45 protein-coding genes (2 of these 45 running past the window's edge) are annotated in these 57671 nt (G+C 72.5%); 23 read left to right on the forward strand and 22 right to left on the reverse strand.

What is annotated here, in order from left to right:
- On the reverse strand, nucleotides 1-2245 hold the 5' portion of the coding sequence (locus K377_RS02230) for a glycoside hydrolase family 3 N-terminal domain-containing protein (RefSeq protein ID WP_111661341.1). It extends 23 nt beyond the left edge of the window; 2245 of the gene's 2268 nt are visible here — the first part of the coding sequence; its start codon is at nucleotides 2243-2245; the stop codon falls past the left edge of the window.
- Between the two features lie 83 nt (nucleotides 2246-2328).
- Here K377_RS02230 and K377_RS02235 point away from each other — a divergent pair, with 83 nt between their 5' ends.
- Both K377_RS02235 and K377_RS02240 read left to right on the forward strand, forming a co-directional pair.
- A complete protein-coding gene (locus K377_RS02235) occupies nucleotides 2329-4221 on the forward strand; it encodes an ABC transporter ATP-binding protein (protein WP_181512468.1) in 1893 nt (630 codons plus the stop codon).
- 55 nt (nucleotides 4222-4276) lie between these two features.
- Nucleotides 4277-7039 (forward strand): helix-turn-helix transcriptional regulator, encoded by a 2763-nt coding sequence (locus K377_RS02240; protein ID WP_111661343.1) that lies wholly within the window; start codon nucleotides 4277-4279, stop codon nucleotides 7037-7039.
- Between the two features lie 655 nt (nucleotides 7040-7694).
- Here K377_RS02240 and K377_RS02245 read toward each other — a convergent pair.
- On the reverse strand, nucleotides 7695-8072 hold the full coding sequence (locus tag K377_RS02245; protein WP_111661344.1) for an STAS domain-containing protein: 378 nt from the start codon (nucleotides 8070-8072) through the stop codon (nucleotides 7695-7697).
- Nucleotides 8073-8272: 200 nt separating this feature from the next.
- Here K377_RS02245 and K377_RS02250 point away from each other — a divergent pair, with 200 nt between their 5' ends.
- Both K377_RS02250 and K377_RS02255 read left to right on the forward strand, forming a co-directional pair.
- Nucleotides 8273-8848 (forward strand): hypothetical protein, encoded by a 576-nt coding sequence (locus K377_RS02250; RefSeq protein WP_146614676.1) that lies wholly within the window; start codon nucleotides 8273-8275, stop codon nucleotides 8846-8848.
- On the forward strand, nucleotides 8841-9269 hold the full coding sequence (locus tag K377_RS02255; RefSeq protein ID WP_111661346.1) for an RDD family protein: 429 nt from the start codon (nucleotides 8841-8843) through the stop codon (nucleotides 9267-9269). The genes K377_RS02250 and K377_RS02255 overlap by 8 nt, the downstream gene beginning before the upstream one ends.
- On the opposite strand, the gene K377_RS02260 is transcribed toward K377_RS02255, so the two are convergent.
- Nucleotides 9254-10645 carry an MFS transporter gene (locus K377_RS02260; protein ID WP_111661347.1) on the reverse strand — a complete coding sequence of 464 codons (1392 nt, stop codon included), beginning with the start codon at nucleotides 10643-10645 and terminating at the stop codon, nucleotides 9254-9256. The genes K377_RS02255 and K377_RS02260 overlap by 16 nt on opposite strands.
- 161 nt (nucleotides 10646-10806) lie before the next feature.
- On the opposite strand from K377_RS02260, the gene K377_RS02265 reads away from it, so the two are divergent.
- The 4 genes from K377_RS02265 to K377_RS02280 are packed head-to-tail and all read left to right on the forward strand — an operon-like array spanning nucleotide 10807 to nucleotide 16652.
- Entirely contained in the window at nucleotides 10807-11226 is a 420-nt protein-coding gene (locus K377_RS02265; protein WP_111661348.1) for a hypothetical protein, read from the forward strand.
- Between the two features lie 47 nt (nucleotides 11227-11273).
- Nucleotides 11274-12257, forward strand: a complete 984-nt coding sequence (locus tag K377_RS02270; protein WP_111661349.1) for a polyphosphate kinase 2 family protein — start codon at nucleotides 11274-11276, stop codon at nucleotides 12255-12257.
- A complete protein-coding gene (locus K377_RS02275) occupies nucleotides 12254-14950 on the forward strand; it encodes an HAD-IC family P-type ATPase (protein WP_111661350.1) in 2697 nt (898 codons plus the stop codon). The genes K377_RS02270 and K377_RS02275 overlap by 4 nt, the downstream gene beginning before the upstream one ends.
- 7 nt (nucleotides 14951-14957) lie before the next feature.
- Nucleotides 14958-16652: a SulP family inorganic anion transporter gene (locus tag K377_RS02280; protein ID WP_111661351.1), complete on the forward strand. Its 1695-nt coding sequence runs from the start codon at nucleotides 14958-14960 to the stop codon at nucleotides 16650-16652.
- Here K377_RS02280 and K377_RS02285 read toward each other — a convergent pair whose 3' ends face one another.
- From K377_RS02285 to K377_RS02295, 3 genes are read right to left on the reverse strand one after another with little or no spacing between them, the layout of a single operon-like run.
- Nucleotides 16653-18131, reverse strand: coding sequence for an alpha-amylase (locus K377_RS02285; RefSeq protein WP_111661352.1), 1479 nt, complete (start codon nucleotides 18129-18131; stop codon nucleotides 16653-16655). It abuts the gene before it with no gap.
- Nucleotides 18128-20827: a glucosidase gene (locus tag K377_RS02290; RefSeq protein ID WP_111661353.1), complete on the reverse strand. Its 2700-nt coding sequence runs from the start codon at nucleotides 20825-20827 to the stop codon at nucleotides 18128-18130. The genes K377_RS02285 and K377_RS02290 overlap by 4 nt, the downstream gene beginning before the upstream one ends.
- A 20-nt stretch (nucleotides 20828-20847) precedes the next feature.
- Complete coding sequence (locus K377_RS02295) at nucleotides 20848-22272, reverse strand: hypothetical protein (RefSeq protein ID WP_202455722.1); 1425 nt, start codon at nucleotides 22270-22272, stop codon at nucleotides 20848-20850.
- Between the two features lie 133 nt (nucleotides 22273-22405).
- Here K377_RS02295 and K377_RS02300 point away from each other — a divergent pair, with 133 nt between their 5' ends.
- From K377_RS02300 to K377_RS02310, 3 genes are all read left to right on the forward strand, one after another.
- Entirely contained in the window at nucleotides 22406-22960 is a 555-nt protein-coding gene (locus K377_RS02300) for a DUF1269 domain-containing protein (protein ID WP_111661355.1), read from the forward strand.
- Entirely contained in the window at nucleotides 22960-23445 is a 486-nt protein-coding gene (locus tag K377_RS02305; RefSeq protein WP_111661356.1) for a DUF1269 domain-containing protein, read from the forward strand. The genes K377_RS02300 and K377_RS02305 overlap by 1 nt, the downstream gene beginning before the upstream one ends.
- Before the next feature lie 151 nt (nucleotides 23446-23596).
- Complete coding sequence (locus tag K377_RS02310; RefSeq protein WP_111661357.1) at nucleotides 23597-25909, forward strand: LuxR C-terminal-related transcriptional regulator; 2313 nt, start codon at nucleotides 23597-23599, stop codon at nucleotides 25907-25909.
- On the opposite strand, the gene K377_RS41525 is transcribed toward K377_RS02310, so the two are convergent.
- Both K377_RS41525 and K377_RS02320 read right to left on the reverse strand, forming a co-directional pair.
- Entirely contained in the window at nucleotides 25910-26356 is a 447-nt protein-coding gene (locus tag K377_RS41525) for a response regulator transcription factor (protein WP_181512458.1), read from the reverse strand.
- A gap of 57 nt (nucleotides 26357-26413) precedes the next feature.
- Nucleotides 26414-26626, reverse strand: a complete 213-nt coding sequence (locus tag K377_RS02320; RefSeq protein WP_111661358.1) for a hypothetical protein — start codon at nucleotides 26624-26626, stop codon at nucleotides 26414-26416.
- A gap of 184 nt (nucleotides 26627-26810) precedes the next feature.
- Between K377_RS02320 and K377_RS02325 the strand changes: the two genes are divergently transcribed.
- Nucleotides 26811-27278, forward strand: a complete 468-nt coding sequence (locus K377_RS02325; protein ID WP_111661359.1) for a hypothetical protein — start codon at nucleotides 26811-26813, stop codon at nucleotides 27276-27278.
- Between the two features lie 21 nt (nucleotides 27279-27299).
- On the opposite strand, the gene K377_RS02330 is transcribed toward K377_RS02325, so the two are convergent.
- The gene (locus K377_RS02330; RefSeq protein WP_111661360.1) at nucleotides 27300-28613 is read right to left on the reverse strand and encodes a diacylglycerol kinase family protein; all 1314 of its coding nucleotides are present in this window, start codon (nucleotides 28611-28613) and stop codon (nucleotides 27300-27302) included.
- 140 nt (nucleotides 28614-28753) lie between these two features.
- Here K377_RS02330 and K377_RS02335 point away from each other — a divergent pair, with 140 nt between their 5' ends.
- Complete coding sequence (locus K377_RS02335; protein ID WP_375605895.1) at nucleotides 28754-30256, forward strand: DUF2252 domain-containing protein; 1503 nt, start codon at nucleotides 28754-28756, stop codon at nucleotides 30254-30256.
- On the opposite strand, the gene K377_RS02340 is transcribed toward K377_RS02335, so the two are convergent.
- Together K377_RS02340 and K377_RS02345 are read right to left on the reverse strand one after the other, a co-directional pair.
- Complete coding sequence (locus tag K377_RS02340) at nucleotides 30253-31158, reverse strand: YhjD/YihY/BrkB family envelope integrity protein (RefSeq protein WP_258394952.1); 906 nt, start codon at nucleotides 31156-31158, stop codon at nucleotides 30253-30255. The genes K377_RS02335 and K377_RS02340 overlap by 4 nt on opposite strands.
- 23 nt (nucleotides 31159-31181) lie before the next feature.
- Nucleotides 31182-31550 (reverse strand): DoxX family protein, encoded by a 369-nt coding sequence (locus tag K377_RS02345; protein ID WP_111661363.1) that lies wholly within the window; start codon nucleotides 31548-31550, stop codon nucleotides 31182-31184.
- A 270-nt stretch (nucleotides 31551-31820) separates the two neighbouring features.
- Between K377_RS02345 and K377_RS02350 the strand changes: the two genes are divergently transcribed.
- Entirely contained in the window at nucleotides 31821-32531 is a 711-nt protein-coding gene (locus K377_RS02350; RefSeq protein ID WP_237551903.1) for a GAF and ANTAR domain-containing protein, read from the forward strand.
- 170 nt (nucleotides 32532-32701) lie between these two features.
- Entirely contained in the window at nucleotides 32702-33601 is a 900-nt protein-coding gene (locus K377_RS02355) for a helix-turn-helix transcriptional regulator (RefSeq protein WP_111661365.1), read from the forward strand.
- Nucleotides 33602-33630: 29 nt separating this feature from the next.
- Here the strand turns inward: K377_RS02355 and K377_RS02360 are convergent, their stop codons facing one another.
- Complete coding sequence (locus K377_RS02360; RefSeq protein ID WP_111661366.1) at nucleotides 33631-34911, reverse strand: ROK family transcriptional regulator; 1281 nt, start codon at nucleotides 34909-34911, stop codon at nucleotides 33631-33633.
- Nucleotides 34912-35109: 198 nt separating this feature from the next.
- On the opposite strand from K377_RS02360, the gene K377_RS02365 reads away from it, so the two are divergent.
- Together K377_RS02365 and K377_RS02370 are read left to right on the forward strand one after the other, a co-directional pair.
- On the forward strand, nucleotides 35110-36945 hold the full coding sequence (locus tag K377_RS02365) for an RICIN domain-containing protein (protein WP_111661367.1): 1836 nt from the start codon (nucleotides 35110-35112) through the stop codon (nucleotides 36943-36945).
- 113 nt (nucleotides 36946-37058) lie between these two features.
- Nucleotides 37059-40373 (forward strand): S8 family serine peptidase, encoded by a 3315-nt coding sequence (locus K377_RS02370; RefSeq protein WP_258394953.1) that lies wholly within the window; start codon nucleotides 37059-37061, stop codon nucleotides 40371-40373.
- 4 nt (nucleotides 40374-40377) lie between these two features.
- On the opposite strand, the gene K377_RS41265 is transcribed toward K377_RS02370, so the two are convergent.
- The 4 genes from K377_RS41265 to K377_RS02385 form a co-directional block, all read right to left on the reverse strand.
- Complete coding sequence (locus K377_RS41265; protein WP_146614678.1) at nucleotides 40378-40572, reverse strand: hypothetical protein; 195 nt, start codon at nucleotides 40570-40572, stop codon at nucleotides 40378-40380.
- 46 nt (nucleotides 40573-40618) lie between these two features.
- Nucleotides 40619-41671 carry a glycosyltransferase family 2 protein gene (locus tag K377_RS02375; protein WP_111661368.1) on the reverse strand — a complete coding sequence of 351 codons (1053 nt, stop codon included), beginning with the start codon at nucleotides 41669-41671 and terminating at the stop codon, nucleotides 40619-40621.
- A gap of 156 nt (nucleotides 41672-41827) precedes the next feature.
- Nucleotides 41828-42559: a response regulator transcription factor gene (locus K377_RS02380; protein ID WP_111661369.1), complete on the reverse strand. Its 732-nt coding sequence runs from the start codon at nucleotides 42557-42559 to the stop codon at nucleotides 41828-41830.
- A 113-nt stretch (nucleotides 42560-42672) separates the two neighbouring features.
- A complete protein-coding gene (locus K377_RS02385) occupies nucleotides 42673-43149 on the reverse strand; it encodes a hypothetical protein (RefSeq protein WP_111661370.1) in 477 nt (158 codons plus the stop codon).
- A gap of 175 nt (nucleotides 43150-43324) precedes the next feature.
- Here K377_RS02385 and K377_RS02390 point away from each other — a divergent pair, with 175 nt between their 5' ends.
- Nucleotides 43325-43519, forward strand: coding sequence for a DUF2304 domain-containing protein (locus tag K377_RS02390; RefSeq protein ID WP_111661371.1), 195 nt, complete (start codon nucleotides 43325-43327; stop codon nucleotides 43517-43519).
- A 9-nt stretch (nucleotides 43520-43528) separates the two neighbouring features.
- Here K377_RS02390 and K377_RS02395 read toward each other — a convergent pair whose 3' ends face one another.
- The 5 genes from K377_RS02395 to K377_RS02420 form a co-directional block, all read right to left on the reverse strand.
- The gene (locus K377_RS02395) at nucleotides 43529-44362 is read right to left on the reverse strand and encodes a PIG-L family deacetylase (protein WP_111661372.1); all 834 of its coding nucleotides are present in this window, start codon (nucleotides 44360-44362) and stop codon (nucleotides 43529-43531) included.
- A gap of 270 nt (nucleotides 44363-44632) precedes the next feature.
- Complete coding sequence (locus K377_RS02405; RefSeq protein ID WP_111661374.1) at nucleotides 44633-47539, reverse strand: alpha-glucuronidase family glycosyl hydrolase; 2907 nt, start codon at nucleotides 47537-47539, stop codon at nucleotides 44633-44635.
- Nucleotides 47540-47629: 90 nt separating this feature from the next.
- Nucleotides 47630-49960, reverse strand: coding sequence for an AbfB domain-containing protein (locus tag K377_RS02410; RefSeq protein WP_111661375.1), 2331 nt, complete (start codon nucleotides 49958-49960; stop codon nucleotides 47630-47632).
- Nucleotides 49961-50219: 259 nt separating this feature from the next.
- A complete protein-coding gene (locus K377_RS02415) occupies nucleotides 50220-51941 on the reverse strand; it encodes an MFS transporter (protein WP_111661376.1) in 1722 nt (573 codons plus the stop codon).
- Nucleotides 51942-52012: 71 nt separating this feature from the next.
- Nucleotides 52013-52465 (reverse strand): MarR family winged helix-turn-helix transcriptional regulator, encoded by a 453-nt coding sequence (locus tag K377_RS02420; protein WP_111661377.1) that lies wholly within the window; start codon nucleotides 52463-52465, stop codon nucleotides 52013-52015.
- 115 nt (nucleotides 52466-52580) lie between these two features.
- On the opposite strand from K377_RS02420, the gene K377_RS02425 reads away from it, so the two are divergent.
- The 3 genes from K377_RS02425 to K377_RS02435 are packed head-to-tail and all read left to right on the forward strand — an operon-like array spanning nucleotide 52581 to nucleotide 54131.
- Nucleotides 52581-52934, forward strand: a complete 354-nt coding sequence (locus K377_RS02425; protein WP_111661378.1) for a GNAT family N-acetyltransferase — start codon at nucleotides 52581-52583, stop codon at nucleotides 52932-52934.
- Between the two features lie 52 nt (nucleotides 52935-52986).
- Nucleotides 52987-53643 carry an aspartate/glutamate racemase family protein gene (locus K377_RS02430; RefSeq protein ID WP_111661379.1) on the forward strand — a complete coding sequence of 219 codons (657 nt, stop codon included), beginning with the start codon at nucleotides 52987-52989 and terminating at the stop codon, nucleotides 53641-53643.
- A 56-nt stretch (nucleotides 53644-53699) separates the two neighbouring features.
- On the forward strand, nucleotides 53700-54131 hold the full coding sequence (locus K377_RS02435) for a nitroreductase family deazaflavin-dependent oxidoreductase (protein WP_111661380.1): 432 nt from the start codon (nucleotides 53700-53702) through the stop codon (nucleotides 54129-54131).
- Nucleotides 54132-54581: 450 nt separating this feature from the next.
- On the opposite strand, the gene gndA is transcribed toward K377_RS02435, so the two are convergent.
- On the reverse strand, nucleotides 54582-56021 hold the full coding sequence (gene gndA, locus K377_RS02445) for an NADP-dependent phosphogluconate dehydrogenase (protein ID WP_111661381.1): 1440 nt from the start codon (nucleotides 56019-56021) through the stop codon (nucleotides 54582-54584).
- A gap of 137 nt (nucleotides 56022-56158) precedes the next feature.
- Between gndA and K377_RS02450 the strand changes: the two genes are divergently transcribed.
- Both K377_RS02450 and K377_RS02455 read left to right on the forward strand, forming a co-directional pair.
- Complete coding sequence (locus tag K377_RS02450; RefSeq protein WP_111661382.1) at nucleotides 56159-57130, forward strand: acetylxylan esterase; 972 nt, start codon at nucleotides 56159-56161, stop codon at nucleotides 57128-57130.
- A gap of 106 nt (nucleotides 57131-57236) precedes the next feature.
- A protein-coding gene (locus tag K377_RS02455) for a transglycosylase family protein (protein ID WP_111661383.1) crosses the window boundary here: on the forward strand, nucleotides 57237-57671 show its beginning. 834 nt of this gene lie beyond the right edge of the window; only the first 435 of its 1269 coding nucleotides appear in the window; its start codon is at nucleotides 57237-57239; its stop codon lies off the right edge, out of view.

The following is a 57671-nucleotide window of genomic DNA, read 5'->3' on the forward strand; positions in this document are numbered from 1 at the left end:
CGGCGTCGGCCGTCGAACTCGTACCGACGTACAGCTTGAACGTCCCCTCCTCCACGCGGAACGTCCCGGCGGGATCGTTCGTCCAGAACCCCAGGTCCTCGGCGGCGAGCCGGAACCGGACCGTCGTCGCCGCGCCCGCGTCGAGCGTGACCCGCCGGAACCCGCGCAGCCCGCGCACGGGTCGGACGATGCTCGCGGTCACGTCCCGCACATAGAGCTGCACCACCTCGTCCCCCGCGCGGTCTCCGCTGTTGCGCACGGACACCGACACCTCCACGGTGTCCCCCTGGCGCAGCGCCCGCGCGGACACCCGCGCCCGGCTCAGCTTCAGCGCGCCGAGGTCGAAGGCCGTGTAGCTCAGCCCGTGACCGAACGGGAACTGCGGTGTCGGCGGCAGGTCCAGGTACTTCGACGTGTACTTGTTGTCCGCGTCGTAGGGGCGGCCCGTCGACTCGTGGTTGTAGTGGACCGGGAGCTGGCCGACCGTCCGGGGGAACGACACCGGCAGCTTCCCGCCCGGGTTCACCGCGCCGAACAGCACGTCCGCGACGGCGTGCCCCGCCTCGATCCCGGGATGCCAGGCCTCCAGTACCGCGGGAGCCTTCTCCAGCCACGAACCCATCGTCAGCGGGCGGCCGTTGACCAGGACGACCACGAACGGCTTCCCCGTCTCCGCGATCGCCGCGACCAGCTTCTCCTGCGCGCCCGGCAGTGCGAGGTCGCTGCGCGCCGCGGCCTCCCCGCTCAGCGCCGCCGGCTCGCCCACCACCACGACCGTCAGGTCCGCGGCCCTCGTCGCCGCGACCGCCGCCCCGATCCCTGCCGTGTCCCCGCCCTCCGGAGCGACACCCCGGGCGTACGTCACCTTCGTGTCCGGCGCGGCCTTCCTCACGGCGTCCAGGATCCGCACCGCCGGGAACCGCTCGGCCGCCGCGGGCACCACCCACGTACCCAGCAGATCCGCCGAGTCGGCGAACGGGCCCACCAGCGCGAGGGACGCGAGGGTCCGGCTCAGCGGCAGGACCCCGTCGTCGTTCTTCAGCAGCACCATGGACCTGGCGGCCGCCGCACGCGCCGCCTCCCGTGTCTTCGCCGTGGGCCCGGTGAGCGCCGCGTCCTCGTCCACGTACGGATCGTCGAAGAGCCCGAGCGCGTACTTCAGACGCAGCACCCGTGCCACCGCGTCGTCGATCCGCCGCTGCGGGATCCTCCCCTCGCGCAGCAGCCGCCTGCCGTGGGTGCGCAGGTTCGTGCTCGTCATCTCCATGTCGACGCCCGCGTTCAGCGCGAGCCGCGCCGCGTCGGCGCCGTCCTCGGCGAAGCCGTGCGCGATCAGCTCCTGGACGCCGCTCCAGTCGCTGACCACCGTCCCGTCGAAGCCCCACTCCTCCTTGAGGATGTCGGTGAGGGTGTGCGCGTTGCCGTGTCCCGGGACGCCGCTGACGGTGTTGAAGGAGGCCATCACCGTGGCCGCGCCCGCCTCCAAGGCCGCCTTGAACGGGGGGAGGTACAGATTGCGCAGCCGGGACTCCGACACGTCGACCGTGTTGTAGTCGCGGCCGCCCTCGGCGCCGCCGTACGCGACGAAGTGCTTGGCGCAGGCCGCGACGGACGTCTTCGTGGAGAGCCCCGCACCCTGGTAGCCCTTCACCTTCGCCGCCGCGTACCGCGCGGTCAGGTGGGGGTCCTCACCGTTCCCCTCGGCGACGCGGCCCCAGCGCGGCTCGCGCGTGACGTCCATCATCGGCGAGAACGTCCAGTGCACCCCGTTGGACCGGGCCTCCCGCGCCGACACCTCGGCGTCCGCCCGCGCCACCTCCGGATCGAACGCGGCGGCCTGCGCGAGCGGGATCGGGAACGTCGTCCAGAAGCCGTGGATCACGTCCAGACCGAACAGCAGCGGGATGCCGAGCCGCGACTCCTCGACGGCGAGCCGTTGCAGTGCGTTCGTCGTCCGCGCGCCGAAGACGCTGAGCACCGAACCGAGCCGTCCCGTACGTGCCGCGTCCTCGACCTCCTTCGTCGAACCCGACCCCGGATTCAGGTCGTAGGCCCACGGGAGCTGCTGCAACTGCCCCAGCTTCTCCTCCGGCGTCATCCGGGCGAGCAGCGCCCGCACCTCGTCCTCGTACGGACCCGCACGCCGGCCGGCCACCGGCTGAGCGGCCCGCGCGACCGAGGGGTGGCCCGCCGCGGCGGTGACGCCGATCGCGGACAGCAACGTACGTCTTCCCAGCTCCGGCACGTCCTGGCTCCTCGCATCCCATGGGTTGACCTCATGTTGTTGACCTCAAGAAAGGTTGAGGTCCTACTGTCGTCGGCATGAGCATGGAGACCACAGCCTGGACGCAGCTGCACAGCGTCATGAACGCCCAGAACGGCGGCTCCCACAACCGCCCCTTCGCCCGCGCGACCCTGCGCCGCATCGCCGCGTTCGCGCGACCGCACCGGCGGCGCATCATCCAGTTCGTCGTGCTGAGCGTCCTCACCGCGCTGCTGGCCGTCGCGACCCCGGTGCTCGCCGGTGACGTCGTCAACACCATCGTCGGCGGTCACGACCAGGGGCTCGTGGTGCGACTCGCCGTCCTCATCGCGGTGATCGCGCTCGCCGAGGCCGGAATCGGGCTGCTCGCCCGCTGGCTCTCCGCGAACCTCGGCGAGGGCCTGATCCTCGATCTCCGTACGGCCGTCTTCGACCATGTGCAGAAGATGCCCGTCGCGTTCTTCACCCGGACCCGCACCGGGGCGCTCGTCAGCCGCCTCAACAACGATGTGATCGGCGCCCAGCGCGCGTTCAGCAACACCCTGTCGGGCGTCGTCGGCAACGTGGTGACCCTGATCCTCACCCTCGCCGTCATGCTCACCCTGTCCTGGCAGATCACCCTGCTCGCCCTCGTCCTGCTGCCCGTGTTCGTGATCCCGGCCCGCCGCACGGGCTCCCGGATGGCGCGGCTGCAACGTGAGGCCGCAGCCCACAACGCGGCCATGGGCACCCGGATGACCGAGCGGTTCTCCGCGCCCGGCGCCACGCTCGTGAAGCTCTTCGGGCGCCCCGAGGAGGAGTCCGAGGAGTTCGCGGCCCGGGCCCGGCGGGTGCGGGACATCGGGGTGCGGACGGCGATGGCGCAGTCCGCGTTCATCACCGCGCTCACCCTCGTCTCCGCCCTCGCGCTGGCCCTCGTCTACGGCCTCGGCGGCTACCTCGCCCTCGACGGCAGCCTGAAGGCGGGCACCGTCGTCTCCCTCGCCCTGCTCCTCACCCGGCTGTACGCGCCGCTGACGTCCCTGGCGGGCGCCCGCGTCGAGGTCATGAGCGCGCTGGTCAGCTTCGAGCGCGTCTTCGAAGTGCTCGACCTCAAGCCGCTGATCGAGGAGAAGCCGGAGGCCCGCGAAGTGCCCGAGGGGCCGGTCGCCGTGGAGTTCGACGAGGTCCGCTTCGGCTACCCGGCCGCCGACAAGGTCTCCCTCGCCTCGCTGGAGGAGGTCGCCTCGCTCGACAACCGCGGCGGCGCCGAGGTCCTGCACGGCGTCTCCTTCCGCGCCGAACCCGGCCAGACCGTCGCGCTCGTCGGCTCCTCCGGCGCCGGCAAGTCGACCGTCGCGCAACTCCTGCCCCGCCTCTACGACACCGACGCGGGCGCCGTACGGATCGGCGGCGTCGACGTACGCGACCTGAGCGCCCCGTCCATCCGCGCCACCCTCGGCATGGTCACCCAGGACGGCCACCTCTTCCACGACAGCGTCCGCGCCAACCTGCTGCTCGCCCGGCCGGAGGCGACCGAGGACGAACTCTGGGACGTCCTGCGCCGGGCCCGCCTGGAGACCCTGGTGCGCGAACTCCCCGACGGACTCGACACGGTGGTCGGCGAGCGCGGCTACCGGCTCTCCGGCGGCGAACGCCAGCGCATGACCATCGCCCGGCTGCTCCTCGCCCGCCAGCGCGTCGTCATCCTCGACGAGGCCACCGCCCACCTCGACAACACCTCCGAGGCCGCGGTGCAGGAGGCCCTGGCGGAGGCCCTCGACGGACGCACCGCCATCGTCATCGCCCACCGGCTCTCCACGATCCGCTCCGCCGACCAGATCCTGGTGGTCGAGAACGGCCGGATCGTGGAGCGCGGCACCCACGACGAACTCGTCGCCGTGGAGGGCCGGTACGCCGAGCTGTACCGGACCCAGTTCGCGCACGGGGAGCGCGAGGCGGTGGCCGAGCCGGCGTGAGCAGCGGCCCGAACCGACGGGACGCCGGCGCGCGCGACGCGGCTACCCTGGCCGCATGCTGCTGGGGCGGACAGCGGAGTGCGCGCGTCTCGAGGACCTGGTCGACGCGGCACGCGGCGGGCGCAGCGGGGCGCTCGTCGTGCGCGGCGAGGCCGGGATCGGCAAGTCGAGCCTCCTCGCGTACGCCGCGTCGGTCGCCGGGGACCTGACCCGACTGCGCACCCAGGGCATCGAGGCCGAGAGCGGACTGCCGTATGTGGGACTCGCCGATCTCTTCCGGCCGGTCACCGATCGGCTCGACCGGATCCCGCGGCGGCAGGCCGCCGCCCTCACCGGCGCCCTCGCCCTCGGCCCCGCCGTCGCCCAGGACCGGTACGCCGTCGCCGCGGGCACCCTCAGCCTGCTCGGCGCGGTCAGCGAGTCCGGGCCCGTCCTGCTCGTCGTCGACGACGCCCAATGGCTCGACCCGTACTCCCTCGACGCCCTCGCCTTCGCCACCCGCAGGCTCAAGCGGGAAGGCGTCGCCGCCCTCTACGCCACCCGCGACGCCGACGAGGCCGCCTCCCGGCTCGCCCCCGTGGAGACCCTGACCCTGAGCGGCCTCGACGCCGACTCCGCGCGCCGTCTCGTCGCCGCCGAACCGCTCTCCTCACGCGACATGGACCGGCTGCTCGCCGAGGCCCGCGGCAACCCCCTCGCCCTTCTCGAACTCCCCGCCCTGCTGGCCCGCGGCGGCCACCGTCCCGACACCGACGCCCCGCTGCCCATCGGCGACATGCTCACCCGCACCTTCCACAGCGCCGTCACCCGGCTCCCGGCCCGCACCCAGGACGCCGTGCTGCTGCTCGCCGTCCTCGGACCCCGCCCCCTCGCCGGAACCGAAAGCGTCCTGCGCGCCCACGAGTTGACCTACGCCGCACTCGAACCCGCCGAGCGGGCGGGGCTGCTGACCGTGGAAGAGGGCGCGTACGTCTTCCGCCACCCGCTGGTGCGCTCCAGCGTCTATCACGGGGCGAGCGCCGTGCGCCGCTGGCAGGCCCACCGCACCGTCGCCCACGCCCTGCGGGACGCCACGGCACCCACCGCCGTCGAACGCTACGCCTGGCATCTCGCCGAGTCCGGCGCCGACCCCGACGAAGAGGTGGCCGCCGCACTGGAACGCGCCGCCTCCGGCGGACCCGGAAGTCTCACCCTGCCGCTCGCCGCCCGGCTGTACGCCCACGCCGCCCGCTTCACCCCCGAGGACGAGCGCAGGGCGCTCCGGCTTCTCTCCGCCGCCCGCGCCGCCCAGGCCGCGGGCTCCCTCGACGAGGCCGCCGGCCTCCTCGACCGCGCCCTCGCCCACGCCGCCCGGGAACGCACCCGGCTCGACATCCGCCAAGTCCGTTGCTACGTCGACATCCAGCGCGGCCGCACGGCGCTCGCCCGCGACCAGCTGCGCGCCGCCGTCGCGGACGCCCGGCACGTCGATCCCGCGCTCGCCGCCGTCATGCTCGGCGGCATCACCTTCACCGAACTCGCCATCGGCGACCTCACCGCGGCGCGCGCCGCCTCCGCCGAGTCCATGCGGTACGCCAACACGCTCGGCGACCCCTCCGCCGAACTGCCCGTACGTCTCCTGCACGCGCTCGTCGAACTCCTCGGCGGCGACGCGGAGAAGGGCCGCACACTGCTCCACGACCTCGAAAAGCCGCTCACCGTACCGGACTTGGCGTTCCCGTACCCGGTCTCCGGGGTCGGCGGCCTGTGCCATCTCGCCGCCGAGGAACTGGACGCCGGCCTCGCCCTGCTCGACCGCGCCGTGCACTCCGCCCGCGCCTCCAGCACCGTGGGGCTGCTCGCCCATCTCCTCGGCACGGCCTCCGTGATCGAGTTCTGGAGCGGCCGCTGGAACGCGTCGCTCGCGCACGCCGACGAGTCCGTCCGGCTCGGCGAGGACACCGGACGCGTCCTCGAGGTGTGCCGGGCGCTCGCCGCCCAGGCCAGGACCGAGGCGGCCCGCGGCAGGGAGGCCGACTGCCGGCGGCACGCGGCGCGGGCGACGTCCCTCGCGGCCGTCACCGGGCTGCCCATGGACGCGGCCCGCGCCCACGGCGCGCTCGGCCTGCTCGAACTCGGCTTCGGCCGCTTTGACGAGTCGGCCCGGCACCTGGAGAGGGTCAGGGAGTTCTCCACCGCCAACGGCCGCGGCGACGGCCTCTATCTGTGCTGGGCAGCCGACCTCGCCGACGCCTATGTCCATCTGCACCGCACCGAGGACGCGTACGACGTCCTGCGCGTCCTCGACCACGAGGCGGGCCGGGGCGACCGTCCCGTCACCGCCGCCGCGGCGGCCCGGGTGCGCGGCATGCTCGAACCGGCCCGCGCCGACCACCACATGGACCGCGCCCTGGCCCGGCTCGACAGGGTGACGGCCCCGTTCGAGCGGGCACGGACCGAGTTCGCCCGGGGCGAGCTGCTGCGCCGGCAGGGGCGGCGCGGTGAGGCCCGGCGCAGGCTGCGGCTCGGGCTCGGCCTCTTCGAACGGCTCGGCGCGAGCGGCTGGGCGGACCGGGCCGCCGCCGAACTCCGCGCCGCGGGCGGCGACGGCACCCGGGCCGGCGGCGCGGGACACACCCCGCTCGACGCCCTCACCCCGCAGGAACTGCGCGTCGCGCTCGCCGTCGGACGCGGAATCACCAACCACGAGGTCGCCGAACAGCTCTTCCTCAGCGTCAAGACGGTCGAGTTCCACCTCGGCAACATCTACCGCAAGCTCGACGGAGTGCACCGCAGGGCCCAACTCGTGCGCCTCATCAGCCGGTCGGCGGACAGCTGAGCGACCCCGGGGAGACCCGGCGGACCACCACGACCGCCGGGCCGGAACAGCGGGGGTGCCCGGCGCGGACACCCCCGTCCCCCGTGTTCCCCCATGTACGAAAGCCCCCGTCAACTTCCGTGCCCTCCACGATGACTCCCCGGCGGCGCCCCGGCCACGGTGAAAACCCTGGGATCGCGGACCAGGGGTGTACGCCGTCCGGTGTAGACGGCGCGCTCCGGGATGCGGGGCCGACCGGCCCCTCGGGTGAGGGCCGTGTGGCCCCTCCCGCGCCGCCGCCCACGGCGCGACGGTGTGCGTTCGCCGAGCCCAGGGGGTGGGCACCATGGCATGGAGCCCCGTGCTCCGGCTCCGCCGCCGGACACCAGCGCCCGTGGTGGTGCGGCGCGTCGGCGGATGCCTGGTGATCGAGGTACGGGCCCCACTCGGACCGTCCGCGGAGGCGCCGGTCGGCCGGCTGTTGCACGAGGCGATCCGACCCGACGGCACCGGCGTCCTCGTCGACCTGCGGCACACCGGACAGCTCGGTGCCGCGGGCGTCAGTGTGCTGTGGCTGGCCCGGACCCTCGCCGACCGCAACGGCCAGCCCTTCGGGCTCATCGGTGCGCGGGCCGAACTCCTGCCCGCGGCGCCTGAGCCGGGACCGGGGCGCAGGTCACCCCGTGGCCTCCCGCGCGCCCCGCTCCATGGCCTCCGCCATGGTCGGCAGCGGATCGAAGCGGTCCAGCAGCCCGCCCGCGCGCAGCAGCTTCAGGATGTTCCGGTGCGCACAGACGACGAGCAGCCGTCCGCCCCGGGCGACGACGCGGTCCTGCGCCCGGCACAGCAGCCGTAGCGCGTACACGTCGAAGAAGACCACCGGGCCCAGGTCGAGCACCACGGTCCTTCTGTCGTCGAACGTGGCCGCGTCGAGGGCGGGCAGGACGTCGAGGGCAGCGGCGATGTCGATCTCGCCGTGCAGTTCGATCACGGTGACCGCGTGGACCTCGTGGACCCGGATGTGCCCGACGGGCCATGCGTTGCCTTCCAGCATGGCGACTTCCCCCAAGTCGATCGGACGTCCGGAGAGGCCCGGGAAGCGGGACGACGGGATTCGGCCACCGGGGTCAGGGACGGCCTGGACGAACAGATTACGGCGCGGGGCCACGTTCCGTGCAGGCATTGACACACTCCGGTACCGAATCACCCGCGGCGGATGAGGCCGCCCGCCCGGTCCTCTGCTGCGGTCTGCGGATGATGCCTGCTTACGCGCACGTCCTCGCCGGATTCGTGGCTCGGGGAGCGCGGTGCGTCCGGGACACGGTGGATTCGGCCACCGGCGCCGTGGTGCGCGGCGCGGTGGGGCTCGTCCTGGACCGGGTGGACCTGGACGCCGTGATCGCCCGGGTGGACATCGGCCGAATAGTGGCCCGGGTCGATGTGAACGCGGTCGTCGAGCGCGTGGACGTCGACGCCGTCGCCGCCCGGATCGATGTCGCGGCGGTGGCCGACCGGGTCGACGTGAACGCGGTCGCCGCCAGGGTGGATGTCGACACCGTCGCCGACCGCGTCACCGTCGCCCCCATCGCGGCCCGCGTGGACGTGAACGGGATCGCGGACCGCGTCGACATCGGGCGGATCATCGCCCGCATCGACCTCGTGGGACTCACCCGTGACGTGCTGCGGGAGATCGATCTCGGGCGGATCGTGCGGGAGACCGGGGGCGGGATGGCCGCGGACACGGGGGCCGCCGTGCGGGGGATCGGGCGGCGCGGGGACCGCGGGGTGAACCGGGTCGCCGACCGGATGCTGCGGCGGGGCGATGAGTGAGGAGGGGGAGGCGGCGGGGCTCGTCACCAGAGGGGTCGCGGCGCTGCTCGACGCGCTACTGGTGGCGCTGACCGGTCTCACTGTCCAACTCGGCGCGGGCTGCGCGCGGTTGCTCCTCGTCGGGCCGCCGCTGCGGATCCCCCACTGGGACGGGCGGCTCGCCGGCGCGATCGCGTGGACGTTCGCCGTCTGCTATCTCGGCGGCGCCTGGGCACTGACGGGACAGAGCGTCGGCGGGCGGCTGATGGGGGTGCGCGTCGGCGACCGGGCGGGCCGGCGGCTCGGACTGCCGCGGGCCCTCCTCAGGGCGGCGCTCAGTGTGTCGTTCCCGCTGGGGCTGCTGTGGATCCCGTTCAGCCGGCGCCGGGCCGCCGTGCCGGACCTCGTGGTCCGCGCCGCCGTGCACTACGACGGGCGCTGACCCCGGCCGTGCGGGAGCCGCGCCGCCGCGACAAGACCGCCGAGCCCGATCACGGCGAGCACGACGAGCGCCGTCGCGTACGGGCCCACGGCCGGATCGGCGACCAGGATGGTGCCCGCGACCGCCGTGCCCACGGACGAGCCGAGGTTGGACACGCTGCGGGAGAGCCCGGAGATCTCGCCCTGCAGGTCCTCGGAGAAGCTGGACTGCACGATGGTGACCGACGGGGTGAGCATCACCCCGAGTCCGAGCCCGATCAGCAGCAGTCCCGGGGTGAACAGCCAGACGTTCGGCGACCCGTGCGCGAGGCCGATCAGCACCCCGATCCCGCAGACCGTGGTGACGAACCCGGCCATCACGAGACTGCGCTGCTCCCTGCGGCGGGCGAACCGCTGGGCGCCGAGCGAGGAGATCAGCAGCCCCGCCGTCGACGCCGTGAAGATGACGCCGGTGCTGATCGCGTCGTACCCCCGTACGACCTGGAGATACGCGGCGACCGTGAAGGAGATCCCCATCAGCAGCAGCCACTGGACGTGCTGCGTGATCAGGCCGAGGTTCGAGGTGCGGTCGCGGAACAGGGCGGTGGGGAGCAGGGGCTGGGCGCCCGCGCGTTCCCGCGCCCGGACCCAGCGGAAGAAGCCGATGAGCACCAGGATCCCGGCCGACAGCAGCCCCAGCGTCCACCAGCCGTTGTCGTCGGCCGCGAGAATGCCCAGGACGACGAGGACGAGACCTCCCGCCGAGAGCACCGCGCCGCCCGTGTCGACCTCGCACTCCGGGTCGGGCGGCAGCGGATCGTGGACGTGGCGGCTCAGCACGATGATCACCACGACGACGAGTGCCTGGAAGACGAACGCGGCCCGCCAGCCGATCGCCCAGGTGATCAGCCCGCCGATCAGCGGGCCCGCCGCCGCCCCGATCCCGCCCATCGCCATGATCGCCCCGAACGCCCGCGCCCGGTCGGGGAGTTCGGTGAACAGAAGGGTGGTGAGGATGTAGACGGGCGGAATGAGCAGCGCCGTGCCGACGCCCTCCAGGATCGAGTTCCCGAGGATGAGGACGCCGAGACCGGGCGCCGCCGCGCTGAGCAGGGCCCCGGCCCCGTAGACCGCGAGACCCACGACGAGACAGCGCTTGCGGCCGTAGCGGTCGCTCAGGATGCCGCCGGGGATCATCAGCGCCGCCATCACCAGCAGGAACGCGGTGATCGTGATCTGAACGCCCTGCACCGTGGTGTCCAGGTCCGCACTGATGTCCTTGATCATCACGTTCATGTTCGACCCGGCGAAGCTGCACACGAACTGGGCCAGGGCGAGCGGCGCGAGCACCTGACGCGGCCAGGGAGTCGCTGCGCGCGGGGCCGGCGGCACGGTCATCGGTTCGCCTCCGGATCGCGGGCGGGACGGCGGACAGCGTTCCGGACGGCGCCCTCCGTGGTCGTCACCCCCCAAGGGTGACGACCCACCCCCGGTACCGGGCGCCACACTCGGGGCACAGCGGTGCGTTCAGCACCGGCACCGAACACGGAGGTAGTGTCATGGCCACCTCGACGGGCTCGCACCCACGCTCCGATGTCAAAATGGCCGCGGCCGGCGGGCTGACCGTCTTCGCCGCCGTGCTGCTGTTCATCTCCGGTTCCCTGGACTTCTGCCGGGGTCTGTCGGCCGTCCTGCGGGACAAGGTCTTCCTGACGACCCCGAACTACGTCTACGAGTGGGACCTGACCGGGTGGGGCTGGACCCACATGGTCCTCGGCGTGATCGCGGTGGCCGTCAGCCTCGGCCTCTTCGTCGCGATGAAGTGGGCCCGGGTCGTCGGCGTGATCATCGCCGGACTGATGATCATCGCCAACTTCCTCTCCATTCCCTACCACCCGCTGTGGTCCCTGACGCTCATCGCCATGGACGGCTTCATCATCTGGGCGCTGTGCGTGGTCCGGCGCGACACGCTCTTCTGAACCCGCCCCGACAGAAGCCGAGTCGGGCCCGACGGCCGAGGTGACGTATGCGCGAAGGACCAGCACGGACACCGGACGAACGAGCCGAGCGGATCGCCGAGTTCATCGCTCCGCTGAGGGTGCGGCCCGGCGCGAAGGTGCACCTGGCGGACGACTTCGACCCCGCCTACAAGGCGGGCGTGAAGAACAAGAAGGCCGGCCGGGAGCTGCTGCGCACCGGCGTCGCGCTCCTGGCCGACTACCAGCGACGGCTCGCCGCCGACGGCGCCACCGGGGTGCTGCTCTGCCTCCAGGCGCTGGACGCGGGCGGCAAGGACGGCACCATCCGGCACGTCATGAGCGGGGTGAACCCGCAGGGCGTCCGCGTGGCGGGCTTCAAAGTGCCGTCCGCCGACGAACTCGGCCACGACTACCTGTGGCGCTACGCCCGCAGCCTGCCCGGCCGCGGCGAGATCGGCATCTTCAACCGGTCCCACTACGAGGAGGTCCTCGTGGTGCGGGTCCACCCCGAACTCCTCAGCCGGCAAAGGCTGCCGGGCGCCACCACGGGCCGCAAACTCTGGAACCGCCGCTACCGGGAGATCAACGACTGGGAGCGGTACCTGACCGAGAACGGCTTCCGCGTCGTGAAGCTGTTCCTCAACCTGTCCAAGGAGGAGCAGCGCGTCCGCTTCCTCAAACGGATCGATCTGCCCGACCACAACTGGAAGTTCTCGGCGGCGGACGTACGCGAACGCGCCTGCTGGGACGCCTACCAGCGCGCGTTCTCCGAGATGCTCTCCGCGACCAGCACGGCGTGGGCGCCCTGGTACGTGATCCCCGCGGACCGCAAATGGTTCGCCCGGATCAGCGCGGCCGCCGTCCTCGCCCACACCCTCATCGACATCGATCCGCGCTACCCGGAGGTCGACGACAAGAGCCGCGGCGAACTCGCCCGCGAGAAGAAGAGGCTGGAGCGCGAGGCACCGGCCGGCACGGCGGCGGATCCGTACGCCACCGGCCACGGGCGCGAGCGGAGGCGGAAGCGATGACCGCGCACACCGCGGCGGAGGTCTGGTACACCCGCTCGGCCGAGGCCGTCGCCGGGCAGTTCGGCGTCGACCCGGCCCTCGGTCTGAGCGCCGCACGGGCCGCCGCCCGGCTCGTCGAGGACGGGCCCAACGCGCTGCCGCAGGAGCGCACGCGCGGCGCCCTGGCCCGCTTCCTCGGCCAGTACACCTCGTACATGCAGCTGATCCTCACCGCGTCGGCCGTGGTCTCGCTGGCCGTCCAGGAATGGGCGACCGCCGTGGTGCTGTTCGCCCTGACCGTCCTGAACGCCGTCATCGGGCTGCGCCAGGAGGGCAAGGCGGAGAGCGCCATGAACGCCCTGAAGGAGATGTCCAAGGCCACCGCCCGCGTCCGCCGCGACGGCAACGAGGCCCGCATCCCCGCCGAGGAGGTCGTCGTCGGTGACATCGTGCTGCTCGCGGCAGGCGACGAGGTCCCGGCCGACGGGCGGCTGCTCACGGCCAGCTCGCTCCAGATCGACGAGTCCGCGCTCACCGGCGAGAGCGTCCCCGTGGCGAAGGACCCGGCACCCGTGCGCGGCAGCGACCTCGGCCCCGCGGACCAGACCGACATGGCGTTCATGACCACCCCCGTCACCCACGGCAGCGGCGTCCTGCTGGTCACCGCGACCGGCACCGGCACCCAACTCGGCCGGATCGCGGGCATGCTGACGCAGACCCGGCCCGAACCCTCGCCGCTCACCGTGGGGTTGAACCGGCTCACCCTCTGGATCGTCGGCGCGGCCGGCCTGACCATGATCGTGATGTTCTCCCTGGGGCGCGCCCGCGGCGAGGCCTGGGACGCGCTCTTCGTGGCCGCCGTCTCGCTCGCGATCGCCGCGATCCCCGAGGCCCTGCCCACCGTCACCCAGACGATCCTCTCGCAGGGCGGACTCGAACTCGCCCGGCGGGGCGCCATCGTGAAGGACCTGCCGTCGGTGGAGACGCTGGGCTTCACCTCGGCCGTGAACTCCGACAAGACCGGCACCCTGACGATGAACCAGATGACCGTCGTCGAGGTCGTGGACGCCTTCGACCGGTACACCGTCTCCGGCACCGGCTACTCCCTGGAGGGCCGCGTCCACCACGCCGCGGGCTCCACCCCGCGCATCGACGACGCGATCCTCCCGTACGTCCTCGCCAACGACGCCACGCTCGTCGACGGACAGGTGGTGGGCGACCCCACCGAGGGCGCCCTGCTGGTCCTCGCCCACAAGGCGGGCCTCGACATCGACGCGACCCGTGAGGAGCTGCCCCGGCTCGCGACCCTGCCGTTCGACCCGGCCCACAAACTCATGGCGACCTTCCACGAGACCCGCGACGGGAGGGGCCGGACCGTCGTGCGCTGCTTCGTCAAGGGAGCGGCGCCGGCCGTCCTGGCGCGCACCACCACGGCCCGCTCCGACGGCAAGGACATCCCCTTCGACACCGCCCTGCGCGAACGGGCCCAGGACGCCGTGGAACGGATGGAGCGGGCGGGCCGCCGCGTCATGGCCGCCGCCGTCCGCGACCTCGACCCCGCCCGCTTCGCACCGGGCGGCGATCTCCTGTCCCTCGTCGCGGAGTTGAGCGTCACGAGCCTCGTCGGCATGGCCGATCCGCCGCGCGCCGAGTCCCGGGCCGCCGTGGCCGCCGCGCAGGCCGCCCACATCCGCGTCCGTATGGTCACCGGGGACGACGTGATCACCGGCGCCGCCGTCGCCCGGCAGGTCGGCATCGGGGGAGAGGCGATCCTCGGCGCCGACTTCGCCGCCCTGCCCGAGACGGAACGCCTGGCGCGCATCGACCGGATCGGCGTGGTCGGCCGGGTCGCCCCCGAGCACAAGGTGCTCCTCGCCGACACCCTCAAGAAGCGCGGCGACGTCGTCGCCATGACCGGCGACGGGGTCAACGACGCCCCCGCCATCAAGGCCGCCGACATCGGCATCGCCATGGGCTCGGGCACCGAAGTCGCCAAGAACGCCGGGCGGATGATCCTGTCCGACGACAACTTCGCGACGATCGTCCACGCCGTCGAGCAGGGCCGCAAGATCTACGACAACCTCACGAAGTACATCCGGTTCGTCCTCGTCCTGCTGGTCGTCTTCGTCCTCACCTTCCTCGGCGCGACCCTGTTCAACATCGCGGCCGGCGAACCCTTCAGCCCCGCCCAGGTGCTCTGGATCCACTTCTTCGTCAACGCCGCCTTCGGCTTCTCCCTGGGCTTCGACCGGGTCCGGCCGGGCCTGATGGCCCGCCGCCCGCGCCCGCGCGGCGAACCCGTGATGACCGGCGGCCTCATGCTCACCGTGGGACTCGTCGGCACCTTCGTCGCCGTCGCCCTGCTCGCCCTGATCAAGCTGGGCGAGGCACGCTACGACAGTCTGCGCATCGGCAACTCGATCGCCTTCACCGCGTTCGCGCTCTGCCTGATCGTGTCCGCGCTCGAATGCCGCGAGCAGACCGGCACCGTCCTGACCACCGAGACCTTCGACAGCAAGCAGCTCAACTGGACGATCCTCGGCGAGTTCGTGCTCGCCGTCCTGGCGACCCAGACGGACGCCCTCAACCGGCTGCTCGGCACGACGCCCTTGCACATCGGCCAGTTCGCCTGGGCCCTGCTGCCCGCCCTCGCCCTGCTCGGCCTCTGGGAACTCGGCAAGCTGCTCGCCCGCCGCCGCCGACGGCAGGGCTGAGACACCCATGGGCTGGGTCCCGCCCGGCGTGCGGAGCCTGCGCGCCTACCGCCGCGGCTGGCTCGTCAAGGACGTGGTCGCGGGCATCGTCCTGAGCACCCTCCTGGTGCCGCAGGGCATGGCGTACGCGGAACTCGCCGGACTGCCGCCCATCACCGGCCTGTACACATCCGTGCTCTGCCTGCTCGCCTACGCCGTCTTCGGCCCGTCCCGCATCCTCGTCCTCGGGCCCGACTCCTCGCTCGGCCCGATGATCGCGGCGACGGTGCTGCCCCTGGTGGCGTCCGGCGGCGACCCCGAACGGGCCGTCGCGCTCGCCTCCGTGCTCGCCCTCATGGTCGGGGCGATCATGATCCTCGCGGCGGTGGCCCGGCTCGGTTTCGTCGCCGACCTCGTCTCCAAACCCACCATGATCGGCTACATGAACGGCCTGTCCCTGACCATCCTCATCGGGCAGCTGCCCAAACTCTTCGGCTTCTCCACCGACGCCAAGGGTGTCGTCGCCGAACTCGGCGCTTTCGTACGGGCAGTGGCGGACGGGAGGACGGTGCCGGCCGCCGTCACCGTCGGGATCTCCTGCCTCGCCCTGATCCTGCTGCTCCAGCGACTGCTGCCGAAGGTGCCCGCCGTACTCGTCATGGTCGTCCTCGCCGTCGCGGCGTCCGCCGCCCTCCACCTCGACGAGCACGGCGTGCACACCGTGGGCAGGCTGCCCGAAGGGCTCCCGCCGTTCACCGTGCCGCACGTGGCCCTCGCCGACCTCGGGCCGCTGTTCGCGGGCGCCCTGGGCATCGCCCTGGTCTCCCTGGCCGACACCATCTCCAACGCCGGCGCCTTCGCGGCCCGCACCGGGCAGGAGGTGCGCGGCAACGACGAGATGCTCGCCATCGGCGCCGCGAACGCCGCCGCCGGCCTGTTCCAGGGGTTCCCCCTGAGCACCAGCGGATCACGCACGGCCGTCGCCGAACGGGCCGGGGCCCGCACCCAGGTGACCGGGGTCGTGGGCGCCGGGCTGATCCTGCTCATGCTGGTCCTGCTGCCCGGACTCTTCCGCGATCTGCCGCAGCCCGCGCTCGCCGCCGTCGTCATCACCGCGTCCCTGTCGCTGGCCGACCTGCCCGGGACGCGGCGCCTGTGGCGGCAGCGCAAGGCGGAGTTCTGGCTGACCATCGCCGCGTTCCTGGGCGTCGCGCTGCTCGGCGTGCTGCCCGGGATCGCGATCGCCGTCGGCCTGTCGATCCTCAACGTCTTCCGGCGCGCCTGGTGGCCGTACAGCACGGAACTCGGCAGGGTGCCGGGCCTCGCGGGCTATCACGACGTGCGCTCGCACCCGCGCGCCGAACACCTGCCGGGCCTGGTCATCCTGCGCTTCGACGCCCCGCTGTTCTTCGCCAACGCCACGTCGTTCCGCGACGAGGTGCTGCGCATCGTGCGGCGCACCCCGCGGGTCCGCCAGGTGCTGCTCGCGACCGAGCCGGTCACCGACGTGGACACCACGGCCGCCGACGTCCTCCTGGAGCTGGATGCCGCGCTCCAGGAGAAGGGGGTCAGGCTGGCCTTCGCGGAGATGAAGGATCCCGTGCGCCGCAAGATCGAGCGTTACGGCCTGGCACGGACCTTCCCGCCCGAGCGGTTCTTCCCCACCCTGGAGGAGGCCGTGGTGGCCTTCTGGGCGCAGAGCGGGGCGCGCTGGGAGGAGTGATCAGGCCGCCACCGAGAACACGTGGATGCCCCACGGCGGCAGGTCCACGTACAGGCCGCTCTCCAGGAGCTCGGCACCCGAGCGCCCGTACCGGTCCTCGGAGAAGAGCAGCTCTGTCAACTCCCAGGTCTCCTCGCCCAGTTCGGGCCAGGGCAGCGGCACCCGCGCCTGTGCCCGATGGTCCGAGAGATTGACCACCGTCAGGAAGCGGCCCGCGTCGCCGGTCCAGCAGGAGGCGATCAGGTCGCGGCCCGACTCGTTGTCCGGCCAGAACCGGCAGTCCAGGAGCCGCCAGCGCCCGGTCCGCATACCGCTGCGGTGCACCCGGGCGAGGAGCCGTTCGTGGAACGCGCGCAGGCCCTGGTCGGGCCGCTCGTCGACACGGCGGTCCAGGAACACCGGCAGATGGATCCGGCGCCCGGTGAACTCACCCTCGTGCCACAGCGTCGCGCCGGGCAGCGTGGCGATCAGGACCGCCGCCGCGCGCTCCTTGTCCGGCGTCATCGTGTGCGCGGCCCGCGGCTCGTCGTGGTTCTCCAGGAAGCGGACGAGGCCGCGCTGGTAGTCCTCCCCGGCCCGCAGATGGTCACGGACGGAGACCGCGCTCTCGTGCAGGATGCGGTCGTAGAGGCGCTTGTCGTAGCAGAAGTCGAACCCCTGCTCCTGGAGGGCCCATTCGAGGTCCCAGTACGCCTCGGCGGCGAACAGCATGCGCGGGTGGCGCTCGCGCACCCCGGCGAGGACCTCCGCCCAGAACTCCCGCCCGGGCGGCGGGCCCACCCGCTCGCCCCAGGTCCGCGCGAAGACGTCGTTCATCAGGAGCATCGCCATGTCGCAGCGCACCCCGTCGCACATCTTCCCGATGCCGGTCAGCACCGCGGCCGTCGCCCGCCGCAGCTCCGGCGCGAACGCGTCGAGCTGCACCACGTCGGGCCAGGGCGGGAAGAACGGGTCGCGGCCGCGCGCGAGCACCGACCGCCCGGTGTCGAGGAACCCCGCCGGATCCCGGCGCACGTCCTCCGCGTCCCCCCGCACGAAGTACTCGGGGTGCTCCGCGACCCACGGGCTGTCCGGCGCCACATGGTTCGGCACGTAGTCGAGGAGCAGCCCGACGCCCCGGCGGTCGAGGGCGGTCCGGGCCGCCGCGAGACCCTCCGCACCGCCGAGCGCCTCGTCCACCGCGTAGCGGCGGATGCAGTACGGCGACCCGGCGATGTCCTTCTCGCCGATCCCGGGGACGGCCGCGTCGAACGCGGCCCGCAGCTCGGGGTTCTCCAGGGCGATGGAGCGCCCCAGCGGGCTGCGCTCCCACACCCCCATCAGCCAGACCACGTCGATCCCGGCCGGGGTCAGTTCGTCCCAGGCGTCCTTGGGCACCTCGGCGAGGCTCGGGGGCCGGCCGGAGCGCGACGCCAACTCCCGCAACCACACACGGGTGTTGACCTCATGGACGACGGGCTGCGCGGGCACCTCGGTCATCGGCTGCGCCTCCTCGTGGCGTCGGCACGGAACGCGTCGGGACCGAGCGTGCCGAAGATCTTCATCAGCGGGGCGATCAGACCGGTCCAGCCCGTCTGGTGCGAGGCACCGATCCCCGCGCCGTTGTCCCCGTGGAAGTACTCGTGGAACAGGAGCAGATCACGCCAGTGCGGATCGTCCCGGAACTTCGTCTGGCCCCCGAAGACGGGCCGCCGCCCCTCCTCGTCCCGCAGGAAGATCCGCGTCAGCCGCGCCGTGATCTCCTCGGCGACCTCGAACAGGTTCTTGTGCACCCCCGAGCCCGTCGGGCACTCCACGGTGAACTCGTCGCCGTAGAAACCGTAGAGGTTCAGCAGGGCCCGCACCAGGAGCGCGTTCATCGGCAGCCACACCGGGCCGCGCCAGTTCGAGTTGCCGCCGAACATCCCGGTGTCCGACTCGGCCGGCAGATACCCGACCCGGAACTCCTGTCCGCCCGCCCAGAACGTGTACGGGTGCTCGGCGTGATGACGCGACAGCGCGCGGATCCCGTACGGGCTGAGGAACTCGTCCTCGGAGAGCAGATGCCCGAGGACGCGTACGAGCTTCTTCTCGTCCAGGATCGACAGCAGCCGCGGCCCGCCCGCCGTGCCGGACTGCGCCGTGCTCATCGTCACCGACAGCGAGGGGTGCCGGGCGGCGAACCGCTGGAGCCGCTCGCCGAGCCCCGACAGCCGGGCCAGCTGCTCGGGACGGAACACCGTGGAGGCGCACAGCGGCAGCAGCCCCACCATCGAGCGCACCTTCAGCCGGACCGCCTGTCCGTCGGGCAGCCGCAGCACGTCGTAGAAGAAGCCGTCCTCCTCGTCCCACAGCTCGTCGCCGAGGTCCCCGATCCGGTCCATCGAGGCCGCGATCCACAGATAGTGCTCGACGAACTTCAGGACCAGTTCCTCGTACGCATCGTTGTGCTGGACGAGTTCGAGGGCGATCTGGAGCATCGACTGGCAGTACAGGGCCATCCACGCGGTGCCGTCGGCCTGCTCCAGCGTGCCGCCGGTGGGCAGCGGGGCGCTGCGGTCGAAGACGCCGATGTTGTCCAGGCCGAGGAAGCCGCCCTGGAAGACGTTGCGCCCCGACGGGTCCTTGCGGTTGACCCACCAGGTGAAGTTCGTCAGCAGCTTCTGGAAGGTCCGCTCCAGGAAGGCGTGGTCGGCGTGGCCCGTCGTGCGCTCCTCCATCAGGTGGACGAAGTAGGCGGCCCAGGCGTGCACCGGCGGGTTCACGTCGCCGAAGTTCCACTCGTAGGCGGGGATCTGCCCGTTGGGGTGCAAATAGCTGTCCCGCAGCAGGAGTTCGAGCTGCTGCTTGGCGAACTCGACGTCGACGACGGAGAGCGCCAGCGTGTGGAACGCGAGGTCCCAGGCGGCGAACCACGGGTACTCCCACTTGTCCGGCATCGAGATGATGTCGTCGTTGATCATGTGGAACCACTCGCGGTTGCGCACCCCGGGCCGCGGCAGGCTCCACGGCGACAGATCGTGCTCGGCCAGCCAGGTCTCCAGGTCGAAGGCGTAGTACTGCTTGGACCAGAGCATCCCCGCGAGCGCCTGGCGCAGCACCCGCGCCTCGTCCTCGCTCGCCCGGGCCGGGGTCAGCTCCCGGTAGAAGTCGTCCGCCTCGGCGATGCGCTGCTTGAACACCGCGTCGAAGCCGCGGGCCAGCGACAGCTGCCCGCCCGCGGGACCCAGGCGCAGCCGCACTGTCTCCGACCCGCCCGGGGGGACCACCAGCGTGTAGTGGGCGGCCGCCTTGGTGCCCTCCCGCTCCGGATTCACGGCCGTGCCCTCGCCCTCGACGAGGTACCGGCCGATGCCGTCCTTCACGTAGGGAGAGGCGTTCGGGGTGTGGAACAGGCGCTCGTTGTTCGTCTCGTTCTCCGTGAACAGCACCCGGGGCGCCCCCGCGCACCGCAGGTCGTAGGAGCCGAGCCCGGGATGGTCGGCGCGCACCGTGGAGACCGACTTCGGGCCGTCGACCGCGCGCAGCCGCGGCGCGGGATCCGGCGCGCGCCCGTCGTCCCAGGACCAGGTGTTGCGCAGCCACAGCGTCGGCAGCACATGCAGCGTCGCCTCGTCGGGGCCCCGGTTCTCCACGGTGATCCGCATCAGGATGTCGTCGTGGTCCGCCTTCGCGTACTCCACCGTCACGTCGAAGTAGCGGTCCTCGTCGAAGATCCCCGTGTCCATCAGCTCGTACTCGTACTCCTGCCGGCCGCGGGAGCGGTTGACCGACAGGAGCTGCTCGTACGGGTAGGCGGCCTGCGGGTACTTGTACAGGTAGCGCAGGTAGGAGTGGCTGGGCGTGCTGTCGAGGTAGAAGTAGTACTCCTTGACGTCCTCGCCGTGGTTGCCCTCACCGTTGGTCAGGCCGAAGGCGCGCTCCTTCAGGATCGGATCACGGCCGTTCCACAGGGCGATCGCCAGACACAGCCGCTGCTTGTCGTCGCAGATGCCGCCGAGCCCGTCCTCGCCCCAGCGGTAGGCGCGGGACCGGGCGTGATCGTGCGGGAAGTACGACCAGGCGTCACCGCCGGGGCTGTAGTCCTCGCGGACCGTGCCCCACTGCCGCTCGCTCAGGTAGGGCCCCCACAGACGCGCCCGCGGGTTCCCGGTGGCCGTCGGCCCCACGCCCGCGCTCCGTTCCTGCTTCTTCATGCGCGTACTCCCTGACTCGGTCAGCCGGATGGGCCAGTCTTCGCGGGGGTCGTGCCGTCTGCCTCACCTCCCGGGGGTGAGCCGCCGCCGCGGGCCAGCAGCGTGACCGCGATCTCGTACGCGGCGAGCAGTACGCCGACCACGAACAGCGCGGGCCACGTGGACAGCAGCAGCGCGACCAGGACGGCGACGACCACCCCGCCCACCCGCAGGACGTCGGCGTGCCAGGCGATCCAGGGCCGCACCGCCCGGTCGGTGCCGATCCGGGTGCCGGCCCGGGCCGCGAACTGCCCGCCGGCGCGCACCCCTTGGACGGCGCGTCGGCGCAGCGCCACCGGCAGCCGCCCCGGACCGATCAGATACATGAGGACCGCGAGACCCACCCCGAGCCACAGCAGCAGGTCGCCCAGATCGCGCAGCGTCGAGAACACCGTCCACAGCGCGGCACGCAGCCCGTCCCGGTAGACGCCCTGCGGCACCTGCCCGAGCACCTGCCCGCGCACCGCCCGAAGCACCGCGTGCAGCACGGTCACCGTGACCACCAGCCACACGCCGAGCTGGAGCAGGGTGCGGCGCCGGTCCGGCGCGGCCCACAGCGCGAGCGCGAGCAGGACCGGCACGGCGATCAGCAGCGCCACCAGCGCCCGCTTGAGGACCAGTACCGCGTGCTGGAGCTGGCCCAGGGTGTGCCGGTTGTAGATCCGGATCTGCGCGAAGTCCGCCGGGAGCCGCACGCCCAGCGCCTTCTCGACGCGGTCGTGCAGCCCGGGAGGCAGTTCACCGGAGGTCACCTTCGGCAGGTCCAGCTTCTTGCCGAACAGCGACGGGAGTTGCGCCTCCAGGTCCGTGAGCAGGTTGTTGACCATCGGCAGCAGGTTCAGGGTGACCGTGTCGCCGTGCACCCGCACATTCGCGTTGCGCTGCTCGACGACGGCGACCATCTTCTCGTGGGCCAGCCGGTTGGCGCCCTCCCACAGCGCCCGGAACTGATCCGTGGCCAGCAGCTTCGACACCGTCCGCCCCATGGAGTCGTGGACGGCACCCGTGACCGGGCCCGCGAGGAAGGCCGCGCGCGGCGGCAGCGCGTCCGACAGCTTCTTCTGCACGTCGAGCTGGTCGAAGATCTCGCCGGTGAGATACGTGGACACGGCCTTGTTCACCGCCGGGTCCTGCGGCAGCGGGCCCACGGCCGACACCCAGCGGTCCGTGTTCAGCGCCGTACGCGCCCCCCACAGACCCACCACCGACGTCACCCCCACCACGGCGACCAGCGCGATCAGCACAGCGGCCAGCATCCTGCGCGCCATCAGCAGCCGGGCCCGGCGCCGCCGCTCGGTCCCCACCCGCTCGCGCAGCTCGGCGACCTCGGCCCGCAGCCGCTCCACCTCACCGGCCTCGGCCGCCCGGGCCGGTTCGGCGGGGCCCGGACCCTGGTCCTGGGACATGGCGTCACCTCCGCGCCCCACCGTCGCCGCCCGCCGGGCCCCCTCCCTCACCTGCGGCGGGTGACGCGGCGCGGCCCCCGCGGACGCTGTGATGGCGGTCGTGACGGGGGTCGTGACGACGAAGGGAGACACGATGGCCGGGATCGGACCGGTGCAGCTCCTCACGGTCGAGTTCGGGCCGGAAGCGAAGTTCGAAGGCCGGATCATGGAAGAGCTGTCGATCCTTGAGGCGAACGGTCAGATCCGCGTCCTCGACATGCTCTTCGTCAGCAAGGAGCCCGGTGGCGACCTGTTCACCATGGACTTCCAGGCGGAGGGCATGGGGGAGACCGTCGCGGCACTGCTGGGCATCTCCGGCGAGAAGGTCAAGGCGGCCCAGAAGGAGTACCCGAGCCTCGTCGAGGGCAACGCCTTCGGCCTGAGCCTGGACGAGATCAGGGAGATGGCCGACGCCCTCGACCCGGGCACGGCCGCGGCGTTCGTCCTCCTGGAACACGTCTGGGCCAAGTACCTGCGCACAGCGATCCGTGACGCGGGCGGAGTGCCCGTCGCGGAAGGCTTCCTCACCGAGGAGGCACTCGAACCCGTCGCCGTCCAGGTCACCGCCGCCGCACAGCGGCTCGGCGACCCCGTCGCCCCGAACGGCGGCGGCGACCGGACGGGACACCACAAGCCCAGGAGGCCCTGATGGCCGATCTCGTCGTGCTCGGATTCGCCGACAAGGAGAAGGCGGAGTCCGTGCTGCGCCTGTCGAAGGAGCTGTCCCGCCAGGAACTGCTCGACCTGGAGGACGCCGCCCTCGCCTGGCGCACCATGGACGGAAAGATCCACGTCCAGCAGACGTTCAGCACCACGGCGGCCGGCGCGGCCGGCGGCGCCCTGTGGGGCACGCTGTTCGGCATGCTCTTCCTGATGCCGGTGTTCGGCGCCGCGGTGGGGGCCGCCACCGGCGCCGTCGCGGGCAAGCTCAGCGACGTCGGCATCAACGACGCGTTCGTCAAGGAGATCGCGGGCACCCTCGAACCCGGCCACGCCGCCGTCTTCGCCCTCGTCCGCCGCTCCACCCCCGACCGCGTCCGCGACGCGCTGCGCCCCTTCAAGCCCAGCGTGCTCCGTACCTCCCTCACCAAGGACCGAGAGGAGGAGCTGGTCAACGCCCTGCAGGGCGCCTGATCGCACCGCCGTCGGCCGGCCCGGCCGGGCGCCGTCGCACCCCGGAACTTCACCCGGGTGAGATGGCGTCCGCCGGGCCGCCGTTCTGCCCGGGTGGGCCCACACTGTGCTGTGCCGCACCGCAGGCCTTCCCGAGAGCGAGGTGCCGCCGATGTCCGAGCGGCTCTGCCCCGAGGACGAGGGAGCCGACCACGCGGCGTCCCGCACGACCCCCGCGCTGCCCGCCTGGATCGTGTCGCGCCCCCGCCTGACCGACCGGCTCGCCCGCGCGGTGCGCGGCCGGCTGACGGTCGTCGTCGGACCGGTGGGCGCGGGCAAGACGGCCCTCGCCCTGGAGTGGGCGCACACCCGGCACCCACCGGGCCCGCTGGCCTGGGTGACCTGCGACGGCCGCGCCGAACAGCCCGCCGTGTTCTGGCCACGGGTCACCTCCGCCCTGCGCGACGCGGGCGTCCGGGTCCCGGACGCCGTCGCCACCGGCGAGGGACCGCTGCTCGTCGCGGCCCTCGCCGCCGAACTCAACCGGCGCACCGAACCGGTGGTGCTGCTCCTCGACGACTTCCAGCCCGCCCCCGGCTCACCGATCGCGGACGGCGTCAGCAGCCTCTTGCGGCACACCTCCGACCTGCTGCGCCTGATCGTCCTGGCCCGCCGCGACCCGCCGCTGCACCTGCGCCGCGGCCGCCTCGCCAGCGACGTGACCGAACTGCGCACCGCCGACCTCGCCTTCGACGACCGGGAGACCGCCGCGCTGCTCGCCCAGCACGGCGTCGACGTGCCCAAACAGACCGTGAGCGTGCTGCGCAGGCGCACCGACGGCTGGGCCGCGGGCATCCGGCTCGCCGCGATGTCCATGGAGAAACTGGAGCGGCACGGCGAACCCGAGCGGTTCGTCGACCGGTTCGCCGGGGACGACGAGGCGGTCGCCAGCTACCTCGTCGAAGAGGTCCTCGACCTCCAGCCGGCCGCCGTGCGCCGGCTCCTGCTCACCACCAGCGTGCTGGACCGGGTCAACGCCGAACTGGCCGCCGCGCTCTGCGGCGACGACATCGGCGGGCACTTCGCCGACCTCGTCCGCGAGAACTCCTTCCTGCACCCGCTCGGGCACGGCTGGTACCGCTGCCACCAGATGTTCGCCGACGTGCTGCGGATGTGCCTGCGCCACGAGACACCGGGCCTGGTCGTCCCGCTGCACCGCCGCGCGGCGGCCTGGCTCGGCGCGCACGGCCGCCTCGCCGACGCCGTCGGCCATCTGCTCGCCGCCGAGGACCGGGACCTGGCCGCCGAACTGATCGTGCGTCACCTAGCGATCGGCCAGGTCCTCGGCCTGTCCAGGTCCCCGCTGCCCGCCGACCTCACGCGCACGGGCCCGCAGGAACCCGGGATCGCGAGCAGTCCGGAACCGGCGCTGCTCTCCGCCGCCGTCGCCCGCGTCCGCGGCGACGACCAGGCGTGCGGCCGGTACCTGGAACTCGCGGAGAAGCTGCTGCCCGACAGCCGCGAGTGCGACGGCCAGGAGGAGAACGACCGGATCACCCGCTGCCGCCTCGCGCACGCCGTGATCCGGATGGACCGGCTGCGCGCCGACGACCCGGAGCAGGCGTACGCCGCCGCCCTGGAGGTGGAGGAGACCGGGCCGCTGCTGCCCCACACGGCGCTCGCCCAGCACCCCGAGATCCCCGCGCTCACCCTCGCGGTGCGCGGCGCCTACGAGGTCAGGGCCGGGCACCTCAAGGCGGCGGAGGTCTCCCTCACCGGCGCGCTGAAGGCGGCGGGCGCCGCGGGCAACGGGGCGCTGCGCCGGGACTGCCTCGTCGAACTCGCGCTCCTGGAGGCCGTACGCGGCCGGTTCCGGGCCGCCGACGAACTCGCCGCCCACGCCACCCAGCCGCCGCTGCCCAGCTGGTGCGCCGCCGAACGCTCGCAGGCGGCCCTGCACCTGGTGCGCGCCTGGGTCGAGCTGGCCCGCGGCGAAGCCGGCCGCGCCCGCCACGAACTGGCCCGCGCCGACGCCGTGCTGCGGTCGTCGCCGGATACGTTCCTCGCCGAGCTGCGGGCGCTCGCCGCGGGCGTCGCCGCCGCGGTGGAGCGGGGCGGCCCCTTAGGCTGCGGCCCGAACGTCCTGGACGAGCTGACGCGCTCCGCCCGGCTGCCGGTGACCGTGCTGCGCACCGTGACCCCGGCCTGCGCCTTCGTGCTGGGCGCGGCCCGCGGCGGCCGCGCCCTCGGCCCGGAGCTGCCGGACCGCGTGGGCGGACGGCCCGCCCGCACGGAGCAGTTGAGCCCGCGCGAGCGCGATGTGCTGGACCGTCTCGCCCAGATGATGACCACCGAGGAGATCGCCGCGGAGCTGTACCTCTCGGTGAACACGGTCAAGACGCACCTCAAGAGCGTCTACCGCAAGCTCGCCGTGACGCGGCGCTCGGCCGCGGTACGGCGAGCACGCGAACTCCAGATCCTGTGATCACGTTCCGTCCGACCGCCTCTCCTGTGATCCGGGCCGCGGCCCGACCAGGCCCAGCTCACGGCCGCGCCGCACGGCCTCGGCCCGGGAGCTGGCCCCCAACTTGCGGTACACGGCGCGGACATGGCTCTTGACCGTGTTGTGCGACACGTACAGAAGGTCGGCGATCTGCCGCAGCGACACCTCCTCCTGAAGCCGCCCGAGGACCGCCAACTCGCGTGCGGTCAGCGGCTGGACGGGCGGTGTCCCCGGCCGCGCGGGCTCCTCGTGCGGCAGCGCGGCCAGCACGGCGGCCGCCTCGTCGACGAGGACCACGGCGCTGCGTGGATCCGCCACGGCGCCGGCGACTCTGACCAGCGTGCCCGCGACCCACACCAGGCAGGCCGTCACGGTCGGGCCCGGCGCGGTGCCGGATCCCGGTTGCCGGTCGTACAGGACTACGGGCATGCCCCTCACCTCCCCATGTGGAGGGCACCACCTCCACGGTGAGGGGCGTCGCCGCGGTCATGGAAGAGGCTTGTCGGGCAACCTGTGCACCTCCAGCAGTTCCAGGCCGAGCGCCTGGATCCGGTCGAGGATCCCGTACAGGGCGGCCTGGTCGAGCCCGGAACCCACCAGGACCGTCTCGGACGGGTGCAGGACGACGGTCATCTCGCCGAACGCCGAACTGAAGGCGTCACCGATCCTGCCGCGCACCCGGATCTCGAAGTCGCCCATGCCGACACCTCCCGTACGACGGCTCGGCCATCGGCCCTCGGTCATTGTGGCGACGGGGCGGGCGGCGGCATCACCTCGTGCGGGTGACGGTGGCGCGGGCGCGCGGCGGGATGCTCCGGAGGCCAGGAGAACCGGCAACGCGCGACGAGGAAACCAGTGCTGCGTGACGAGAAGGGGACACGACATGGCCGGGCACATCACATCGGGCCCCACACCGGGCTCCGGCACACCACCCCCGCAGGAACCCCATGTCAGCGTGATGGCGCTCGGCGGAGTCGTCTTCGCCGCGTGCGTCCTGGGCATCTCCGGCGGGTTCCACCTGATCTCCGGGCTCTCCGAGATCCTGAACAGCAACTACTACCAGGCACAGCACGACTACGCCTTCGACTTCGACACCACCGGCCGGGGCTGGACCGAGATGATCACCGGCGCGGTGATGCTGGCCGCGGCCTTCGCCCTGTTCAAGGGACGCACCTGGGCCCGCGTGGTCGGTATCTTCATCGCCACCCTGAGCGCGCTGGAGAACTTCTTCTTCACGCCGTACCACCCGGTGTGGTCGGCGATCATCATCGTGCTCGACGTGCTGGTGATCTGGTCGCTGGCGGCGTACGGGCCCCGCGAGGCGCGCAAGGTCTACGGCGCGACGAAGTAGCCGCGCCACGTGCGGAGGGGATCAACTCCGTTTGGTCAGGCCCAGTTCGGCGATCGTGCGCCAGTCGAGGGCGGGCCGTTCCCGGTAGCCGCCCGGCCGTCGCCGGGGCACCACCACGCGCAGGGCGCCCGCCCGGATCTCGCAGCGCACGGGAACGGGCAGCCGCACCGCCTCGCCGTCGATGCCGACGGGCAGCTCCGCCCGGTCGGCGTCGACGGTCACCGTGGCCGCGCGCGCCCGCGTGAGACCCGTCGCCCGGCCGCCCCGCAGCAGCCCGGCGGCCTGGGCGGCGCTGGTCACACGGACGCCGACGCAGCCGAGGACGCCGCCGTCGATGCGGGCGCGGCGGCCGAGTCCGGCGATGTCGCGTTCGCCGTAGGGGTTGTTGCTGACCAGCAGCGCCTGCGGGTCCTCGAAGGTGTGCTCCCCGGCGCGCGCGGTCAGCCGGGCGCCGCGGTGACCGACCAGCAGCCCGGGCAGCAGGTCCAAGGTCGTACGGGTCTTGCCGTCCCGGTACGACGGGCTCTGCACCACCTCGGCGTACGCGCCGAAGGAGACGTTGTTGACGAACGGCCGCCCGGCCGCCCGGCCCAGATCCACCCGGAGTTCGACCCCGTCGCGCAGCGCGTCGAGGGCGGTGGCCGGGTCGTCGCGGTCCAGGCCGAGGTCGAGGGCGAAGTGGTTGCGGGTGCCCGCGGGAACGACGAGGAACGGCAGTCCGAGGTCGGCAGCGACCTCGGCCACGAGAGCCTGCGTGCCGTCACCGCCCGCGACGCCGAGCAGGTCGGCGCCGCGCGCCGCGCACGCGCGGGCCAGGGCCGCGACGTCCGTCTCGCCGTCCGTGCCGAGCAGCACCACCTCGGCGCCGAGTTCGCCCGCCCGCTCGCGCAGCCGGAACCGCTCCACCTTTCCGCCCCCGGAGCGGGGATTCATGATGAGCACGGGATGCCGGAACTCCGGCGCGCGCCGCTCCCGCGTCGCGGCCGCGGCCCCCGGTCCGGTCAGTGCCGCCCGTCCGGCGCCCGTGGCCGCCAGCCACAGCGCGCCCGACACCAGCACGACCCAGAGCAGACCGGCCCGTACGTACGCCACGACCACCCACACCGGAGCGGCGAGCGCGAGCAGCACGGCGAGGTACCGCAGCACCCCCCGCCGGCTGAGGATCCACCACACGGCCACGAGCGTGAGCACCGCACCCACGAGCCCCACGGCGAGCAGGGCGAAGGTGCGCAGCCCGGCGAACACGCCGAGCACCGCGAGCGCCGCCGCGGCGGAGAGCAGACAGACGCGGGCCAGCCGGCGCCGCCGCCGAAGTCCTGGGTTCTGCTGTTCCATGCCGGACAGTCTGCGGGCCCGCGGGCCCGCCGCCCCTCACCCCCGGCAGGCGACTCGGCGGCAGACCTCACACGGCCGGGGTGACGCCCCGGGGCCCGGCCCGGTCCAGGGTCGGCACCAGCCGCGAGGGGAGCACAGCCATGAATGCCATGAAGTCCCGGAGCGCACAGCGCACGTACGCGTCGGCCTCGCCCGCCGAGCGGGGGAGGAGCGCCCGCTCCCGTGTCCCGCGCTCGGCCCACGGCGAGTTCGCGCCGCCGGCCGACCGCCCCGATCCCGTCGACGTGCTCGAACGGCAGTCGGCCAGCCGCCTTTCCGAGCTGGTCCCGCTGCGCTACGGACGCATGACGCAGTCCCCGTTCCGGTTCTACCGCGGCGCCGCCGCCCTCATGGCGACCGATCTCGCGGGCACGCCGGCCACCGGGCTCCGAGCCCAACTCTGCGGCGACGCCCACCTGTTGAACTTCCGGCTGCTCGCCTCGCCCGAGCGGCGCCTGATGTTCGACATCAACGACTTCGACGAGACGCTGCCGGGCCCCTGGGAGTGGGACGTCAAGCGCCTCGCGGCCAGCCTGGTCATCGCCGGGCGCGGCAACGGCTTCGGCGCGGCGCAGCGCCGCCGTGTGGTGCGGGCGACCGTGGGCGCGTACCGCGGCGCGATGGCGGAGTTCGCCGCCCTGCGCACGCTCGACGTCTGGTACGCGCGGATCGAGGCCGACGAGCTGTACGCGGCGCTCTCCGCCCGGATCGACCGGGCCACCCGCCGCCGGATGTCCGCCGCGCTCACCAAGGCCCGTACCCGTGACCACCTCCAGGCCCTCGACAAGCTGGCCCGGGCGGCCGACGGCGAGCTGCGCATCGTCCCCGACCCGCCGCTGATCACCCCGCTCGACACCCTGATGCCGGGCGTGGAGCGCAAGCACCTGGAGGACCAGCTGCGCGAACTGGTCGCGCGCTACGCCCGGTCGCTGCCCGCCGACCGGCGGGCGCTGCTGGCCCAGTACCGGGTCGTCGACATGGCCCGCAAGGTCGTCGGCGTCGGCAGCGTCGGCACCCGCTGCTGGGTGATCCTGCTGCTCGGCCGGGACGCCCGCGATCCGCTGCTGCTCCAGGCGAAGGAGGCGCAGACCTCGGTCCTCGCCCCGTTCGCCGGAGCGTCGGACCTCGTCAATCAGGGCGAACGGGTCGTCGCGGGCCAGCGGCTCATGCAGGCCGCCGGTGACATGTTCCTCGGCTGGGAGCGGGCCGAGGGCATCGACGGGCGGCAACGCGACTTCTACATCCGCCAGTTGCGGGACTGGAAGGCGATCCCGCAGGCCGACCTGATGAGCCCGGACGTCATGCTCCTGTTCGGCCGGACCTGCGGCATCACACTGGCCCGCGCCCACGCCCGCTCGGGCGACCGCATCGCGATCGCCGCCTACCTGGGCCGCTCCGACACCTTCGACCGTGCGGTCGCACGCTTCGCGGAGGCGTACGCGGACCAGAACGAGCGCGATTTCGCGGCGCTCACGGCCGCGGTGAAGGCGGGACGGGTGCGGGCCGAGAAGGAAGAGAAAGGGGAGAAGGAGGAGAAAGGGGAGAAGGGGGAGAAGGGCGAGCCGGTCAAGCGGGGCAGGCCGAGCAGGGCGGGCAAGCCTTAGGGCTTGCGGGACAAGTCCTGGCGGTCGGCCGGGCCCGTCCAGCGTCGCACAGAGTCCTCCTGCGCCAGCACCCGCCCGATCGCCACCCCGGCCACCACCACGGTGAAGAACACGATCAGCCAGGACAGGAGGGTGAACACCGAGCCGAGCGGCCCGTACCGCTGCTCGCTCACCCGCAGCGCCCGCGGCAGCCAGAGCCCGGACGCGACGCAGAGGGCGACCGCGCCGCCGCCGGCGAGGAGCGCGCCCGGCAGCAGCGGCAGCCACGGCACCCGGCCGGCCAGCAGCAGATGCTGCGTCCACCACCACATCAGGACCGACCCCACCGTCTGGAGCGCCACCCCCAGCACGGGTCCCGCGCCGAACGCCCCGTGCAGCGAACCCTGGAGCACCAGCACCGTGATCCACACCAGCAGCCACAGCGCCCAGCGCCACGCCACGTACCGCACACCGGAGCGCGGGAGTTCCCAGGCGCGTTCGCACATCCGTTGCAGGGCCCGGGTGAACGAGGTGGCCGAGAGCAGGGCGACGAGCAGGCCCAGGGCTCCCCAGTTGTAGAACGAGTTGTCCATGCCGCGGGTCAGCACATCGGCGTCCGCCACCACGGGCCCGGCCGAGCCGATGAGGGTGTGCAGCGAGCGCCGCAACTCGTGCCGCACGGGCGCCGGGCAGAGCGAGGCGACGGCGATCAGCATCGGCAGCGCGGCGAGGAACGCCTGCGCGGCGAGCCGGGTCGACATGTCGAGGACGGTGACCCGGACGAGCTGCCGCCCGGCGCGGGCCGCGAGCGACCGGGCGGCTTCGGCGATCGCCATGACGGTGACCTCTCCTGGCAGGACGCGCTGCTGCCGGACACCGTGGGCCGCGCCGCTGCGCACCGCGCCACCCGGTACGGGCGACACGGGCGGACCGGCCGCGCGATCCCTCAGGCCGCGTCGCGTGCGACCTTGCGCGCCCACAGCACCAGCGGGATCTGGAGCGGCACCCGGGCCCGCGCCGCGTTCCTGAGCGGAGCGGGCCGCTCGTTCCAGTCGGCGGCCATCTTGATGTTCCCGGGCACGACCGCGACGAAGAACGCGGCCGCCGCGGTGGCGGCGCGGGCCCGGGTCCGCGGAAGCGCTACACCTGCCGCGAGCGCCAGCTCCACGGCGCCGCTGGCGTAGGTCCAGGTGCGCGGTGTACCGGGCAGCGACCGGGGCACCATCGCGTCGAACGGCTTGGGCAGCAGCAGGTGGCCGACCCCCGCCCCGGCGAGCAGACCGGCGAGGAGCTGGTGAGAAGGGGCGCGGCGCAAGGGAGCCTCCAGGGACGGCAGCGACGGAGCAGCGATCTTACTTACCGGTAAGTAAGAAAGTCGAGTTCCGCACCGCGGTTTGGACGGAAGCGCTTCGTTTTCCGGACAGTTTCTTGGTCAGCCTGGGGTGCTCTTCGTTTTGCGGGCTGCGCGAGTGGCCGCCGGTCGGGGAGACTGGGGGAGGAGGGGGAGCTGTTCCACGGCTCATGGTCTTCGATGCGGTTGCGTGCCCACGGGTGCGCCTGAGAGGTAATCGTGGTCGTGACGAACATGGAACTGGCCGCTCTGGCCGTGCGTCTGACGGGGGAGGCCAGCTCCGAGCCGCTCGACGTGGGAAGGATCCTGTCCGCGTTCGTCGAGAGCGTCCGCCGGCTGGTCGGCGCGCACGGGGCGGGGGTGCAGTACGCGCCGCCCGGTGCCGCGGCGGTACGGACCGAGGGGACCAGCGCGGAGCTGCGCGCGCTGACGGCCGACGCCGCCGCCTGGGGAGAGGGTCCAGGCTACGAGGCGCGTACGGCGGGCCGCCCCATCGTCGACCTCGACGTCACGGGGCGCCCGGCCCGCGTGCGCTGGCCCCGCTGGGTGCCGCGCGCCCGGGCCCTCGGGCTCGCCCGTGTCACGGCGCTGCCCCTGTCCGGCGGCGGCGTCACGGTCGGCGCGCTCATCCTGCACGCCGGCCCCGGGCCGTCCCTGGGCGATTCGGGGCTGACCCGGGCGCGCGCCCTGTCCGGGATGGTCGCCGACCTGCTGTCCCTGGTGCGCGAGGTCGAGCAGAACCGCGCCCTCGCGGGGCAGTTGGAGCACGCGCTGACCAGCCGGATCGTCATCGAGCAGGCCAAGGGGATGCTGTCGGTCCGACGGGGCGTCACCGTCGACGAGGCGTTCACCCTCCTGCGCAACTACGCCCGTTCGCACCGCCGCAGGATCGTGGAGATCGCCACGGACGTCACCGAGGGGCGCGCGGACCTCCACGCGCTGTGAGCCCAAACCCCTGCGCCGCGTCCTGCCCCGTGATTAACGTGTAAGGGCAGATGTCCGTACGAACGGCATGCGTGAGCGGACCGCGCTCGGATGGGGTCGGGCTGGTGAGCGGCAAGCCTGTGGGGTCGGCCGAAGCACGTACACACTCGGGGGACGAGGCGCGGAGTCTGATGCGTGCCGCCTTCGGGCGGGAGTTCAGGGCGCAGGACGTGCCCAGGGGCGGGGCGTACGTCATCCGGCACTTCGACGCCGGACACGTCGCCTACCGCGAGATGGTCCTGCCCGCCCCGTTCTCCTTCACCAAGGAACCCCAGGACGACCTGGTCGTCGTGAGCGTCGCGGGCGGCCGGGTCCGGCGCACCCTCGGACGGCAGCAGGGCACCTTCGGAGCGGGCGACAGCTTCCTCGGCCATGTGCCGGGGCGGCCCTGCTCCGGGTCCTCGGCGGACCTGTACGCGTCCGCCGTCACCCTGCCCGGGGAACTCCTCGCACGGGCCGCGGCCACCGTCGACCCCCGTGGCGACCGCCCCCTGCGGTTCACACGTCACACCCCGGTCGACGACCGGCACACCGGGCACTGGGACCGCGTCCGCGCCTACGCGCGCAGCGTCTGCGACCTCGGAGCCGAGGACGTCCCGCTGATCGTCGGCCCGCTGGCGCAGCTGCTGGCCGGCGCGGTTCTCCAGGTGTTCCCCAACACGGTGGCCGGTCACGAACCGCTCCTGGCCGACACCCGGGACGCCACCCACTCGACGGCCGTCCGCGCCACGGCCTACATCGACGACCACGCGCACACCGACATCGGCCTCGCGGACATCGCCGAAGCCGCGCAGGTCACGCCCCGCGCCCTCCAGTACGCCTTCCGCCGCCACCTGGGCACCACGCCCATGGCCCACCTGCGCCGCGTACGTCTCGCCCACGCCCACGCCGCGCTCAAGACCGCGAGCCCCCTCGACGGCGCCACCGTCACAGGGATCGCCGCCCGATGGGGCTTCCTGCACACGAGCCGCTTCTCGGCCGCCTACCGCGCCGAGTACGGCCGATCACCCAGGGAGACCTTGCACGGTTGAACGCGGCTCCTACCGGCTTCCACCGGCTTCTAGGGGACGGGCCGCAGATAGACGGCGTCGAGCGCGAGGTGCGCCCCGCCGTGCGCCGCCGCCGCGAACCCCAGTGCGGACAGGCGGACTTCGCAGCCGGCCGCCCGGGGCGCCATCACGCGCGTACGCAGCATGTCGTGCAGCCGGTCGAGGAACAGATCGCCGATGTACGTGAAGTAGCCGCCCAGGACGATCAGCCGGGGGTTGAGGACATCGGCGAGGAGCGCCAGGCCGAGGCCCAGGTCGTGGGCCACCCGGTCCAGGGCCTCCACGGTGCGCCGGTCGCCCGCCTCGGCGCGGCGGCGCAGGTCCGTCAGGCGGCTCTCCAGGGCGACGTCGGGGTCGTGCAGCGGGTCGCTGCCGCGCGCCGCACGCCGCAGGATGGCATCGAGGCCGACCATGGTCTCCCAGCAGCCGTGCCGCCCGCAGACGCACGGTTCGCGCGCCGGGTCGAGCGGCATGTGGCCGACCTCGCCGGCGAACCCGTCGGCACCGCGCAGCAGTCGCCCGTCGTTGACGATGCCGGCTCCGATGCCGCGCTCCCCGGTCAGGGAGAGCATGTCGCGGACCCCGGAGCCACGGACCCGCGCGTACTCGGCCAGCGCGGCCAGCTTGGCGTCGTTGTCCAGGGCGATCGGCGGCGGCGTCCCGACCCCGGCCCGCCGAAGACGCGCCCGCAGCGCCTCTCCCGCGGGCACGTCGCGCCAGCCGATGCCCGGGGCGAAGCTCACGGTCGCCGACGCGCTGTCCACGACGCCCGGTACCGCGAGCGTGAGCCCCACCGGGCGCCTTCCGTCGCGCTCCAGGGCGGCGAGGCAGTCGGCGACATGACGTGCCGTCAAGTCCAGTACGGCGTCGGCTCCTTGGTCCTTGACGGCCAGTGGTACTCGGTGCGCGTGGACCTGGGTGCCGTCGAGCGCCAGGGCGAGCACGTGGACGTAGCTCGTGCTGATCTCCACGCCGACACCGCAGAGGCCGCCGCCGTCCAGGTGCACCAGCGTGCCCGGACGGCCCACGGCCCCCTCGCGCTGCGCGGGCCCCTCGCGGACCAGGCCGAGGCCGACGAGTTCGGCGACCAGGCTGGTCACCGTCGGCTTCGGCAGCCCGGTGTCGGCCGCGATCTGCGCGCGCGAACGCGGGCCGCTGTCGCGCAGCAGCCCCAGCACGGCGCCGAGGTTCGTGCGCCGGATCGAGGCCCGGTCCCGGGTGCCGGAGGCATCCGCGGGCGCGGCGTGCGACGCGGACGCCGTACCGAGATCGGTCACTTCGTGCTCACCCATGTCCCTTCGCCGGCCGTCATCGAGCGAGAGCCGTCGCTCCCATGATGGCAAGTCCCCCGCGCAGCAGTTCGGTTGAGGGGAGCTCAACGCGGTTCCACGGATCGCTTGACAGCCTCTGCATTAGTTCGGATTCTAGTCGAACTAAATCACGCCAGGTGGTGCACGCTCTGCCAACCCCCCACGGTCAGAGGAGCAGTTGTGTCCTTTCGTCCCGGTCGTCCCCGAACCAAGGCCGTCTGCGCGCTGGCCGCCGCGAGCGCGTTGCTGCTCGGGGGGCTCGCCGCCGGTCCGGCGTCCGCCGCCGACCCCGCCTACACCGTCTCCGTCGGGGCCAAGGGCGGGTGGAACAACCCGGACGACAGCCCCGCATCCCCGTACATCGACAAGGACGGCACGTTCCACTACCAGTCCGCCCACGCCCTGTACGGCGCGGACGACCCCCGCGAGTGGACCTTCCACCGGGGCGCGGACTTCGACACCGCGACCCGGGACGCCGGGCTGAGCGACGCCGTGAACCCGGCGAACCCGGACGACCGCAACGACGACACCACCTGGCGCTGCGACAACAGCCCGACCGGCCGCGAGGCGACGTTCGCCCCGGACACGTCGAGCTACGCGCGGAAGAACTACTGCGACCTGATGGGCGTGTGGGTCGACCCCGACACGGGTGACTGGTACGGCCTGGTCCACAACGAGTTCACCCCGAGCCCGTTCGACGACGGGCTGCACTACGACGCGATCGACTACGCCGTCTCGACCGACCGGGGCAGGACGTGGGACATCAAGAACCACGTCCTCACCTCGCCGTACAGCACCGAACGCGGCGACGCCGCCGCCTTCCCGCACGAGACCTACTCCTACGGCGACGGCGACCCGCGCCTCTTCGTGGACACCGCGTCCGGGTACTTCTACGTCTACTACAACTCCCGCGTGATCCCGAAGGGCGGCGTCCCCGGCGGCTGGACCGACGGCAGCCTGGCGCACGTGGCCCGCGCCCCCATGTCCGCGAAGATGGCGCCGAGTTCGTGGCGCAAGTGGTACGACGGCGCCTGGTCGCAGCCAGGAATCGGCGGCCTGGAGAGCACCATGGAGCCCGTCGACGCCGACCACCCCACCGGGTACGCGGCCGTCGAGCACGACTACGACCCGGACAACGCCGGGACCGTGGCCGAGCAGCAGGCGGCCGGTGAACTGCCCGCCAAGTCGGACCTGTTGACCATGAACATCGCCTACGACGCCCATCTAGGCCTCTACATCGGCCAGCCCGAGGCCGTCGTCCAGGACTCCACCGAACCGCAGCGCTTCTACGCCACCGACGACCTCGCCACCCAGAAGTGGCGGCTCATCGGCGACACCGGCGACTACCGGACCGGCTCCTGGTACCGCTGGATGCTCGACTCCGTGAACAGGACCGGCTCGACCATCGTCGGGAAGACCTTCCGGAGCTACTGCTCCTTCCAGTGCTCCAACGGCGCCGACGGCGAGTACTACGAGACCGTCGTCGACACCGACACCCCCGCCGCCCCCGTCACCTCGGGCAGGACCTACACCGTCGCGAGCGGCGACGGCCGCCTCCTCGCCCAGGTCTCCGGCAGTTCGCGGACCACCTCCGTTGCGGGCGGCGGGAGTTCGGCGCTGATCCGCTGGGTCTTCACCAGCAACCACGACGGCTCGTACCGCGTCGCCAACGCGGCCACCGGACGGCTCCTCGGCGTCGATTCCACCGGCGACGCCGGACGTGCCTGGGGCGCCCGGCCCACCGTGACCGCCGCACCGGCCGGCGGCCCCACCGTCGGACAGCAGTGGTTCGTCGTCCCCTCCACCCACGCCGACGGGACGCGGGCCGGCACGTACCGCCTGGTCAACCGCTACAGCGGCCTCGTCGTCGGCCTCTCCGGCGACCGGGACAGGACCGCCGAGACCACTCCGGTACGGGCCTGGAAGGACACCACCGGCGGGCCCGTCGGCGACGCCCGCACCGCCGCCGAACAGACCCTCACCCTCGCCGCCACGCCCTCCTCGCACCGCCGCTGACCCGCCCGCGTGCGCGTCCCCACAGGGACGCGCACGCCTTTGAGCGGACGCGCGCCGGACCCCGTGCGCGCGTCGAGCACCACCGTCGCCCCTGCCCCCATCGAAGGAACCCCGTGCGCAGACTCGTCACAAGACCCGCCCTCGTCGCGCTGGCCGCCACCGCGGTCGTCGCGGCGACCGCGACCGCCGCGGTCCCGGCCACCGCCGGTTCCGCCGCTCCGGCCGCGAAGAAGTCCACGCAGGCCCGTGTCCAGCTGATCACCGGTGACGTCGTCCAGGTGACGGACGGCAAGGTCACCGGCTTCAACCCGGCCGCGGGCCGCGCGAACATACCCGTACACATCGAGAGCGACGGCAAGCGGTCCCTGGTCGTCCCCCTCGACGCCCAGCGGCTGATCGCCGACGGCACCCTCGACGAGCGGCTCTTCGACATCGAGCAGCTGAACAGTGCCGCAGCCCGCAAGCTGTACAGGAGCGGGCTCCGGGTCATCGTCGGCTACCGGGGCGCCGCCACCGGGGCCCGCGCCGACATCCAGGACACCGGCGCCACGGTCCACCACGGCCTCAAGGCGCTCGACGCCCAGGCCCTCACCGCGGCCCCTGACGAGCTGCCCGCCCTGTGGAAGTCCCTCACGCGGTCGGACAACGATGTCACGCGGACCGCAGCGGCCCAGGGCGTCGACCATGTCTGGCTGGACGCACCCGTCAATGCTCAACTCGACGTCAGCGTCCCGCAGATCGGCGCCCCCGCGGCCTGGCAGGCGGGCTACGACGGCAAGGGCGTCAAGGTCGCCGTCGTCGACACCGGCGTCCACGCCGACCACCCCGACCTGACCGGCAAGGTCGTCGCCGCGAAGAACTTCTCCACCTCGCCGGACGACGAGGACCACCAGGGGCACGGGACGCACGTGGCCTCCACGATCGCCGGATCGGGCGCGAAGTCCGGCGGGAAGTACAAGGGCGTGGCGCCCGGCGCGAGCATCATCGCGGCGAAGGTCCTCGACGACACCGGCAGCGGCGCCGACTCCGACATCATCGCCGGTATCGACTGGTCCGTCGCGCAGGGCGCCGACATCGTCAACATGAGCCTGGGCGGCACCGACACGCCCGACACCGACCCGCTCGAAGCGACCGTCGACCACTACAGCGAGAGCGACGGCGTCCTCTTCGCCGTCGCCGCGGGCAACGAGGGACCCGGCGCGGGCACCGTCGGCACCCCGGGCTCCGCGGACGGCGCGCTCACCGTCGGTGCCGTGGACAGCGACGACAGGACGGCCGACTTCTCCAGCCGCGGCCCGCGCCTCGGCGACGGCGCGATCAAGCCGGACGTCACCGCGCCGGGCGTCGACATCACCGCCGCCTCCTCGCCGGGCAGCGTCATCGCCCAGGAGGTCGGCGAGAACCCCGAGGGGTACGTCACCATCTCGGGCACGTCCATGGCGACGCCCCATGTCGCGGGCTCCGCGGCCCTGTTGAAGCAGCAGCACCCGGACTGGCGGGCCGCACAGCTCAAGGGCGTGCTCACCGCCTCCACCAAGGACACCGGGTTCGGCGCGTTCGAGCAGGGCGCGGGCCGCATCCAGGTCGACCACGCCATCAGGACGGGCGTCTACGCCGAGCAGACCTCGCTGAACTTCGGCAAGGCCGCCTGGCCGCACGGCGACGACAAGCCGCTGACCCGCACCCTCACCTACCGCAACACGGGCCCGTCCGACGTCTCCCTCGACCTCACCGCGAGCGGCGCCTCGGCGGACGGCAAGGCGGCCCCCGAGGGCATGTTCACCGTCAGCCCGGCGAAGATCACCGTGCCCGCGGGCGAGTCGGCCGACGTCTCCGTCACGGCCGACACCGCGGTCGAGGCCGCCGACGGCCAGTACTCCGGCGCCGTCGTGGCGGCCGGCACGGACCAGAGCGTGCGCACCGCCTTCGCGGTGGAGCGAGAAGTCGCCTCGTACGCAGTCGAGTTGAAGCACCTCGGCCGTGACGGCAAGGCCGCCGCGTACTTCCAGACGTACGTCAAGGCGCTGACCGGTGACACCGCGGGCACCGAGTACGCGGTCGACGAGGACAGCGACTCCACCACGCTGCGCCTGCCGGTCGGCGAGTACACCGTGCAGGGCGTGATCCTCGCCGACCGCTCCGACCCCACCCGAGGCACGGACTGGATCGCCCAGCCCAAGCTGGTCGTCGACAAGGACCAGCAGGTCACCCTCGACGCCCGTACCGCGAAGCCCGTCGACATCACCGTGCCCGACGGGAAGGCGAAGGCCGAGCAGGCGTACATGTACTACGGGGTCAAGAAGGGCTACACGACCTACCAGTCCGGCTGGCAGCTCGACTCGTACAAGAACGTCCGTGTCGCGCACCTGGGCCCCGAGATCACCGACGGGTCCCTGCAACAGGCGTGGGACGCCGACTTCGTCGTCGGCGGCGCGAAGCAGTACTCGCTCGTGTACGGCGGGCCCGTCCAGCGCCTCGCCACCGGGTACACGCGCCACGAGAAGAAGCGCGGTCTCGCCGACGTGACGGCGTCGCTCGGCGTGGCCAAGCACGGCAAGGACGTGTGGCTGAGCCCGATCGGCACGGTCCAGGGGTCCCTCATGGGCTTCGCCTCGGGCCGCATCACCCCCGCGCCGACCACCCGCAAGCTCTATCTGTCGACCGCCGACCAGGCCACGTGGAGCCTCGGCATGGAGCAGGTCGGCGCGCCGCTGCCCAACGGCTGGCAGCCGACGGAGTCCCGCCACACCGTCTCCTTCAAGACCTACCGCGCGGGCCACACCTACCAGGAGGTCTTCAACACGGGCGTGTTCGGCCCGCTGATCGATGAGAACGACGGCATCGTGCGCAGCGGCAACACCCTCTACGCGTTCCTGCGCATGTTCGACGACGGCCAGGGCCACGACGGCACCTCGACCGTGGCATCGGCGCACACCAAGCTCACCCGCGACGGCGAGACGCTCTTCGACCAGGACGAGGACGTGGAGTACGCGTCGTTCGCCGTGCCCGCCGGCGACGGCGCGTACACGCTGAGCACCACGTCGGCCCGGAGCGAGGACATCGCTCTGGTCGGCACCCGGATCGACGCGAGCTGGACCTTCCGCTCCATGGACGGCGACAAGGTGGCCCCCGCCTCGGTGGTCCGCTTCCACCCTGAACTCGACCTGGAGTCCACCGCCAAGGCCGGCAAGAAGCTGACGATGCCGGTCGAGGTGCAGGGCGCCGCCGTAGGGGACAACCTCAAGTCCCTGACGGTGCACGCCTCGTACGACGACGGCACCACCTGGCGGAAGCTGACCGTGAAGCACGGCACGACATCCCTGAAGGCCCCCGCGAAGGGCAAGGGCGTCGCACTGCGCGCCGAGGTCGTCGACCGGCAGGGCAACACGTCCACGGTGACCGTGCACAACGCGTTCCGCGGACGCTGACCCGTCAGTCGTTCGGGCCGGGGCCGCGGTCCCGGCCCGATACGACGGGGGTGAGGCTGCGCAGGGCGAGGCCCGCGGCGATCAGGGTGAAGCAGCCGACGACGAGGCCCAGCAGGGCGAGCGGGCTCAGGCCGGTCATGGCGAGCGCGCCGGTGCCGGCGCCTCCGATCATTCCGGCGCCGATCGGGTTTCCGTACAAGGGAATCAACTCCGCTGAGAGTAGGGGCGGTTGAGAGGGGGGTCGGTCAGGTGGCGACCCAGTGGGCCTCGCGGCGCAGCGCCAGGTCGAACAAGGACCGGACGAACACGGCCTGCCGGAACAGGTCGTAGAGCAGTTCCGGGAGAAGGGGCAGCGCGAGGAGCGTGGCCCGTGGGCCCAGACGGCGCACGGTCAGGGTGCGTTCGGCGACGAAGATCAGCATGATCGCGGACCAGAACGGCGAGAAACCCACCCAGCCCACCAGCGTGAGGTTCAGGATCGCGAACAGCAGGAACAGGGCGAGCGCGAGGGCACCGACGCCGAGCATGAACTGCTGGAAGAAGTACTTCCTGGTGACCGGCGTCCAGCCGTAGTCGCGCAGATTCTCCAGGGCGCCCCGCTGCCAGCGAAGCCGCTGGTGCCACAGCTTGCCGACCGACGGCATCACCTCCGTGACCAGCCAGCAGCCGTCGGGGGAGACCGTGCGGTGGCCGAGCGTCTTCACCGCCTTCGTGATCTCGTCGTCCTCGGTGAGCGAGGCGAGGGAGTAGTAGCTGTCGCCGCCGCCGATCACGCCGTCGAGACGGGCCTCGCGCACCTGACGCAGGACGGACGCGCGGAACAGGCTGCCGGTGCCGGTCAGCACCACGGCCTCGTTGTCCTTGCGGCGGATCTCCAGGGCGTAGCGCTGGTACTCCATGCGCTGCAACTGGCCGAGGAGACCGCCGCCCTGCTCCCCGTAGAAGACACCGCCGACCGCGCCGACCGTCCCGTCCGCCATGGCGTCGACCGCGCACTCCACGAACCCGGGGTTCAGGACGGTGTCCGCGTCCTGTACGAGCACCAGCGCGTCGTCGGCGAGATCCGCGAGCAGGGGGATGAGGGCCTGGTTGAGGGCGCCGGCCTTCTTGTCCTCGTTGGCGGTGGGGACGAAGACCTCGGCGCCGCAGTGGCCGGCGATCCGCGCGGTGTGGTCCGTGCAGTTGTCGGCGACCACGACGATCCGGTCCGGGCGCACCGTCTGCCGGTACAGACCGGCGAGGGTGGCGACGATGCGGTCCTGTTCGTTGTGCGCGGGGATGAGTGCGACGAGCGTCATTGACCTGCTGTCCCTTGCTCGGCCGGGGCTGTCGCCGGCGGATCGCCCGGCGACGTCCACGACGGTGCGCGCGCGGGGGAGCGGCAAGGGTGCACGCGGGTTGCAGCAGGGTTGCAGAGGCGTCCGAAAGGCGGAACGGGACGTTCGGCCCGGGACCTACGCCGGGTGTGGGCCGGGCACGACGTACCGGTACCCGACTCCCCGTACGGTCTCGACGGGGGCCTCGGCGCCCGTGGCGCGGGTGACGGCGCGGCGCAGGCGCAGCACGGCGTACTTCACCCGGGACGGATCGCCGTCGGGGCGGGAGCGCCAGGCGTGGCGCAGCAACTGCTCGGGGGAGAGCACCTGCCCGGCGTTGCGGGCCAGGACGTGCAGCACGTCGAACTCCAGCGACGTCAGCGGGACGAACCGGCCCCGCACGGTCGCCTCACGGGCCGCGAGATCCAGCCGGAGCCAGCCGTCCTCGATGAGCTGCGCGGGCGGTGTGACCGGGGTCGCCCTGCGCAGCCGGGCCAGGATCACGGCCTTGGCCAGCCCGTCGGGCATTCCGTACCAGAGCACGTCGTCGGCGCCGCCCTCCAGCGCGCGCAGCGCCTCGGCCCGCCGGAACGCCCGGTCGACGGCCACGATGCGCAGTTCCTCGGACAGCTCGCGGACCCGCCGCAGCACCTCGAAGGAGTCCGGGGCGCGCAGCCGCAGCCCGAGGACCAGCAGGTCGGGCCGGTAGCGGTACACGTCCCGCACCACCTCCCGGCCGCAGGTCTCCAGCCGGTACGAGAACCGGGGGTCCTCCAGCTCGGCCAGCCACTCCAGGGGCGCGTCGCCCGGCGACGCCACCAGGAGCAGCGGCAGCGCCCGGCCCTGCACACCCCGCGCGGAAGCCTCCATGACCCCATGCTCCGGCGGGCCCGGCGCCGTGTCGCGCGGAGCGCGGCGCCCGCCGCCGCTGAACGCGACGGATGCGCGGGCCCGCGCCCCCTCGACAGCGCGAACGGTGACGGCTACGCGCGGCGCCACTCCGGCACCGGCGGCGCCTCATGGCGCACCCCCGCGCCCAGCGCCTCCCCGATCACCGCGGGATCGTCGATCCGGTCGGCCCGCACGACGACATCCGCGCCGGCCGGCGTCACCAGGGACTTGCTGAAGACGATGACCGCCCACGCGTCGTCGGCGCCCATCTCGCGCACCTCCCACTCGCTCGACAGCGCGGCCAGCACCCCGCGCCCCCGCCAGCGGTAGACGGATCCCGGGCGCGCCGTGAGACGGGTGTCGACGCCGAGAATGTGGCGCTCCCGCCCGCTCCGGGTGCGGTAGGCGACGTCGTCGGTCATCCGCGGCGGCCCCGCACCGGCCTCCGCCGGCGGGCCGTAGGTGAAGGTCGCGCCGGTGCGCCGGTCGCCCTGCCACAGCGGGAACGAGGAGCAGACGATGTGCCAGGTGCCCGCCAGCCGGGCCGGAGTGATGTCGAGGTGATCCATGGGGCGGACCCTACGGCGTACCGCCGAGGGCCCGCCCTCACGGTCCGTGTTCACCCGAGTGGCGGGAGTGAGGGAGCGGCCATAGCCTGGCTGTCGTGGCAGCGCCCGGCGCGAATCTGCCACCGGCGCGCGCGGGGGTGCGCCCGCTCCCAAGCCGGGACACGAGGTGAGAACGATGGACGCCCTGCACCTGCCCGTGATCGTCATCCTGATCGGAGCGGTGTTCTTCCTGCTGCGCAAAGGCGGCGGAAAGCTCTCCCACATCGCCGTGGGCGCGGCCTTCGGCTTCTACCTGGCGGGCACGTCGGCGGCGTCCGCCGTGTCCTCCACGCTGGACTCCGCGGTCACGGCCATCAGCTCCCTGATGTGACCGGACGGGTCAGCGCAGCCCGGCGAAGAGATCGTTCTCGGGAACGGGCGCGCCGGTCGTGTCCTGGACCCGGACGAAGTGCTCCATGCCCATGAACTCGCCGAACCGCTCCTTGCCCATCTTCAGGAAGAAGATGTTCTCCCCCTGACTGGCGTGCGCGGCCAGCGAGTCGAACTTCTGGCCGCTGAACGCCGTGGTGTCCACCCAGGTGGTGATCTCCTCGTCGGGGAGGCCGATCTCCGCCATCGCGGCGGCCTCGGCGGGGTCCGGCTCCGGCATCTCCGGGTGGAACTCGCGCATGATCTCCCCGAACCGCTGCATCCCGGAGCGGGGCATCGTGGTCCAGTACACCTTCGGGGTCAGGCCGGTCATCGCCACCGCCGCCATCGTGATGCGGTGGGCCTGGATGTGGTCGGGGTGGCCGTAGAAGCCGTTCTCGTCATAGGTGACGACCACATCGGGCTCGTAGTGCCGCATGAGGTCCGCGAGCCGGGCCGCGCCCTCCTCCACGGGGGTCTGCCAGAAGGCCCCGGGGGCGTCGTTGCCGGGCCAGCCCATCATCCCGGAGTCGCCGTAGCCGAGGGTCTCCAGGTCGCTGATCTTCAGGACCTCGCAGCTCGCCTCCAGTTCCTGACGGCGCATCCGGGCGACGGCCGCCGGATCGTGCCCGGGGTCGCCGGGCTTGACCCCTCCCGGTCCGTCACCGCAGGAGCCGTCGGTACATGTCACCAGCACCGTGCGGATGCCCTCGGAGGCGTACCGCGCGAGGACCCCTCCGGTGCTGGTGGCCTCGTCGTCGGGGTGGGCGTGCACGGCCATGAGCGTCAAAGGCCGGTCGGTCATGTGAATAGTCCTTCTGCAGAAGCCACGTAAGGCTCCCAGTGTGCGGCAGACGCACCGGAACCGGGTCAGCGGCCGCCCGGCAGCGTGATCCCGCAGGCCCTCATCCTGCGGTGGATCGTCGTGCGGGAGATGCCGAGCCGCCGCGCCGACGGCAGTTTGCTGCCGTCCGCCGCCGGCTGGGCCCGCTGATGCGAGCTGCTCGACTCGTACTTGAACCGGGAGGCGGACGTCCGGTCCGGCGGGGGAGCGCCGGGCCGGACACGGCAGCTCCTATCGGCCGTCCGCCAGCACCACACAGGCGCCGAGATGCCAGGTCTGGCCCTCCTTCGCCGACAGTTCCAGATCCACCGCGCGCCCCTCGGCCCCGTCGCCCAACGGCACCTGGAGCCAGGTGAACTCACGGCCGTCGAGCTGCTCGCTGCGGGCCTTCTCCACGCCGTCGACCCGGACGACCAGTGTCCTGTTGAGCGTGTTGGGGTCGCCGGTCAGCAGGTGTGCGGTGCACGGACCGGCGGGCAGCGTCAGACGGAGCACGGCCGGGGCGCTGTCCCGTACGTAGTCGCGGCGGACCACGTCGAACAGACCGGTGTCCGTGGCGTCCGGGGTGTTCCCGACCCAGCCGAAGGCCGCGCCCTCGCGCCAACCGCTGCCGGGGGAGAGGCGGTTGTAGTCCTTCAGTACCGGCGACGAGTCGGCGCCGGCGTCCAGCGCGTGCACACAGCGGGCGGCGGGCGGGAGGACGACCGCCTCGGCCCGACTGCGCAGGGACGCGTCGAGGACCCGCACCGAGCCCGACCTGGGGCGCGCGTGCAGCGTGGTGAGCGCGGGAGCCACGGGAGGGACGACGGGCACCTTCACCGTCACGTCCTTCTCGGAGTCCACGTAACCGGTCACCTCCTCGGCCTGCCAGCCCTCGGGCACGTCGAGCCCGGTCACCGTGCGCAGCCCCGAGCCGGTCGCGTTGACGATCTGCACGGGCAGCTCGTTGCGCTCGCCGCCCAGCAGCACCGTGTCCGCCGGGGCGACGACCGCCTGGAGCCACTCGCGCCGCTCGTCACGGATCCGGCTCAGCTCGAACCAGTAGGCGACCAGCGTGTCCCGCCACTCGGCGGCCCGCGCGCCCTGCTCCCCGAACAGCCGGGAGACCTCGGTGAGCCGCCGCAAATCGACCCGGCGGCGCAGCGCGTCCCAGGAGGCCCGCATGTCCGCCACCCGTGCCGCGCCGTCGAAGTGCGTGTCGTAGATGCGCTGGACGACGGTGTCCCCGTTCGCCAGGCGGTGCGTGTACGGGACGTGGTGCAGGAACAGCAGCAGTTCCTCCGGGCAGTGCTCCAACGACTCGTACGCGTCGCGGATCGCGGGCGCGTACAGCGCGGGATAGCCGTCGCCGGTCGCCACGGTGCGGTCGTAGCCGATGCCCGTACGGTCCGACTTGTGGAACTGGGTGGTCGTGGTCGGGCTGGGGTCGAAGTGCCCGGTCACCGAGCCGTCCGGCGGGTGCGTGAGGTAGCCCGTGCCCAGTGGTGACGTGTAGTCCTCGTACGTGCGCCAGGACCCGAGCAGCAGCGCGGAGACCGTCCTGACCACCTCGGCGTCGTTGCCGAACGTCATCCGGGTCCACTCGTCGGCCAGGTGCTCGGCCGACAGCTCCGGGTTCCACGCCAGGCGCCCGTAGCCGTGGGTGTTGGCGGCGGCGAGGTGGGAGCCGGTCCAGTTGCGGGCGTCGCCGAAGTTCATCACCCCGGCGAACCCGTAGTGCGTGTAGCTGTGCACCTTGCCGGTCACGACCCGGGCCACGGTGCTGCCCTCGCCCGCCTTGAGCGTGTCGAAGTCAAGGACCTCCTTCCACTGCGGGACGAGGTAGCACAGGTGTGTGGCGTGCCCGGTGTACTCCTGCGTCACCTGGAGCTCGATCATCGAGTTGGTGTGCGGCAGCGAGCCGAACAGCGGGTGCGCGGGCTCGCGCACCTGGAAGTCGATCGGCCCGTTCTTGATCTGCACGACAGCGTTGTCAGCGAATGTCCCGTCGAGGGGCGTGAAGTCGAGGTAGCCCTGGCGGTCCCACTTCGCGTCCGTGTCGTGCACGAAGGCCCGCCACATCACGACACCGCCGTACGGCTCCACCGCGCCCGCCAGCAGATTGGCCCCGTCGGCGTGGGTGCGCCCGTAGTCCAGCGGGCCGGGCCGCCCTTCCGAGTTGGCCTTGACCAGGAAGCCGCCGAAGTCCTCGATCTTCCCGTAGATCTCCGCGGCCTTCTTCGCCCACCAGTCGCGCACGCCCGCGTCGAACGGGTCGGCGGTCTTCAGGCCGCCCAGGTCGATGGGCGCCGCGAAGTTCGCCGTCACGTACAGCGTCACGCCCCAGCGGCGCAGCACGCCGGCCAGCGCGGCCAGCTTGGTGAGGAACGGCTCGGCGAGATAGTCCGCGGGCGTGTTGACGTTGTTGATCACGGCCGCGTTGATGCCGAGCGAGCCGAGCACGCGCGCGTAGTCCGTGTACCGCTCGTCGAGCTTCGGCAGCTCGTCCCAGTCGAAGAAGGACCGGCCCGCGTAGCCGCGCTCGATCGACCCGTCGATGTTGTCCCAGTGATCGGCCACCCGCAGCGGCGCGGCGGGCCGCTCGGTGAGGTCGACGCGGTCGAGCGACTGCCCGGTCTGGACGAGGCGCAGCAGATGGAACGCGCCGTAGAGCACCCCGCGGTCGGCCGGGGCCGCCACGACGATGCGGGTGCTTCCGTCCCGGGTGACCCGGCGCACGACGTATCCCTCGTCACCGAGGCCGGCGAGGTCGGCTTCCGGCACCAGCGAGCGGACCAGAGCGGAATCGGCGGGCGTGCCCACGACCAGCGCCGGGCCCGACGGGGCCGTGCCGCGCGCCGTCACCCGGCGGCCGAGCAGCCCGGACAGCCCGCGGGTCAGCTCCTCGACGGCGGACCGCTGGACCGGCCCGCCGCCCTGCCAGACCAGATGCCGCAACGCCTCCCGATAGTGGGCGAGTCGAGACGCGTCCGCCACCCGCGGATAGCGCAGCCACAGCTCGTAGCCGTCCTCGGCGGGCAGCGCGGCGGCCGCCGTACGCGGGTGTGCCGACGCGGGCGCGGACAGGCCGAGCGAACCGGCCGCGCCGCCCAGGGCGGCCGCGGACAGGACGCTGCGGCGCCGTATTCCTGAACTCATGTCTCCCACTTCCATCGTTGGAGAAGGCGTGCGTTGCGGGGCGTGCGCAGGCGCCGGAGCGGGGTCCGGCGCCTGCGCCTCACCGCTGGATCAGGGTGCCCAGGGCGCCTCCACGGCCCAGGTCGTGTCCTCGGTGAACAGCGAAGGGTTGTCGGCGGCCCGGGAGCCGCCCGGTACGGCCAGGTAGACCTCGGCGTTGTAGTGCCGCAGGTACTGGCCCGGGTAGTTCTGCGCCATCAGCCGGACCCCGCCCTGCCCGGGCACCGCGCAGAACGTGGCGTCCGCCTTGAACAGCGCCGAGCCGTCACCGGCCTCCCGGTGCACCCGGAACTCGCGGTGGCGCAGGTACTCGCCCGGGTAGTTGCGGGACTCGAACGAGTAGCAGGAGCTGTCGGAGAGGCCGGGCACGACCCGCCACGTGGCGTCGTTCTTCAGCAGGTCGCTGCTGGCGGAGTTGACGACCTCCGTGTAGGCGAGGGCGTCCTTGTGGCGGATGTAGCGGTCGGTGTAGCCGGGGGTGATGACCCGCAGCGACTTCAGGCCGGTGGGCAGCGTCGTGGGCCCGCCCGGGTTCGCGGAGGCCGCGATCAGCGCCTGGTTGGCCGCCTTCACCCGCGCCGCGTCGACCTTGACCACCTGACGGTCGTACGTCATGAGGCCGTTGACCTCGTTCTCGACATCGGTGATCTCCGTGTACACGGAGGCCGAGAGGCCGGCCGGCATCTGTTGCAGGCGCAGCGCGTCGATGAGTCCGACGAACCGGTTGTTCAGGTGCGCGGCGTCGGCCTGGTCCTCGTAGGAGAAGCCGTTGCCCGGCGACCACTCGTGGCCCGACACCTTCATCCCGAGCCCGCCGTACTCGCCGAGGACCGCCGCCCGGGTCGAGGACGGACTCGTCACCCCCGGGCCCACGTACACGTGATGGTCGATCACGTCGCCGTTGCCGCCGTCGACCGCGCCGCAGCAGTTGATGCCGCTCATGTTGTCGACGAGCCGCGAGGGGTCGGCCGCCTTCACCTTGTCGGCGATACGGGCCTGGTCGTACTGGCCCCAGCCCTCGTTCTCGTCGACCCACATCACCAGCGACGGCGAACTGCGGTGCTCGTCGATGATCTGGTCGAACTCCGCCTCCCACTGGGTGCGGGCCGCCGAGTCCGGGGTGCGGGTGTCCATCGCTGGCATGTCCTGCCACACCAGCAGGCCCAGCTTGTCGGCCCAGTAGAACCAGCGCTGCGGCTCGACCTTGATGTGCTTGCGGACCATGTTGAAGCCGAGGTCCTTGTGCTTCTGGAGGTCGTACTTGAGGGCGTCGTCCGTCGGCGCGGTGTAGATGCCGTCCGGCCAGTAGCCCTGGTCGAGGGTGCCGGTCTGGAAGACGAACTTGCCGTTGAGCAGCAGCCGTTGCTTGCCGTTGACCGTGCCCCGCGAGATCGAGCGCATCCCCGTGTACGAGCCGACGGAGTCGACGACCGTGGAACCGGAGAGGAGTTCGGCCTTCACGTCGTACAGGAACGGGTCGTCCGGCGACCACAGATGCGGGTTGGTGATCTTCACCGTCAGCTCCGAGCCGACCGCGCCCGTCGCCGTGCCGACCGTCGTCCCGCCCGAACTGACTGTGACCCGCGCGCTCTGCCCGCTGACACCCGCGCCCTGCACGGTGACCCGCAGCGTCGAGTCGAAGAGCCGCGGCACCATGTCGAGCCGGGTGACGTGCGCCGTGGCGGTCGGCTCCAGCCAGACGGTCTGCCAGATGCCGGAGGCGGCCGTGTAGAAGATGCCGCCGCCGGGGTGCGGCGTCACGTCGTTGATGCGCTGCTTGCCCACGGCCTGGCCGCCGGTCTGGGTCGGGTCGAAGACCGAGACGACGATCGTGTTGGTGCCGCCGTTGAGCAGCGGCGTGATGTCGTAGCCGAACGCGTCGTAGCCGCCGCTGTGGACCGCTCCGGCCTGCTGGCCGTTGACCCACACCGTCGTACGCCAGTCACTGGCACCGAAGTTGAGCTGGACCCGGCGGCCGTTCCAGCCCGCCGGCACGGTGAACGTGCGCTTGTACCAGAGCTTGTCGTTCTCGGTGATCTTGCGCTGGATGCCGGAGAGCGCGGACTCCGCGACGAACGGCACCCGGATCTGGTCGGTGAAGGACGCCGGCTGCCCCGCGTCCTTCCCGGTGACGGCGAAGTCCCAGATGCCGTTGAGATTGGCCCAGTCGGGCCGGGTCAGCTGCGGCCTCGGATACTCCGGCAGCGGGTTGTCCCGGGAGACCTGGGCGGTCCACGGGGTCGTCATGGGTGCGGGCTTGGGGCTCCAGGCGGCGGGCGCCGCCGCGGCGGCCGGGGCCAGCATCGTGACACCGCCCAGGAAGAGGGCGAGAACGGCCAGCAGAATACCGGCGGGTCTTAAGCCGGTGGGACGCAAGGGCATGGGGGTGCTCCTTCGGCGGAGTGGTCGGAGTGGCAGTCGTGTTCCCTTGGTGCTGCCCCTGCCTTTTACAACGCTGTAAGTCGGCTGTACAGACTCCGCGTCAGAACTTCTTCTCCGGCCCCACTCATCACTCGCGGGCGGCGAATCGGCCCATTTGCGCCCACAGTCGGTGACCCTTCACCGGGATGGAGCATGATCGCTGTACATCGATGAACAGGGGCCCGGGCGGCCTAGCCCGAGCCCCTGTCCACCGCTGCGATCAGGCCGCGCCCGCCCGCAGCCCTTCCAGGTCGCTGCTGGTCAGCGGCTTCGGCTGATGGCTCTCGCTGACGAGGAGAACGGAGCAGTGGGCCGCGTGCGTGAGCGCGCTGGTGAAGCTGCCGTCGGCGAACTGCGCGAGCGCTCCGCGCGGGGAACGCCCGATGACGACCGTACGGGCGTCCACGCGCTCCGCGTGCTGCGCGAGGGCCCGGCCGGCGGCGGCGTGGTCGCCGAGACTGGCGAGGACCTGACCGTGGGCGGCGACGCCGTGCGCGGCGGCCCGGGCGAGGTGGGCGGTCACCGTGGCGCGGGCCCGACCGGCCGTCTCGGTCTCGGCGGCCTGCTCCTCGACGACGGCCGTCTCCCGGACGTGGACCACTTCGAGGACGCTGTCGCCCTCGGCGGCGATGCGGGCGGCGGCCTCCACGATGCCGGCGGCCCGCTCGTGGTCCCCGACGGCGACGATCACCCGCGGCGAACCGGCCGGAACGGGCTCGCCGATCGTGGTGAAGGACGGCGCGACCGGCTCCTCCTCGTTCAGCCCGGATTCCGCCCTGCGCAGCATCGTGTGGCCGGTGGCCAGCACGGGGATCGCCAGCAGGAAGGACGCGGCGCCCACGTAGAACGGCAGGCTCAGCCCTGCGGCGTCGGCGAGCTTGCCCGCCACGTAGGGGGCGATGCCGCCGCCGATGAAGCGGAGGAAACCGTACGCGGAGGACGCCACGGGCCGTTCGACCGGCGCCACCAGCATCACGGCCTGCGTGGTGAGGGTGTTGTTGATGCCGATGCAGGCACCGCTGACGATGACGGCCACGATCACCACGGCAGGCGTCTCCACGCACGCGGCGATCACCGCCATGATGACGCCCAGGGCGGCCAGATTCGCGTACAGCGTGGGAGCCGTGCCGAAGCGGGTCTGGAGACGCGGGGCGCCGAACACGCTGAACGCGGCGACGAGCAGCCCCCAGCCGGTGAAGACCAACCCGAGCCGGAGAGCGTCGAGTTCCATGGGGTAGGGCGCGTAGCCCAGCATCGTGAAGAAGCCCCAGTTGTACATCAGCGCGACGATGCCCATCGTCAGCAGGCTGCGGTGGCGCAGGGCCTTGAGCGGCGCGATCGGCGAGGTCGGCCGTTCGGGGCGCGGTGTGTTGGGGACCAGGACGACGGTCGCGACGAGGGCGACGGCCATGAGCGCGGCGACGCCGAAGAACGGGCCGCGCCAGCTGACGTCACCGAGCAGGCCGCCCAGGAGCGGGCCGACGGCGATGCCCAGGCCGAGCGCCGTCTCGTAGAGGATGATCGCGCCGCCGAAGCCGCCGCTGGCGGAGGCGACGATCACGGCCAGGGAGGTCGCGATGAACATCGCGTTGCCGAGGCCCCAGCCCGCGCGGAAGCCGACGATGCCGTTGATCGAGTCGGTCGAGCCGGCCAGCGCGGCGAAGACGACGATCACGGCCAGACCGATGACCAGGGTGCGCTTGGCGCCGATCCGGCTGGATATCCAGCCGACGAAGATCATGGCGACGGCCGTCACGATCAGATAGCTGCTGAACAGCAGGGAGACCTGGCTCGGCGAGGCGTCCAGGCTGCTGGCCAGGGCGGGCAGGATCGGATCGACGAGGCCGATGCCCATGAACGAGATCACGCAGGCGAACGCCACGGCCCAGACGGCCTTGGGCTGCTTGAACGGGCTGGCGGGCCGTTGGTGCGGTGTACTCATGACCACTTCCTCTTCCGGGTGCTTCAGTGAGCTTCCGTGGGCGCGAGGGTGAAGGCTGTGGACGGCGACACTCAGCGCTCTTCGTGGCTCCGGACGGCGCGGGCGAGCGCCGGAAGCGCGGTCCGCACCGCCTCCGACTCCGCATCGGACAGGGCCTCCAGGAGCTGCTGGAGCGCCAGCGCGCGCTCGGTCCGCCGCTGTTCCGCCGTGCGCCGGCCCGCGTCCGTCAGCCCGACCAGCACGCCCCGGCCGTCGGACCGGTCGGGCACCCTGCGCACCAGCCCCGCCTTCTCCATGCGGGACACGACCTGCGTCATGTTCGGCTGCGAGACGTTCTCCGCCCGCGCCAGCTCCGTCAGGCGCTGCGGCCCCTCCCGGTGCAGCCGGTTGAGCAGGGACGAGGACGCCCTGCTCAGACCGCCGGCCGTGGTGCCCTGCCGGACGAAGCGCACCGTGTCCTCGACCGCGAGCATCAGCTCCTCGGCGGAGGGGTCCGGGCGGAGGTCCATAACCTTCTTATGCATAAGCCCATGATGCATATGGATGTAGACGGAATCTAGTTCTGTGTGCGGGCCGTCCGGCGGAAAACGATCCAGAATGGTCCGAAAGGTGAGGGGGTGCGAAGGATGGGGAGTGCGCATGACCGACATCGAGATGGACGACGACCGCGACGCGGGCTTCCTGCGCGCCCGGATCGGCGGCGCCGACGGCGACGTCGCGGGGTACATCCAGTACTTCGTCCTGGAGGAGCCGCGGCGCGCCCTCGTCCCGGTGCACACCGTCGTGGAGCCCGCGCACGAGGGGAAGGGCATCGGCGGCTCCCTCGCCCGTGAGCTGTACGCGACCGCCGCCCGGGAGGCGATCGCGGTCGCGCCGCTGTGCCCGTTCGTCGTCGAGTGGGCGGCCCGGCACCCCGGCGAGGCGCCCGCGGCCCCCGCCGCGCTCCTGGACGCCGCGCGCGAGGCCGTCACGGACCACCCCGAGCTGTGGTGACCCGCACGGACGGGTGAGAGACCGCGGGGTGCCGGTGCGTAGGGTGCCGGACATGAAGCTGGCGCTCCTGCACACCTCACCCGTCCACGTCCCCGTCTTCGACGCCCTGCGCGACGCCGACCACCCCGGCCTCGTGCTCCGCCACGACGTGCGCGAGGAACTCCTGGAGCGGGCCCGCGCCGAAGGCCCCCGGTCCGTCGCCGACGACGTCCGTACGCTGCTGGAGGCGGCGGCCGCCGACGGGGCCGACGCCGTCCTGTGCACCTGCTCCAGCATCGGCGCCGTCGCCCAGGAACAGGCCGCGGCGGCCGGACTCCCCGTGCTCCGGGTCGACCGGCCGATGGCCGCGCGCGCCGTCGCCGAGGGGCCCCGCGTCGTCGTGGTCGCCACTCTCCGCAGCACCCTGGGCCCCACCGCCGCCCTCGTCGAGGAGGAGGCCGGCCGCGCCGGTCGCGCGGTCGACCTGCGCACCGTCCTGGTCGAGGACACCTGGGAGCTGTTCCTCGCCGGTGAGCACGCGCGCTACCTCGACCGGGTCGCCGAGGCCCTCGACGCCGTCACCGAGGACGAGGCCGACGTGATCGTGCTCGCCCAGGCGTCCCTGGCCGACGCCGCCGCACGCACCCGCACCACCGTCCCCGTGCTCTCCAGCCCGCGTCTCGGACTCGCCGCAGCGGCGGCGGAATGCGCACGGGGCAAAAACGCTTAGGTTGAAGGAAGTTGTCCGTGTCGCACCGCACCGCAGCCGAGGGACGAGGAACCGCCATGACCGACGTCGTCATCAGCCCGACCGGATGGGTCGCCGACCAGGCCCGTGTCTACGAGGAGTCCGGCGGCACCAAGGGCACCACCATCCAGGGCGCCCCCTGCCTGCTCCTCGACTACCAGGGCCGCAAGTCGGGCCAGTGGCGCCGCACCGTCCTCATTTACGGCCGCGACGGCGACGACCTGCTGATCGTCGCCTCGTACGGCGGCTCGGACCAGCACCCCCTGTGGTACCTGAACCTGGAGGCCAACCCGGAGGTACGGCTGCGCGTCGGGCCCGAGCGGTTCACCGCGCGCGCCGAGACCCTCTCGCCCGAGGACAAGGCCCGCGTCTGGGACTCCCTCGTCGAGCTGTTCCCGCCCTACGCCGAGTACCAGCGCAAGACCAGCCGCGACATCCCGGTGGTGCGACTCGTGCGGACCGAGGGCTGACCCGCACGGACGGCTGCGCACAGGGGCCGCTGACGAGCACGGGCGGCTTTCGGGATGCTTGGACTCGGCGCGCGTGGGCACGCGCCCCGGGAGACAGTGGAGGTTCGTCCGGCCCGGCGCTCTCGCGGGGCCGGTGGACCGAGCCCCTCCGAAACGCTGGAGGCATGTGATGACCCAGCCGTTCCCCGATCCCGTCCCGCCGGGCCCCACCCCGGGCCCTGGGCCGAGTCCGGGTCCCGGACCGGACGTCCCGGATCCGGGACCGCTCCCGGACCCGCTGCCGACGCCGATGCCCCGGCCCGTGCCGCAGCCCCCGCCGTCGCCGGTCCCGCCGGGCCCGAACCCGGACCCCGACCCGACACCGCCGGAGCCCGAGCCGTCACCCGTGTGAGCCAGTCCGCACGGGCCTGAACCGGTGGCTCGGGCCCGTGCGGCTCGGGCCCGTGGGCCTCAGGCCTCCACCTCGGAGCGGTCTCCGCCCCAGAGGGTGTGGAACGAGCCCTCGCGGTCGGTGCGCCGGTAGGTGTGCGCGCCGAAGAAGTCCCGCTGGCCCTGCGTGAGCGCGGCCGGCAGGCGCTCCGCGCGCAGCGCGTCGTAGTACGCGAGCGCCGCGGCGAAGCCCGGTGTGGGGACACCCTGGATGGTCGCGGCGACCAGGACGGCACGCCAGTCGTCCTGGGCCGCCGCGATCTCGTCCGCGAACTCCTTGTCGGAGAGCAGGCTCACCAGGCCGGGCTCGGCCTCGTACGCCGCCGTGATCCGGTCGAGGAAGGCCGCGCGGATGATGCAGCCGCCGCGCCAGATCCGGGCCACCGCGCCCGAGTCGATGTCCCAGTCGTACGTCTCGCTGCCCGCGGCGATCTCGTGGAAGCCCTGCGTGTACGACACGATCTTCGAGGCGTACAGCGCCTGCTCCACCCGGTCGGCGAAGGCCGCCGCCTCCGACTCCGGCAGCGCCAGCGCCGCCGGACCCGCCAGATGCTTCGACGCCGCGCGCAGGTCGGCGTGGCCGGACAGCGAGCGGGCGAACACCGCCTCCGCGATGCCGGAGACCGGAACGCCCAGGTCGAGGGCGATCTGCACGGTCCAGCGGCCGGTGCCCTTCTGCTCGGCCTGGTCCTGGACGACGTCGACGAACGGCTCGCCCGTCGCCTCGTCGACGTGGCTCAGCACCTCCGCCGTGATCTCGATCAGATACGAGTCGAGGCGCCCCTCGTTCCACGAACGGAAGATCTCCGCGATGCGCGCGGGGGAGTACCCGGCGACGTCGCGCAGCAACTGGTACGCCTCGCCGATGAGTTGCATGTCCGCGTACTCGATGCCGTTGTGCACCATCTTCACGAAGTGCCCGGCGCCGTCCGGACCGACGTGCGTCACGCACGGGGCGCCGTCCTTCGCCTTCGCGGAGATCTTCTCCAGCATCGGACCGAGCGAGTCGTACGACTCCACGCTGCCGCCGGGCATGATGCTCGGCCCGTGCAGCGCGCCCTCCTCGCCGCCGGAGATGCCGGTGCCGACGAAGTGGATGCCCTTCTCCCTGAGCTCCTTCTCGCGGCGGCGGGTGTCCGCGAAGTGCGCGTTCCCCCCGTCGATGATCATGTCCCCGGGCTCCAGGAGCGGCGCGAACTCCTGGATCACGGCGTCCGTGGCCTCGCCCGCCTTCACCATGACGACCAGGCGGCGGGGCCGCTCAAGGGCCGCCACGAACTCCTCGGCGGTCTCGGTGGGGACGAAGATGCCCTCCTCGCCGAACTCCTCGACAAGCTTGTGCGTGCGGGACGCGGTGCGGTTGTGGAGGGCGACGGTGTATCCGTTCCGGGCGAAGTTCCGGGCGAGGTTGCGGCCCATCACCGCGAGACCCGTGACACCGATCTGGGCTGTAGTGCTCATGCCTGTCGCTCCTGGATTGGGAAAATGAAAGATCTTGTTCAGTTCTGGCGTCGTGAGGCGTAGCGTGACTGCTCGTCCCCCCACGAGACATCCATGCGCAGTGCCCGTCCGCACTCTTTACGATCCTGGAGCCGTGCGTGCCTCATTTCGACCTGCCGCTCGATGAACTGCGGGGCTACGAGCCCGCCCTGACGGCTCCCGACGACTTCGACGTCTTCTGGGAGAAGACGCTGGCCGAGGCCGGGGAGCACGCGCTCGACGCGCGGTTCGAGCCCGTCGACGTGCCGTACACGGCGGTCGACGTATTCGACGTTACGTTCGCGGGCTTCGGCGGGCACCCCGTGAAGGGCTGGCTGGTCCTTCCCGCGGGCACGAACGAGCCGATTCCGGCCGTCGTGCAGTACATCGGCTACAACGGCGGGCGCGGCCTGCCCCACACCCACCTGCAGTGGGCCACCGCCGGTTTCGCGCACTTCGTCATGGACACCCGCGGCCAGGGCAGCGGCGGCTCGGTCGGTGACACGCCGGACCCGGTCGGCAGCGCCCCCTCGGTCGCCGGATTCATGACCCAGGGCATACAGGACCCGCACGACTACTTCTACCGCCGCGTCTACACGGACGCCGTGCGCGCCGTCGAGGCCGCCCGCTCGCACCCGCTGGTCGACGCCTCCCGGGTCGCCGTGGTCGGCGGCAGCCAGGGCGGCGGCATCTCGATCGCCGTCGCGGGCCTGGTCCCCGATCTGCGGGCCGTCGCGCCCGACGTGCCGTTCCTGTGCCACTTCGGCCGCGCGGCCACGCTCACCGAGCGTCACCCGTACCGGGAGATCGCCCTGTACCTGAAGACGCACATCGGGCAGGACGAGCGGGTCTTCCGCACGCTCTCGTACTTCGACGGCATGAACTTCGCCGCCCGCGCCACGGCGCCCGGCCTGTTCTCGGTCGCCCTGGAGGACCTGACCTGCCCGCCGTCGACCGTGTTCGCCGCGTACAACCACTGGGCGGGCCCGGAGCGCTCGATGGAGGTGTACTCCTTCAACGACCACGAGGGCGGCGGCCCCTTCCAGCAGTTGGTGCAACTCCAGTGGATTCCGGGCCACTTGAGGGACTGATTACGGCCACGGTGGCCGACGGCACTCTTGTCACCGACGCGTGGGAGCCGCTACTTTGCGGCTCCTACGCGTGCCTGTGGGATGCAGGGCAGCCAAGGGGGCTTCAATGGCATTACGGGGCCGGCACCGCCGGTATCAGCCGAGCCGGGTCAACCGCGCCTCGCTCACCGTGACCGTGGGCGGCGCCGGCATGGCGATCCCGCTGATCGGCGCGGGCGGCGCACAGGCCGCGGACGTCGGCACCTGGAACAAGGTCGCCGCCTGCGAGTCCAGCAACAACTGGAGCATCAACACGGGCAACGGGTTCTACGGCGGTCTGCAGTTCACCGCCTCCACCTGGTCCGCGTACGGTGGCGGGGCCTACGCGCCACGCGCCGATCTCGCCACCAAGGACCAGCAGATCGCCGTCGCCGAGAAGGTGCTGGCGGGCCAGGGCCCCGGGGCCTGGCCGGTCTGCTCGCAGCGGGCCGGTCTGAGCCGGACCGAGGCCGCTCCCGTGCGCACCGTCGAGAAAAAGACGAGGCCCGCCCAGCCGGTCAAG

The sequence above is a fragment of the Streptomyces sp. PsTaAH-137 genome (genome assembly GCF_003259365.1).
In the GTDB taxonomy this organism is placed as follows: Bacteria; Actinomycetota; Actinomycetes; order Streptomycetales; family Streptomycetaceae; genus Streptomyces.

What these genes read in the sequence shown, in the direction of transcription:
- K377_RS02310 (WP_111661357.1), top strand. Translation starts at nt 23,597, where the DNA reads ATGTCCGAGCGGCTCTGCCCCGAGGACGAGGGAGCCGACCACGCGGCG.
- K377_RS02265 (WP_111661348.1), top strand. Translation starts at nt 10,807, where the DNA reads ATGGCCACCTCGACGGGCTCGCACCCACGCTCCGATGTCAAAATGGCC.
- K377_RS02330 (WP_111661360.1), bottom strand. Translation starts at nt 28,613, where the DNA reads ATGGAACAGCAGAACCCAGGACTTCGGCGGCGGCGCCGGCTGGCCCGC.
- K377_RS02240 (WP_111661343.1), top strand. Translation starts at nt 4,277, where the DNA reads ATGCTGCTGGGGCGGACAGCGGAGTGCGCGCGTCTCGAGGACCTGGTC.
- K377_RS02270 (WP_111661349.1), top strand. Translation starts at nt 11,274, where the DNA reads ATGCGCGAAGGACCAGCACGGACACCGGACGAACGAGCCGAGCGGATC.
- K377_RS02405 (WP_111661374.1), bottom strand. Translation starts at nt 47,539, where the DNA reads ATGAGTTCAGGAATACGGCGCCGCAGCGTCCTGTCCGCGGCCGCCCTG.
- K377_RS02435 (WP_111661380.1), top strand. Translation starts at nt 53,700, where the DNA reads ATGACCGACGTCGTCATCAGCCCGACCGGATGGGTCGCCGACCAGGCC.
- K377_RS02235 (WP_181512468.1), top strand. Translation starts at nt 2,329, where the DNA reads ATGGAGACCACAGCCTGGACGCAGCTGCACAGCGTCATGAACGCCCAG.
- K377_RS02380 (WP_111661369.1), bottom strand. Translation starts at nt 42,559, where the DNA reads ATGGAGGCTTCCGCGCGGGGTGTGCAGGGCCGGGCGCTGCCGCTGCTC.
- K377_RS02290 (WP_111661353.1), bottom strand. Translation starts at nt 20,827, where the DNA reads ATGAAGAAGCAGGAACGGAGCGCGGGCGTGGGGCCGACGGCCACCGGG.
- K377_RS02320 (WP_111661358.1), bottom strand. Translation starts at nt 26,626, where the DNA reads ATGGGCGACTTCGAGATCCGGGTGCGCGGCAGGATCGGTGACGCCTTC.
- K377_RS02325 (WP_111661359.1), top strand. Translation starts at nt 26,811, where the DNA reads ATGGCCGGGCACATCACATCGGGCCCCACACCGGGCTCCGGCACACCA.
- K377_RS02430 (WP_111661379.1), top strand. Translation starts at nt 52,987, where the DNA reads ATGAAGCTGGCGCTCCTGCACACCTCACCCGTCCACGTCCCCGTCTTC.
- K377_RS02260 (WP_111661347.1), bottom strand. Translation starts at nt 10,645, where the DNA reads ATGACCGTGCCGCCGGCCCCGCGCGCAGCGACTCCCTGGCCGCGTCAG.
- K377_RS02255 (WP_111661346.1), top strand. Translation starts at nt 8,841, where the DNA reads ATGAGTGAGGAGGGGGAGGCGGCGGGGCTCGTCACCAGAGGGGTCGCG.
- K377_RS02250 (WP_146614676.1), top strand. Translation starts at nt 8,273, where the DNA reads ATGATGCCTGCTTACGCGCACGTCCTCGCCGGATTCGTGGCTCGGGGA.
- K377_RS02295 (WP_202455722.1), bottom strand. Translation starts at nt 22,272, where the DNA reads ATGTCCCAGGACCAGGGTCCGGGCCCCGCCGAACCGGCCCGGGCGGCC.
- K377_RS02275 (WP_111661350.1), top strand. Translation starts at nt 12,254, where the DNA reads ATGACCGCGCACACCGCGGCGGAGGTCTGGTACACCCGCTCGGCCGAG.
- K377_RS02305 (WP_111661356.1), top strand. Translation starts at nt 22,960, where the DNA reads ATGGCCGATCTCGTCGTGCTCGGATTCGCCGACAAGGAGAAGGCGGAG.
- K377_RS02390 (WP_111661371.1), top strand. Translation starts at nt 43,325, where the DNA reads ATGGACGCCCTGCACCTGCCCGTGATCGTCATCCTGATCGGAGCGGTG.
- K377_RS02410 (WP_111661375.1), bottom strand. Translation starts at nt 49,960, where the DNA reads ATGCCCTTGCGTCCCACCGGCTTAAGACCCGCCGGTATTCTGCTGGCC.
- K377_RS02355 (WP_111661365.1), top strand. Translation starts at nt 32,702, where the DNA reads ATGCGTGCCGCCTTCGGGCGGGAGTTCAGGGCGCAGGACGTGCCCAGG.
- K377_RS02375 (WP_111661368.1), bottom strand. Translation starts at nt 41,671, where the DNA reads ATGACGCTCGTCGCACTCATCCCCGCGCACAACGAACAGGACCGCATC.
- K377_RS02395 (WP_111661372.1), bottom strand. Translation starts at nt 44,362, where the DNA reads ATGACCGACCGGCCTTTGACGCTCATGGCCGTGCACGCCCACCCCGAC.
- K377_RS02335 (WP_375605895.1), top strand. Translation starts at nt 28,754, where the DNA reads ATGAATGCCATGAAGTCCCGGAGCGCACAGCGCACGTACGCGTCGGCC.
- K377_RS02425 (WP_111661378.1), top strand. Translation starts at nt 52,581, where the DNA reads ATGACCGACATCGAGATGGACGACGACCGCGACGCGGGCTTCCTGCGC.
- K377_RS02245 (WP_111661344.1), bottom strand. Translation starts at nt 8,072, where the DNA reads ATGCTGGAAGGCAACGCATGGCCCGTCGGGCACATCCGGGTCCACGAG.
- K377_RS02360 (WP_111661366.1), bottom strand. Translation starts at nt 34,911, where the DNA reads ATGGGTGAGCACGAAGTGACCGATCTCGGTACGGCGTCCGCGTCGCAC.
- K377_RS02350 (WP_237551903.1), top strand. Translation starts at nt 31,821, where the DNA reads ATGGAACTGGCCGCTCTGGCCGTGCGTCTGACGGGGGAGGCCAGCTCC.
- K377_RS02385 (WP_111661370.1), bottom strand. Translation starts at nt 43,149, where the DNA reads ATGGATCACCTCGACATCACTCCGGCCCGGCTGGCGGGCACCTGGCAC.
- K377_RS41525 (WP_181512458.1), bottom strand. Translation starts at nt 26,356, where the DNA reads ATGCCCGTAGTCCTGTACGACCGGCAACCGGGATCCGGCACCGCGCCG.
- K377_RS02300 (WP_111661355.1), top strand. Translation starts at nt 22,406, where the DNA reads ATGGCCGGGATCGGACCGGTGCAGCTCCTCACGGTCGAGTTCGGGCCG.
- gndA (WP_111661381.1), bottom strand. Translation starts at nt 56,021, where the DNA reads ATGAGCACTACAGCCCAGATCGGTGTCACGGGTCTCGCGGTGATGGGC.
- K377_RS02415 (WP_111661376.1), bottom strand. Translation starts at nt 51,941, where the DNA reads ATGAGTACACCGCACCAACGGCCCGCCAGCCCGTTCAAGCAGCCCAAG.
- K377_RS02280 (WP_111661351.1), top strand. Translation starts at nt 14,958, where the DNA reads ATGGGCTGGGTCCCGCCCGGCGTGCGGAGCCTGCGCGCCTACCGCCGC.
- K377_RS02285 (WP_111661352.1), bottom strand. Translation starts at nt 18,131, where the DNA reads ATGACCGAGGTGCCCGCGCAGCCCGTCGTCCATGAGGTCAACACCCGT.
- K377_RS02420 (WP_111661377.1), bottom strand. Translation starts at nt 52,465, where the DNA reads ATGCATAAGAAGGTTATGGACCTCCGCCCGGACCCCTCCGCCGAGGAG.